The sequence below is a fragment of the Pseudoalteromonas rubra genome, assembly GCF_000967655.1.
In the GTDB taxonomy this organism is placed as follows: domain Bacteria; phylum Pseudomonadota; class Gammaproteobacteria; order Enterobacterales; family Alteromonadaceae; genus Pseudoalteromonas; species Pseudoalteromonas rubra_A.
On record NZ_JXYA01000013.1, the window covers coordinates 1 to 44,328 of the forward strand.

44 protein-coding genes and 1 other RNA gene are annotated in these 44,328 nt (G+C 47.6%); 18 read left to right on the top strand and 27 right to left on the bottom strand.

What is annotated here, in order from left to right; genetic code table 11:
- Positions 1–153: 153 nt before the first annotated feature.
- Together ftsH and rlmE are read right to left on the bottom strand one after the other, a co-directional pair.
- Positions 154–2,088 (bottom strand): ATP-dependent zinc metalloprotease FtsH, encoded by a 1,935-nt coding sequence (gene ftsH, locus TW77_RS06735; RefSeq protein ID WP_046004212.1) that lies wholly within the window; start codon positions 2,086–2,088, stop codon positions 154–156.
- 68 nt (positions 2,089–2,156) lie between these two features.
- Complete coding sequence (gene rlmE, locus TW77_RS06740) at positions 2,157–2,786, bottom strand: 23S rRNA (uridine(2552)-2'-O)-methyltransferase RlmE (protein WP_046004213.1); 630 nt, start codon at positions 2,784–2,786, stop codon at positions 2,157–2,159.
- 83 nt (positions 2,787–2,869) lie between these two features.
- Between rlmE and yhbY the strand changes: the two genes are divergently transcribed.
- Positions 2,870–3,166, top strand: a complete 297-nt coding sequence (gene yhbY, locus TW77_RS06745; protein WP_046004214.1) for a ribosome assembly RNA-binding protein YhbY — start codon at positions 2,870–2,872, stop codon at positions 3,164–3,166.
- A 14-nt stretch (positions 3,167–3,180) separates the two neighbouring features.
- Here yhbY and TW77_RS06750 read toward each other — a convergent pair whose 3' ends face one another.
- Positions 3,181–4,341 (bottom strand): serine hydrolase domain-containing protein, encoded by a 1,161-nt coding sequence (locus TW77_RS06750; RefSeq protein WP_046004215.1) that lies wholly within the window; start codon positions 4,339–4,341, stop codon positions 3,181–3,183.
- 180 nt (positions 4,342–4,521) lie between these two features.
- On the opposite strand from TW77_RS06750, the gene TW77_RS06755 reads away from it, so the two are divergent.
- The 4 genes from TW77_RS06755 to TW77_RS06770 all read left to right on the top strand — a co-directional run bounded on the left by TW77_RS06755 (position 4,522) and on the right by TW77_RS06770 (position 9,123).
- Positions 4,522–5,328, top strand: a complete 807-nt coding sequence (locus tag TW77_RS06755; RefSeq protein WP_046004216.1) for a hypothetical protein — start codon at positions 4,522–4,524, stop codon at positions 5,326–5,328.
- A gap of 145 nt (positions 5,329–5,473) precedes the next feature.
- Entirely contained in the window at positions 5,474–6,181 is a 708-nt protein-coding gene (locus TW77_RS06760; RefSeq protein ID WP_046004217.1) for a response regulator transcription factor, read from the top strand.
- Positions 6,182–6,277: 96 nt separating this feature from the next.
- Positions 6,278–7,588, top strand: coding sequence for a sensor histidine kinase (locus tag TW77_RS06765; protein WP_046004218.1), 1,311 nt, complete (start codon positions 6,278–6,280; stop codon positions 7,586–7,588).
- Positions 7,589–7,776: 188 nt separating this feature from the next.
- Positions 7,777–9,123 carry a sodium-dependent transporter gene (locus TW77_RS06770; RefSeq protein WP_046004219.1) on the top strand — a complete coding sequence of 449 codons (1,347 nt, stop codon included), beginning with the start codon at positions 7,777–7,779 and terminating at the stop codon, positions 9,121–9,123.
- A 130-nt stretch (positions 9,124–9,253) separates the two neighbouring features.
- Here TW77_RS06770 and pgl read toward each other — a convergent pair whose 3' ends face one another.
- The 3 genes from pgl to pgi all read right to left on the bottom strand — a co-directional run bounded on the left by pgl (position 9,254) and on the right by pgi (position 13,553).
- Positions 9,254–9,964, bottom strand: coding sequence for a 6-phosphogluconolactonase (pgl, locus tag TW77_RS06775; RefSeq protein ID WP_046004220.1), 711 nt, complete (start codon positions 9,962–9,964; stop codon positions 9,254–9,256).
- The gene (zwf, locus tag TW77_RS06780) at positions 9,964–11,436 is read right to left on the bottom strand and encodes a glucose-6-phosphate dehydrogenase (RefSeq protein ID WP_046004221.1); all 1,473 of its coding nucleotides are present in this window, start codon (positions 11,434–11,436) and stop codon (positions 9,964–9,966) included. Before zwf ends, pgl begins: the two co-directional genes overlap by 1 nt.
- Positions 11,437–11,912: 476 nt before the next feature.
- Positions 11,913–13,553: a glucose-6-phosphate isomerase gene (pgi, locus tag TW77_RS06785; RefSeq protein WP_046004222.1), complete on the bottom strand. Its 1,641-nt coding sequence runs from the start codon at positions 13,551–13,553 to the stop codon at positions 11,913–11,915.
- Between the two features lie 389 nt (positions 13,554–13,942).
- Here pgi and TW77_RS06790 point away from each other — a divergent pair, with 389 nt between their 5' ends.
- Positions 13,943–14,980 carry a LacI family DNA-binding transcriptional regulator gene (locus TW77_RS06790; protein ID WP_046004223.1) on the top strand — a complete coding sequence of 346 codons (1,038 nt, stop codon included), beginning with the start codon at positions 13,943–13,945 and terminating at the stop codon, positions 14,978–14,980.
- A gap of 36 nt (positions 14,981–15,016) precedes the next feature.
- Here the strand turns inward: TW77_RS06790 and TW77_RS06795 are convergent, their stop codons facing one another.
- On the bottom strand, positions 15,017–17,293 hold the full coding sequence (locus TW77_RS06795) for an aminotransferase class V-fold PLP-dependent enzyme (protein ID WP_046004224.1): 2,277 nt from the start codon (positions 17,291–17,293) through the stop codon (positions 15,017–15,019).
- Positions 17,294–17,441: 148 nt separating this feature from the next.
- Positions 17,442–18,518, bottom strand: coding sequence for an AI-2E family transporter (locus TW77_RS06800; RefSeq protein WP_046004225.1), 1,077 nt, complete (start codon positions 18,516–18,518; stop codon positions 17,442–17,444).
- Positions 18,519–18,892: 374 nt separating this feature from the next.
- Here TW77_RS06800 and TW77_RS06810 point away from each other — a divergent pair, with 374 nt between their 5' ends.
- The 5 genes from TW77_RS06810 to TW77_RS06830 all read left to right on the top strand — a co-directional run bounded on the left by TW77_RS06810 (position 18,893) and on the right by TW77_RS06830 (position 22,566).
- Positions 18,893–19,558 carry a hypothetical protein gene (locus tag TW77_RS06810; RefSeq protein ID WP_046004227.1) on the top strand — a complete coding sequence of 222 codons (666 nt, stop codon included), beginning with the start codon at positions 18,893–18,895 and terminating at the stop codon, positions 19,556–19,558.
- A gap of 1 nt (position 19,559) precedes the next feature.
- On the top strand, positions 19,560–21,011 hold the full coding sequence (locus tag TW77_RS06815; RefSeq protein ID WP_046004228.1) for a M48 family metalloprotease: 1,452 nt from the start codon (positions 19,560–19,562) through the stop codon (positions 21,009–21,011).
- Between the two features lie 202 nt (positions 21,012–21,213).
- Positions 21,214–21,561 (top strand): arsenate reductase (glutaredoxin), encoded by a 348-nt coding sequence (gene arsC, locus TW77_RS06820; RefSeq protein WP_046004229.1) that lies wholly within the window; start codon positions 21,214–21,216, stop codon positions 21,559–21,561.
- Positions 21,562–21,565: 4 nt separating this feature from the next.
- The gene (gene wrbA, locus TW77_RS06825; protein WP_046004230.1) at positions 21,566–22,117 is read left to right on the top strand and encodes an NAD(P)H:quinone oxidoreductase; all 552 of its coding nucleotides are present in this window, start codon (positions 21,566–21,568) and stop codon (positions 22,115–22,117) included.
- Positions 22,114–22,566, top strand: a complete 453-nt coding sequence (locus TW77_RS06830) for a DUF2069 domain-containing protein (protein WP_046004231.1) — start codon at positions 22,114–22,116, stop codon at positions 22,564–22,566. The genes wrbA and TW77_RS06830 overlap by 4 nt, the downstream gene beginning before the upstream one ends.
- A 49-nt stretch (positions 22,567–22,615) precedes the next feature.
- On the opposite strand, the gene TW77_RS06835 is transcribed toward TW77_RS06830, so the two are convergent.
- Both TW77_RS06835 and TW77_RS06840 read right to left on the bottom strand, forming a co-directional pair.
- On the bottom strand, positions 22,616–22,939 hold the full coding sequence (locus TW77_RS06835; RefSeq protein WP_046004232.1) for an RnfH family protein: 324 nt from the start codon (positions 22,937–22,939) through the stop codon (positions 22,616–22,618).
- Positions 22,936–23,373 carry an SRPBCC family protein gene (locus TW77_RS06840; RefSeq protein WP_046004233.1) on the bottom strand — a complete coding sequence of 146 codons (438 nt, stop codon included), beginning with the start codon at positions 23,371–23,373 and terminating at the stop codon, positions 22,936–22,938. Before TW77_RS06840 ends, TW77_RS06835 begins: the two co-directional genes overlap by 4 nt.
- 129 nt (positions 23,374–23,502) lie before the next feature.
- On the opposite strand from TW77_RS06840, the gene smpB reads away from it, so the two are divergent.
- On the top strand, positions 23,503–23,982 hold the full coding sequence (gene smpB / locus TW77_RS06845; RefSeq protein ID WP_046004234.1) for an SsrA-binding protein SmpB: 480 nt from the start codon (positions 23,503–23,505) through the stop codon (positions 23,980–23,982).
- Positions 23,983–24,049: 67 nt separating this feature from the next.
- Here smpB and fabB read toward each other — a convergent pair whose 3' ends face one another.
- Positions 24,050–25,264 (bottom strand): beta-ketoacyl-ACP synthase I, encoded by a 1,215-nt coding sequence (gene fabB, locus TW77_RS06850; RefSeq protein ID WP_046004235.1) that lies wholly within the window; start codon positions 25,262–25,264, stop codon positions 24,050–24,052.
- Positions 25,265–25,444: 180 nt separating this feature from the next.
- Between fabB and mnmC the strand changes: the two genes are divergently transcribed.
- On the top strand, positions 25,445–27,430 hold the full coding sequence (gene mnmC, locus TW77_RS06855; RefSeq protein ID WP_046004236.1) for a bifunctional tRNA (5-methylaminomethyl-2-thiouridine)(34)-methyltransferase MnmD/FAD-dependent 5-carboxymethylaminomethyl-2-thiouridine(34) oxidoreductase MnmC: 1,986 nt from the start codon (positions 25,445–25,447) through the stop codon (positions 27,428–27,430).
- 44 nt (positions 27,431–27,474) lie between these two features.
- Here the strand turns inward: mnmC and TW77_RS06860 are convergent, their stop codons facing one another.
- On the bottom strand, positions 27,475–28,308 hold the full coding sequence (locus TW77_RS06860; RefSeq protein ID WP_268836129.1) for a flagellar protein MotY: 834 nt from the start codon (positions 28,306–28,308) through the stop codon (positions 27,475–27,477).
- A gap of 310 nt (positions 28,309–28,618) precedes the next feature.
- On the opposite strand from TW77_RS06860, the gene rnt reads away from it, so the two are divergent.
- Positions 28,619–29,281, top strand: a complete 663-nt coding sequence (gene rnt, locus TW77_RS06865; RefSeq protein WP_046004238.1) for a ribonuclease T — start codon at positions 28,619–28,621, stop codon at positions 29,279–29,281.
- 43 nt (positions 29,282–29,324) lie between these two features.
- Here rnt and TW77_RS06870 read toward each other — a convergent pair whose 3' ends face one another.
- Positions 29,325–30,959 (bottom strand): DUF342 domain-containing protein, encoded by a 1,635-nt coding sequence (locus TW77_RS06870; RefSeq protein ID WP_046004239.1) that lies wholly within the window; start codon positions 30,957–30,959, stop codon positions 29,325–29,327.
- 588 nt (positions 30,960–31,547) lie between these two features.
- Between TW77_RS06870 and ssrA the strand changes: the two genes are divergently transcribed.
- Positions 31,548–31,904, top strand: a transfer-messenger RNA (tmRNA) gene (ssrA, locus tag TW77_RS24585).
- Between the two features lie 415 nt (positions 31,905–32,319).
- On the opposite strand, the gene TW77_RS06875 is transcribed toward ssrA, so the two are convergent.
- The 8 genes from TW77_RS06875 to TW77_RS06910 all read right to left on the bottom strand — a co-directional run bounded on the left by TW77_RS06875 (position 32,320) and on the right by TW77_RS06910 (position 39,048).
- Positions 32,320–32,514, bottom strand: a complete 195-nt coding sequence (locus tag TW77_RS06875; RefSeq protein ID WP_046004240.1) for a hypothetical protein — start codon at positions 32,512–32,514, stop codon at positions 32,320–32,322.
- A gap of 9 nt (positions 32,515–32,523) precedes the next feature.
- Complete coding sequence (locus tag TW77_RS24175) at positions 32,524–33,678, bottom strand: zonular occludens toxin family protein (protein WP_052713083.1); 1,155 nt, start codon at positions 33,676–33,678, stop codon at positions 32,524–32,526.
- A gap of 9 nt (positions 33,679–33,687) precedes the next feature.
- On the bottom strand, positions 33,688–34,011 hold the full coding sequence (locus tag TW77_RS24180; protein ID WP_052713084.1) for a hypothetical protein: 324 nt from the start codon (positions 34,009–34,011) through the stop codon (positions 33,688–33,690).
- Positions 34,004–35,794 (bottom strand): hypothetical protein, encoded by a 1,791-nt coding sequence (locus TW77_RS25100; RefSeq protein WP_156158620.1) that lies wholly within the window; start codon positions 35,792–35,794, stop codon positions 34,004–34,006. Before TW77_RS25100 ends, TW77_RS24180 begins: the two co-directional genes overlap by 8 nt.
- A gap of 81 nt (positions 35,795–35,875) precedes the next feature.
- On the bottom strand, positions 35,876–36,010 hold the full coding sequence (locus TW77_RS25935) for a hypothetical protein (protein WP_275041929.1): 135 nt from the start codon (positions 36,008–36,010) through the stop codon (positions 35,876–35,878).
- A 288-nt stretch (positions 36,011–36,298) separates the two neighbouring features.
- A complete protein-coding gene (locus TW77_RS06900) occupies positions 36,299–36,622 on the bottom strand; it encodes a hypothetical protein (RefSeq protein WP_046004242.1) in 324 nt (107 codons plus the stop codon).
- Between the two features lie 99 nt (positions 36,623–36,721).
- Entirely contained in the window at positions 36,722–38,797 is a 2,076-nt protein-coding gene (locus tag TW77_RS06905; protein ID WP_046004243.1) for a replication endonuclease, read from the bottom strand.
- 11 nt (positions 38,798–38,808) lie between these two features.
- The gene (locus tag TW77_RS06910; protein ID WP_046004244.1) at positions 38,809–39,048 is read right to left on the bottom strand and encodes a hypothetical protein; all 240 of its coding nucleotides are present in this window, start codon (positions 39,046–39,048) and stop codon (positions 38,809–38,811) included.
- Between the two features lie 107 nt (positions 39,049–39,155).
- On the opposite strand from TW77_RS06910, the gene TW77_RS06915 reads away from it, so the two are divergent.
- Positions 39,156–39,557: a helix-turn-helix domain-containing protein gene (locus TW77_RS06915; RefSeq protein WP_046004245.1), complete on the top strand. Its 402-nt coding sequence runs from the start codon at positions 39,156–39,158 to the stop codon at positions 39,555–39,557.
- Positions 39,558–39,563: 6 nt separating this feature from the next.
- On the opposite strand, the gene TW77_RS06920 is transcribed toward TW77_RS06915, so the two are convergent.
- Together TW77_RS06920 and TW77_RS06925 are read right to left on the bottom strand one after the other, a co-directional pair.
- On the bottom strand, positions 39,564–40,082 hold the full coding sequence (locus TW77_RS06920; protein ID WP_052713086.1) for a DUF2726 domain-containing protein: 519 nt from the start codon (positions 40,080–40,082) through the stop codon (positions 39,564–39,566).
- Positions 40,079–40,351, bottom strand: a complete 273-nt coding sequence (locus TW77_RS06925; protein WP_046004246.1) for a hypothetical protein — start codon at positions 40,349–40,351, stop codon at positions 40,079–40,081. Before TW77_RS06925 ends, TW77_RS06920 begins: the two co-directional genes overlap by 4 nt.
- 740 nt (positions 40,352–41,091) lie before the next feature.
- Between TW77_RS06925 and TW77_RS06930 the strand changes: the two genes are divergently transcribed.
- Entirely contained in the window at positions 41,092–42,087 is a 996-nt protein-coding gene (locus TW77_RS06930) for a phage integrase (RefSeq protein WP_046004247.1), read from the top strand.
- Between the two features lie 381 nt (positions 42,088–42,468).
- Here the strand turns inward: TW77_RS06930 and TW77_RS06935 are convergent, their stop codons facing one another.
- On the bottom strand, positions 42,469–42,870 hold the full coding sequence (locus tag TW77_RS06935; protein ID WP_046004248.1) for a hypothetical protein: 402 nt from the start codon (positions 42,868–42,870) through the stop codon (positions 42,469–42,471).
- Positions 42,871–42,977: 107 nt separating this feature from the next.
- On the opposite strand from TW77_RS06935, the gene TW77_RS06940 reads away from it, so the two are divergent.
- Entirely contained in the window at positions 42,978–43,277 is a 300-nt protein-coding gene (locus TW77_RS06940) for a hypothetical protein (protein ID WP_046004256.1), read from the top strand.
- A 158-nt stretch (positions 43,278–43,435) separates the two neighbouring features.
- Here the strand turns inward: TW77_RS06940 and TW77_RS06945 are convergent, their stop codons facing one another.
- The 3 genes from TW77_RS06945 to TW77_RS06955 all read right to left on the bottom strand — a co-directional run.
- Positions 43,436–43,864: a GNAT family N-acetyltransferase gene (locus tag TW77_RS06945; RefSeq protein ID WP_046004249.1), complete on the bottom strand. Its 429-nt coding sequence runs from the start codon at positions 43,862–43,864 to the stop codon at positions 43,436–43,438.
- 28 nt (positions 43,865–43,892) lie between these two features.
- The gene (locus tag TW77_RS06950; protein ID WP_046004250.1) at positions 43,893–44,099 is read right to left on the bottom strand and encodes a hypothetical protein; all 207 of its coding nucleotides are present in this window, start codon (positions 44,097–44,099) and stop codon (positions 43,893–43,895) included.
- 16 nt (positions 44,100–44,115) lie between these two features.
- On the bottom strand, positions 44,116–44,328 hold a 213-nt coding region (locus TW77_RS06955), incomplete at its 5' end, for a hypothetical protein (RefSeq protein WP_205623850.1).

The following is a 44,328-nucleotide window of genomic DNA, read 5'->3' on the forward strand; positions in this document are numbered from 1 at the left end:
ATAGAACACTTAATTAAGCAAATTCGCTATCGTGCAACTGAGCACGAAGCGGCGTGAGATACTCATGCCCAATATGTGAGCAGGTATGGGGCTTAGCCTATAAAAAAACCCCGGCTAAAGCCGGGGTTTTCATTGATTCAATTTTAGCTTAAATCACAGCTTGTCATCAAGCTCAGATCCTGACACCGATGTATTGTCGCTTTTTTCAGCGTCGCTACTAGTGCCAGCAGAAGCGCCCGTATTACCACTGTCTGTTGGCTTACGGTCATGGGCATCTCTGGGTGGACGAACTTCTTTTCTTTCCATCAAGTCGTCAATCTGGCCCGCATCGATTGTTTCGTACTTCATCAATGCGTCCTTCATTGCATGCAGAATGTCCATGTTGTCTTTCAGAATTTGCTCCGCTCTGTTGTAGTTGCGAGATACAAAGTCTTTAATTTCAGCGTCAATTAGTTTAGCTGTTTCATCAGACACACCTGCCATGCGTGATGAACCACCACCCATGAACATTTCACCTTGCTCTTCCATGTACATCTGAGGACCCAATTTAGGGCTTAAGCCCCATTGCGTGACCATCTTACGCGCAATGTCGGTAGCCCGTTCAATGTCATTACTGGCTCCCGTCGTTACTTTGTCATCACCATAGATAATGGCTTCCGCGATACGACCACCATACAAGCTCGATAGCATTGACTCCAGGTGCTCTTTAGAGTGGCTTACCCTGTCTTGCTCCGGCAGGTACATAGTGACACCCAAGGCTCGACCACGTGGAATAATAGACACTTTGTACACCGGATCATGTTCTGGGACCAAACGACCTACGATGGCGTGACCCGCTTCATGGTAGGCAGTCATTTCTTTTTCTTTCTCAGACATAACCATAGACTTGCGCTCGGCGCCCATCATGATTTTGTCTTTCGCAGCATCAAACTCAGCCATGCTGACTTTACGCTTATTACCGCGAGCCGCAAATAGCGCAGCCTCGTTAACCAGGTTTGCCAGATCGGCACCCGAGAAGCCAGGCGTACCACGTGCAATCACAGATGCCTCAACATTTTCGTCAAGCGGTACTTTACGCATGTGAACGTTCAGGATTTGCTCACGACCACGGACATCAGGTAAGCCAACCACAACCTGACGGTCAAAACGACCGGGGCGAAGCAATGCCGGGTCAAGTACGTCCGGACGGTTTGTCGCAGCAATAACTATGATACCTTCGTTACCTTCAAAGCCATCCATTTCAACCAGCATTTGGTTCAGCGTTTGCTCACGCTCATCGTGACCGCCACCCATGCCAGCACCACGTTTACGACCTACCGCATCGATTTCGTCAATAAAGATGATACATGGTGCGGCTTTCTTAGCCTGGTCGAACATGTCTCGCACACGCGAAGCACCCACACCAACAAACATTTCTACGAAGTCAGAACCGGAAATGGTAAAGAATGGCACTTTCGCCTCGCCAGCCACTGCTTTAGCCAGTAAGGTTTTACCCGTACCCGGAGGACCTACCATTAACACGCCTTTAGGAATGTTACCGCCCAGCTTCTGGAACTTAGATGGGTCACGCAGGAAGTCGACCAATTCGGTAACGTCTTCTTTTGCTTCATCACAGCCTGCGACGTCGGCGAACGTCGTTTTAACCTGATCTTCGCCCATCAGACGCGCCTTACTCTTACCAAATGACATCGCGCCTTTGCCACCACCGCCTTGCATCTGACGCATGAAGAAAATCCATACACCGATTAGCAACAGCATCGGGAACCAGGAAATAAAAATGTTAGCCAGGAAAGATTGCTCTTCTGGCGCAACCCCTTTTACGTTTACATCGTTTTTAAGTAAATCGTTGATCAGGTCATCATCGTACAATGGCATAATGGTTTGGAAGCGCTCACCATTGTTTTTGATCCCTGTAATTGTGCCAGCTGTCCGGTCGATGTTGACATCGCGGACAACACCGCTACGCACTTCGTTCACAAACTGAGTGTAACTAGTCTGGCGATCTGCTTGTTCGCCACCATTGAAGCTCTGAAACACGGTCATTAGCACGACTGCTATCACCAACCAGAGTATTAAGTTCTTCGCCATATCGCTCAAGGGGTTAACCTCTTGTATCTAAAATAATTCAAATTCGTCTTAAAAGCGTTTCAACTGTACTACAGTTTGTAGCCCGTCGCCACTATATATACTTCACGGGATCGAGGACGAGACGCTTTTGGCTTGCGGATCTTAACCACTTTAAAAGCATTACGCACGTCCTGCACAAACTGATCAAAGCCTTCACCCTGAAATACCTTCACAGCAAAAGCACCGTTAGGTTTGAGTACCTGGTGACACATATCAAATGCCAGCTCAACCAGATACATGCTTCCCGCCTGGTCAATCACAGTGTTGCCACTCATATTGGGTGCCATGTCCGAACATACCACATCGATATTTTTACCGCCAATTCTGTCTAACAAGGCATTAAGCACGGCTTCTTCACGGAAGTCACCTTGCAAAAATGCCACGCCTGGCAGTGAGTCCATAGGTAAGATGTCGCAGGCAATCACCTCACCCTTATCACCAACTTGCTCAGCCAAATACTGAGACCAGCTCCCCGGTGCTGCACCTAAATCAACAACATGCATGCCCGGTTTGAACAACTTATCTTTCTGTTGTATCTCTTCCAGTTTGAAAACGGCACGAGAGCGATAGCCCCGTTTTTGTGCCTCATGAACATACGGATCTTCAACATGTTCTTTTAACCAGCGCTTAGAGCTCGCTGAGTGCTTTTTATTTGCCATATTAACTGCAACTCATTAGTAATATTCTTTAGATGGCGTTAGAATAGCGGTAATTCAAGCCTTAATTAGTAAATTGTATCAATATGACATTATCAAATAAACAGAAGCAGTACCTAAAAGGGTTAGCACATGACCTAAAACCCGTTGTTTTGCTCGGTGGCAACGGGCTAACAGAAGGAGTTCTGTTAGAGATTGAGCAATGTTTAGACATCCACGAGCTCATCAAAGTAAAAGTACCGACCAATGATCGCGAAACCAAGCAACTGATCTTCGACGCCATCGCGCGTGAAACAGGTGCTCACAAAGTTCAGGCGATTGGCCACATCGTCGTTTTGTATCGCCAAAGCGAAGATAAAAAAATCCAGCTGCCTCGCCAATAGCACAGGCTGGCTGTCTAAGTATCAGATTGTGCTTTGGCAGCCCTGCTAAATTCAATGGCCTGACGAATAAACTCGGTACTCAGGCCGTTGATAACGCCACTTTCAGCGTTCAGCAGCAAACTAAAGCCAATTCCTAACTCCGGCAATACCGCAATATCCGTTCTGTATCCCTGAACCCAGCCACTGTGGTAATACATGAGTTCACCAGAAAAGCTATAAATACGCCAGCCCAAGCCGTAATGCGCCTGCTCTACATAATTACGCCATACCCTTCTGCGGAGTTCTCGCTTAGTGCGGGTATAAGGACGAGACTGAATGGTTAACGCGTCCAGCGATAATACCGATGGATAAATCCCCAGTTGTGCCTTAAGCCATTGGCTCATATCTGCGGCGCTGGCGTTCACACCCGCAGCAGGGGCAACTTTATAATAATGCGGTTTGAGCTTTGCGGTGTGCCAGCGTTTAGTACCACGCACATGGGGCGCGGCAAAATTATCATCGCGGGTCATGTGTGTATGCCCTAAGCCTGCATCTTTCATCCCTAACGGAGCAAAGAAAAAGTGTTCAAGCCAGGCTTCATAACTCAGCTGTGTGGTTTGCGCTATCACATCGCCAATCAGGCTAAACATGACGTTTTGATAACCATAACAAATCCCGGGCCGGCAAATATGCTCTACGTCGACCAGTCGTGGATAAATTTTGTCATACGTCATCCGAGACTCAATCAGATTGTCATAGGCATTAGGCACCAGACCACTGGAGTGGCTGAGTAAGTGATATAATTTTGCCTTGCCGTAGGCACTTTCACTGAAAATAGGCAAATGCTGAGCAACGGTATCTTCCAGGTTGAGTATCCCTTGCGCTGCCAACTTAGCGGTGAGTGAACCGGCAAAGGTTTTAGACACCGAGGCCAGGCGAAAACGGGTATTGGCTGTGACCTGGCGCCCTTTTCTTACTTTGGTTTTCCCCAACCCGGCAATATGATCGCCATGCTGGCGGTGCACAATGCTCAAAGCAGCGCCCGGTATCGATTTTTCTTTTAGTTTTTGTTTGAGTTGCTTAGAATATGCGTTCACAAATTGCTCCCAGCGCTGCTGCTCGCTGCCTGGGTCAGCCTGAACGACGCAAGTCGTCAGTGCGAAAGCAAGAATAATAAGGTGATGCAGTGACTTCATAATGATCCGATTCATTAACACGCTGCACATAATATCATGAAGTTTGGTACTGCTCACGCAGACAATCCAGGCTGAACACAGAAACTTTTCTGTCTCACCCTTTGGAGCGTACCAAAGAATTTGTCGTGTTTTAATGCAGCTAAGTGCTGATCTATAAAACTAAATTTAGAGGTATAAGTCATGCGCTGTTTGCTTTCAATTATTGCCTTGGCCGGACTGACAGGGTGTATTGCAACACCGCCAATGGCGCCCAAACTGGACGTGCCGAAAAAGCCGCTATTAACCAAGTCGGTTTATCAAATATCATACAGTACCGAACTCGAGTCTGCCCGGATCAAATCCGTGCAGCTGCCCGCTCACCCAGTCAAAAGTGGCAATACGGTGTACATAGATACCAGTAAAGTGAGCATGACGGATACTTTGCGTAAGCAGATTATCCAATTGTTAAAAGACAAAGGTTTGACCGTGGTCGCACAAAAAAGCAGCGACTACCACCTGGTGGTTCAACAACTGGACCTGTCATTTGGTAAAGACAAGGTCTATGTGTTAAATAAGCCCGAAGATCCGCACCCCTATATAGCGCAGCTCGCTCAGACCATTCCAAGCAAACAATGCAGTAATATCATTGCATCGTTAAGTATGCGACTGACGCATAAATCATCATCCGATGTGATATGGTTTGCCAAATCGTCCATCAACAGTGCCGGGTATCAGGGTATTCCACTACAATACACATTTACAGAAACTGAAAAAGTGGCCAATGAGCACGCCGTCATTTCCTATATCGTTGAGCAAAATCAGGAAGAAGCGCGTCGTGCCCGATATAACCAAAGCGTGAAAATCCCGCCTTATCAGGTAGAGTCGCAAATATCTCCTCTGGTCAAAACAGCGGGAGCTTGTAACAAAACAGAGGTGAGCGCACTAACCAGCGATATGATGCATTATCTCAGCAAGGGTCTGATAGAAAAACTTAATGTCTTGCTTTAACTGAGGTTATTAAACAAGAACACACACTTAATTACACTTTTTACGTGATTCGTACTTATAATTGCAGTCAAGAACATAATTCAAGCAAAATAATGAACGTCTTGGCCGGCAGCATGCAAGGCAAGCGCAATAAAGGAGAAGTCAAATGGAGCAATACGGCACAATTTTGTTGGTTGAAGATGACGAGTCACTCGCTCAGTGGGTTGCCGATTACCTGAACAATCAGGGCTACACCACAGAGTGTTGTTATCGCGGTGACCAGGTTGTCGGTATGGTCAAGCAACATGAGCCAGATCTGGTGTTGCTGGATATCATGTTGCCCGGGCAAGATGGCATCAGTGTGTGTCGCGAGTTGCGCCAGTTTTATAGCAAGCCCATCATAATGCTGACAGCAAAAGACGAAGAGATGGACGAAGTCATTGGACTCGAAGTCGGTGCCAGTGATTATGTCATTAAACCTGTCCGGCCACGTGCTTTGCTGGCGCGGATCAAGGCTAATATGCGTGTTTCTCAAGATAATGAATCAAATTCAGATGCCAATGCGCTGATGCTCAATGTCGGGAATCTACGCATTGATACGCAGGCACGCAAAGTCATCGTGGCAGAGCAGGAAGTCAATGTCTCCAGCGCCGAGTACCTGTTGCTGCACTTCCTGGCCAGTAACGCTGGCGAGGTTGTGTCTCGGGATGCGGTATTTAAAGCGACGAAAGGCCGTGAATACGATGGCCTGGATCGCAGCGTCGATGTGCTTATCTCGGCATTGCGTAAAAAGTTTGGCGATGACCCTCAGAACCCGGAAAAGATCAAAACAATCTGGGGAAAAGGCTATCTACTTGTGCCTTCGGCCTGGTAAGCCACATTGCTACCTGATGGCCCGCTCACAATGGTGCGGGCCTAAGCCTCTCTTCTCCCCTGCCTGATGCAACGGTACTTATCTTTGGAGTAATGGATGAGAAAGCTCTATCTTTACCTGCTCGCAAGTGCGCTGATCTCAATTGTGGTGCTAGGCTGGTTACTTGACACCCTAAGCCAGCAAGCTGAGCCCGCAGAAGACGCCTTTGCCTGGCAGGCCAAGCTACTGTATGGCGTTACCAACCAAAGTGCCTCCATACCTGAGACACTGCGGGCGGCCTATATGGAGCAAGTGAGTAAAGATTTTGACCTGCCCATTACCTACAGCTCCGGGGACTCTCTGGCATTACCTGTGGAGCTCAAAAACCAAATGATGCAGCCAGAGGGCTTACTGCTTGAGGATGATATAGGCTATTACCTGCTTAAATCAGCCCCGTCACTGGCACCAGACTACCTTGAACTGAGGCTTGAAAAGCCCCCCGAGCAATATGATTCCGATGTGTTTTTGACACTGGCATTTTATGCCGGCATTTGCACCTTCATGTGGGTTATCCTGGCACCGCTTGCTAAACGGCTTACCGTGCTGGTGAGTGTCGCTAAACAGTTTGCCAGTGGTAATTTAAGTGCCCGTATCGAAGTAAATCACTTCACCTATATTAAAGATCTGGAACTGACCTTTAACCGCATGGCCAACCAGATAGAAAAGCTGCTAGCTGAGAACAAACTCATGGCGTCGAGCCTGTCTCACGACATTCGCACCCCGGTTGCCTGTTTACGGTTTGGTTTTGATGCCGCGTTTGAGGAAGATGACATCGAGCAGGTCCACGCTCTGATGCATCGTATGGAGAAAGATCTTGATCAGATGGAAAATATGCTGGCCAGTTATTTAGCCTTTGCCACCCTTGAACAAAAATCACACCTGCTCAAGTTCGCCCCGACAGAGCTGGACGGCTATATTCGCAATGTCGTTGAGCAGATGGCCCCTAAATTGACCAACAAACAAATCAATGCCAGCGTCTCTGTCCCTGCACACTTGCAAATGGATGCCGATCCGCACTGGCTGGCCAGAGCCATCTCTAATTTACTGAGCAATGCCTGCGATTTTGCTGATAAACAAATCATCGTCAGCGCCCAGCAATTGGATCATCAGATTGAAATACGTGTAGAAGATGATGGGCCTGGTATTGAGGAAGAAAACTGGGCTAAGGTATTCGATCCTTTTTTCCAGGAGCAGGGACATCGAAACCGGGCCGGTAAGAGCTATGGCCTCGGCCTGGCCATTGTTGCAAAAGTGGTCGACTGGCACCATGGCCGGGCCAGAGTTAGCAGATCCGACCTGCTTGGCGGCGCCAAATTCACCTTGACGTTTCCCTGTAAAGCACCAAGAAATACTGTCAAGGCTGACTGACAAGCGTTAGATTTGTGCTATAAATCAGCTAGATACTAACGAATGGCGAGCACAGCACTGGATTTTTCGGATTACGCTTAGAATTTGCGCAAAAACTTGTGTTAGATCAAAGCAATTTAGGCCTTTTTATTTCCTTTTAATTACAGTAGATTGTTGCCGCCGTCTTTAAAAATGAGAAGTATAAGAATATGAGCAGTGTGCGCGGAGAGTTCAGCTCTCGCTTCGGATTCATAATGGCAGCAGCGGGCTCAGCTGTTGGCCTGGGAAACATTTGGGGTTTCCCAACTCAAACCGCCAGTAACGGCGGTGCCGCTTTTGTATTGATGTATTTGATCCTGGCGTTTTGTCTGGCTTATCCCGCATTGATGGCTGAGCTGGTGATTGGTCGCCATGGTCAGGCAAACGCGGTGTCTTCACTACAAAAACTGGGCAACAACCCGGTGCAAAAGAAATTTGCATTTTTCGTCGGGTTTGGTGGCATTATCTGTGCCGGACTGATCTTAAGCTTTTATGCCATCGTGGCAGGCTGGATGCTCAGCGCCACTCTGGAGCCGGTCGCAACAACAGTAGGCGCAGCTGGTGCTGCACAGTGGCTGTCAGAGCAGTCTCTGGTAAGAGATCTCAGCTTTACGCTCATCTTCGTGGCTCTGACTATCTCTATCATCAGTAAAGGCGTCGAAAATGGCATAGAAAAATGGTCCAAACGCCTGATGCCTGCGCTGCTGGTCATTTTATTTTCGTTGATTGCTTATGTGCTGACTCAGGAAGGGGCAACGACGGGTTTAAAAGCCTATCTGGTGCCTGATTTTTCTTCGCTGCTAGACCCGGGTTTGCTGGTCAGTGCGCTCGGTCAGGCATTTTTCTCGTTGTCGCTGGGTACCAGTGTCATGATCATTTATGGTTCTTACATCAGTAAGCAGGAAAACCTTGTTTCTCTGGGGGCATACGTCACGCTGATTGATGTGTTTATTGCCTTTGTTGCGGGCCTGCTGATCATTCCTGCTATGTATGTGGCACAGGCTCAGGGCGTCGAAATTTTCTCATCAAGCGGCCAGCTGCTGTCTGAAGACACGTTAGTATTCCAGGTATTACCAGCCTTGTTTGAAGGCATGGGCGGTGTGGGTGTCTTTGTTGGCTTTGCTTTCTTTGCCCTGATGAGCATTGCAGCGCTCACCAGCTCTATTTCGATGCTTGAAGCCCCGGTATCTTATGCTGTCGAAAAATTTGCACTGGCCAGAACGCAGGCAACCTGGATCATTGGCGGTATCATCGCAACCGTAAGCGTGACAATCATTCTGAACTTCTCAGCTCTGTTTGGCCTGGTTGTGCAGCTGACCACGCAATTCGGTCAACCCCTGCTTGGCATGCTGTGCTGTATTTTCGTTGGCTGGATCTGGCACCGTAAGAAGTTACTGAGCGAAATTCAGGAAGGCCACCCGGAAGTCGCGTCATCTGTTTTCTGGCGGATCTGGCCCTGGTATATCCGCTTTGTCTGTCCGCTGGCCATTGCGCTGGTATTTATCAATTCCCTGTAATTAATAGAAAAAGAGAGGCAACACAGCCTCTCTTTTCAATTTTAAAACACACGCTCGAGTTTCCGAATTCAATCCATTAAAAAAGCACGCCGAAGCGTGCTTTTTGTCTGTTGTAATTCTGTTTGGCTAATTAAGGGCACCAAAACACGCTAAGCGTTAGCTCAGGGTGATTTAACACCGCGCGCAACGGAATGTCGAGCTCAGAGCCTGGTTGCTTGGCTTCTTCGTATACCGCGCGTTTTGCCTCGCCGCTGATCAAGAGTACGGCATGCTTAGTATTAGCAATACCAGCCAGCGTCAAGCTCATGCGCTCTGTAATACTGCCCGTGACTTCACTTTGCTTTGCATTGATGGCACACACCAGCTCAGACGTTTGCAGTGCCTGCTCCAGCCCTTGTGCATGCGGGAACAATGACGCAGTGTGCCCGTCCGGGCCCATGCCAAGGATAGTGATATCAAACGGAGCTTTTAATGCCGCATAGGCGCTTTCGCATTCATCCTGACCTGCTTGCGCCGTGGCTGCGGCGTTTTTCATGGTCACGAACTCAGCACCACTTGCTTCGTTTTGTAACAGTGTCGAGTTGATGAAAGCTTCATTAGACTTTTCATGCTCGGCGTCAACCCAACGCTCATCAACCATAGCCACAGTGACCTTATCCCAGGCCAAAGGCAGGTTTGACAAGTGTCGGTATGCAGGTGCCGGCGACGAACCACCCGATACCAGCATAGTCGCACGGCCATCGGTGGTAATCGCATCGCTCAACGTGCTGCTCAAAAGCTCAGCCAGCTGTGCGGTCATTGCGTCTTTACTGTCAAAAAACTGTTCGTTCAGCTGTGCCATTATGCTTTCTCTCCCACGTTAAACCAGGCATGATTATTCTCTTCCAGCAGCTCATCAGCGGCCTCAGGGCCCCATGAGCCGGCACGATAAAGCGAAGGGGTGCCTTTTTCTTGCCAGCGCGCGATAATGGGGTCAATCCACTGCCAGGCTTCTCTTACTTCATCACGATGAATGAATAACGCCGGATTATTTGCCGCGGCATCCAGCATCAGGCGCTTGTAGGCATCTGAATGAAAACCTTTACTGTATTGCTGACTCAGCTCGATATTCAGCGTCACAGGTTCCAGTTGCATCTCCAGATTATCCAGGCGCTTAGACATCAGTGTTAGCTGGATACTTTCTTCCGGCTGCAAACGGATCTCAAGGCGGTTAGGCTGAATTGGGCCCACACTTGGACCATATACATTGTGAGAAACCGGCTTATATTCAACCACAATTTCCGCACAGCGCTTTTTCATGCGCTTGCCCGTTCTCAGGTAAAAAGGTACACCAGCCCAACGCCAGTTATCGATATGCGCACGGATAGCCACAAAGGTTTCTGTGGTGCTGGACCCTTCGCCTAGCTCTTCCAGATAACCCGGGACCAGCTTGCCGTTCAGGTCGCCCGGCACGTACTGACCACGCACCACGTTATCGTCAACATCTTCGCCAACCAAAGGACGCAGCGCTTCTAGTACCTTGAGCTTTTCAGCACGAATGCTGTTCGCATTCAGCTTTGACGGAGACTCCATCGCCACCAGGCATAAAAGCTGCAATAAGTGGTTCTGTACCATGTCGCGCAGAGCGCCGGCTTTATCATAAAACCCAGCTCGGCTCTCAAGACCCACCGTCTCAGAGATACTGATCTGGATATTGTCGATTGATTTGGCATCCCAGAGGTTTTCAAACAAGGCGTTAGCAAAACGCAGTGCCATCAAATTCTGTACGGTTTCTTTACCTAAGTAGTGGTCGATACGGAAGATCTGGTTCTCATCGAAGAACTGGGCAATCTTACCGTTAATTTCTTCTGCCGATTTGCCACAATAGCCAATCGGCTTTTCTACCACCACGCGGGAGTTGTCTGTGATCAGTCCCTTTTGTGACAACAGCTCACAACAGGTACCGTAAACCGCAGGCGGCAAAGATAAATAGAATACACGCGATTTGTCTTCGCCGTCAGCATCGAGAATGTCTTTCAGAGCGTCCCAGTTGTCATCGGCCTCGGTCACGTTAACGACCACAGGCACTAAAAACTGGGCAAAAGCCTGCCAATCTTTAGCGTTATACTCTCCCTCACTAAGGTGAGACTGGAGTGCCTGCTCAGCCGTGGCAAGGTATTGTTCTTTTTGTTCTTCTGCACGGACAGTTGGAAGTACGCGTGAGCCTTCAGGTAAATTACCTTCTTGATACGCACGATACATTGCAGGTAACAACTTTCGTAACGCTAAGTCGCCGCCCCCACCAAAAATTACGATATCAAAAGGATTAAGCATAATTATGTCTCACAAGGTTAGGCGCGTAGCACCAAAGTGCCTCACACGCTCGTTAGTTAAAACCGTTTTCCAGTCTGTTCAGACTAGCAAACTCTGCTTTCTTGCTGGATTTGAATTCGTATGCACAGCACATGGAGCCAGTCAGGAAACCATGGGGCTGTGCCGCAGTGAGGTCGGGGGTGGTAACGGGTAACCCGTTTGAACCATGTATGCACTTCGTCGTGACGACTACGTCATACATCCCCAATAAGAGTCTGCTCCGTCACTGCTCGTTGGCTGTTAAAGCCAGTTTACCCGCCTGCCACTTACCGGTTGTGACAAGGCCAATAAATTTGAAAAAATGAGCCTTAGGGGCACTGTAATTCCTCTCACAAAAATACAGGCCCTAAGCACTCCAGCGCTACCCGTTCAAAGGTATTCTTTTCTCTTGTGCCCAAATTAATTCAGGCACACCACACGCAAATCACTTGTGGTTGTTATCTGTTTTGTTTGTAGTACGCAATCAGCCCGGCTGTGGAGCTGTCATGTGGGTGTGTTACCCCATCCTGAGTCAATTCTGCTTCAATGGCGCTTGCCAGGCCTTTACCCAGTTCAACACCCCACTGATCAAATGAGCAAACCTCAAGTATAATGCCCTGACAAAATATTTTATGCTCATACAATGCGATAAGACGCCCAACCGCTTTAGCATCTACTTCATCCAAAATCATGGATGTAGTAGGTCGGTTTCCTTCATGGATCTTATGCGGCAACAGGCGTTCAATTTCTGCTTCTGATTTACCTTTTGCACTCAAGTCAGCGCGTACTTGTTGCTCATTTACACCGGCCATCAGGGCTTCTGTTTGAGCAAAAAAGTTAGACAGCAAAATATCATGGTGTTTGGCCACGTCGCGCTGCGGTTTCAGTGACGCAATAAAGTCAGCTGGGACGATTACATTCCCCTGATGCAGACACTGATAAAAAGCATGCTGACCATTAATACCCGTCATGCCCCAGATCAGCGGCACAGTCGTGTAAGGCACGGTTTGTCCGGCAAAGGTCACGTGTTTGCCGTTACTTTCCATTTCACCCTGCTGTAAATAAGCAGGCAGCATGTGCAGTGCCTGATCATAAGGCAAAATAGCCTGAGACTGGTAGCCAAGGAAACTGGTGTTCCAGACGCTCAGTAACGCCATGATCAGCGGAATATTCTGATCAAAAGACGCATTTTTAAAATGTTCATCAACTTCGTAAGCCCCTTCTAAGATGGCCTCGAACTTGTCATAACCTAAATATAAGGCAATGGGTAAGCCAATCGCGCTCCATAATGAGAAGCGTCCACCTACCCAATCCCACATGGTGAATACGTTTTCGTCGCTAATACCGAAAGCACGTGTTTTCTCAAGGTTGGTGCTCACAGCAACAAAGTGCTTAGCAATTTCAGCTTCATTTTGTGCAGCGTTCAGGAACCAGGTAACCGCAGAGCGCGCATTGGTCATGGTTTCTGACGTCGTAAAGGTTTTTGACGAAATCACAAACAAGGTGGTTTCAGGGCAAACTTTATCTAACACCTGAGCCAGCTGAACACCGTCAACATTAGAAACATAATGTACGTTAAGGGTATCGTCAGCATAAGCGCTCAGCGCTTCAGTCACCATCTGAGGACCCAGGTTTGAACCGCCAACGCCGATTGCAACCACGTCTTTAACTGCTTTGCCCGTGTAGCCCAACCAGTCGCCACTGCGCACTTTGTGGCTGAACACCTTCATTTTTTCAAGTTCGCTATTCACCTGATCCATGACGTTTTCGCCATCGACATAGATTGGTGTGTTACCACGATTGCGCAGTGCAACGTGCAATACGGCACGGTCTTCAGTGATATTGATCTTTTCACCGGCAAACAACTTGTCACGCCACTGGGCCAGATCACATTCTTCAGCTAGCTTAACCAACTGTGTAAAGGTATCTGTATCAATAAGTTGCTTAGAGAAGTCAAACAACAAGCCCGGGATCTGACGAGAGAACTGTTCAAATCTCGTCACATCTTGCTCAAACAATGATTTAAGATGTTGTGTCTTCAGTTGTTCTGATGCTGTTGTTAAAGCCTGCCAACTCGGTAGTTGTGTACGGCAACTCATATAAATTCCCCTAGTGACGATGCGTTTTCAAAACAATAAAAATTGTAATTATCACAAGTGTTAGACGGTGTAATGCGTTAAACATAAGTTAAAATGACAACGCTGTCAAATAGCTAATATTCAATTTTACATTGCGCATAATACCCCAATTTTGACTTTTTGACACCGGTATCATTAATTTATTTGGTAGAATTTTTACTGCTAATTTGAGAGCAAATTGGATAGACTAGAACCTGCAAATGATCATTTTATGAAATCAAGGCACGGACTATACCGAGTGAATACCTGAGCACAAGTCATCAGGAATGCGCAATGATCGCGCTAAAAAGTGCGCAGCTAGGCACTTGTACACATTATAGTACCACCTTCTCTCACAGAAGAAAAACAAGATGAAAGTAACCATCAATGATGTAGCAAAACACGCTGGCGTATCGATGAAAACCGTATCGCGCGTGATTAACAAGGAACCATCGGTACGCAAAAAAACCTATGATCAGGTGATGCTGGCCGTGAAAGAGCTCAATTATCAACCCAATACTGCCGCAAGGAACCTGGCGGGGACGTCATCTTTTGCCATCGGTCTGGTCTATGACAACCCCAATGCCTACTACATCATAGACATGCAAAATGGTGTGTTGTCCCGTTGCAAAGAAGAAGGCTATGAGCTGGTGATCCACCCCTGCAATGCGCAGCAAGAAGACATGCAGGCAGAAATTGCCACTATGATCAAACGCTCTCGCCTGGCTGGCCTGGTGCTGACTCCGCCGCTCTCTGAACAGCAACCTATTATAGACATGCTGGACGAACTGGGGGTCAGTTATGTAAGGCTGCTTTCCGGACATAATGAAGATGACGCAGAAAAAGCAAGAAACTGCATTTATGTCGATGACTTTGCCGCCGCGTATGAAATCACCGAACATCTGATCACACTTGGACACAAGCACATTGCTTTCGTTTGTGGTGATGAAGAGCACAAATCAACCACCGAGCGTCTGGCGGGCTACAAACAAGCTCTAGCCGACCATCAGATAGCCTTTAATGAAGCGTTCGTCCACAACGGCACCTACTCTTTTGAATCGGGTGTGCAAGGCGCAAAAGCCCTGCTTGAAGATGGCAATCGCAAACAGATCACCGCAATTTTGGGCGGTAACGATGAGGTGGCCGCCGGTGCGTTGTTTGCAGCGAGATTGATGAACATTGAGATCCCGGCGCAGCTGTCTATTTCCGGGTTCGAAGACTCTCCGTTCTCTCGCCAGACCTGGCCAAAGCTCACCACCGCCCATCAGGCAAACGATGTGATTTCTGAACACGCCGCACGCCTGTTGTTTTCAAAAACACGTGGCAGCCGCAATCAGGATAAAGACATCATCACCACGTTCACACCCAGCATGGTGGTCAGAGAAAGTACGGGACCTGCACCACAGTAAGTGGCTTTGCCCCGGTTTGACCGGGGCAACCATCCATTAATTTAATGCCAGCCCGCCTTGCAAATTGGCAACCCGATCAAAACCCAGCAACGCCAGCGTATGCCCTGCCTGCATAGAACGATTACCGGTACGACATACCAGCAGGTAATGTTGCGATGGATCCAGCGCCCCGTTGCGTAATACGTCCGTCATTCTGCTCAGTGGAATATTAAGCACCCGCCCTGTTGCCAGATTGCCGAACAGATCCGTGATCCCGCGCCGAGACACATCCGACTCATAAGGTTCACGACAATCAATGATCACCCCTTTATGACATGCCAGCCAGTCTTGCGCTGCCGAGCGGTTTAGCGCTTTCACGGCAGGCACCGCAGCATCAATCAGCGCATCGAGGAAACGCTCCCTAAATGCACTGACGTCGCTGTCGATACCGACTTTTTGGTCAACAAACTCAGCGGTCGAACATGCCCCATTTAATAGCCGACCCAGCAACGGACTTATCTGCACCTGAGCATGCCAGTTAATTGCAAAGCACTGCTGATAATCCAGCGCACTACAGATCAAGCTGTTGTCATCCAGCAGTTCATTCAGACGTAACAGAGTCTCGGCCATTGCCGCGGCGCGCATCATATCCCCCTGACTGTCTCCCAAACCTTGCGGCAGTAATAACTTACCGGCAAAGCAGGCTGACACATCTTCACCTTGCATTAATAAATAGCAGCGGTTTTCAATCTCGCTCTCAATGTCCGGCAACTTTGCCAATGTGCCCTGCAATAACCCCTCTGCGCAATCCACAGGCCAGCCAAATGCGTCTAACGCTTCGTCATCCTCCAGGTTGTGGGCAAGTAAGTGCACCGCATCCTCTGCCGACTGACTCAGGTGGGTTTTAAGCACGGCCCTGCAAGCCAGTCCCTGCTTATCAAGCAAGCGCTGTAAACGAGGAACCAATTCAGGAACGGGGTCTACAATCACTGCCTGCTTATCAGGTGTAACATACAGCCAGCAACAGGCTCCCTGATGACGCAGCTGAGTCAGACCCACAGCACAGGCCTCCTGCTCCGGTGCAGTGCTATCTGACACCACCAGACAGTTGTTCTCCAGGATAGGTTTCAGGCTTTTAAGTGCGTCACATGCTCGGCGGATCTGCGCCTCGCTGTCTGCAGGACCAAATGACAGCCTGATGGCATTTTCGCTTTGCCAGTCGGATGCATTCATCGCATCCAGTACAAAACTGCGACTTGAGCCAGAGCTACAGGCAGAGCCCCCGCTGACCCGAATACCCGCAGCATCTAGCAAATCAATCACTTCTTTACTGGTGAGGTGATCAACCGAAAAGTTCAGTGTGGTGGGCACTGAAAGCGCAAAATCGTGGTGAAAAGTGACTTGCTTAAACGTCGATTCAACGGCGTCAGCCAGCATGCTGCGATGTTTCTCAAGCTGTGCAACCGGATTGAACGGGGAGTTTTCCTTATCCAGTAACATATCAAACAGTGTACTCAGTGCAGCAATACCGGGAATATTCTCTGTGCCTGAGCGCATTCCCGACTCCTGACCACCACCGGCGATAAAGGGTGTGTAAGGGCTGCCACTGCGAATGTACAAAAACCCGATCCCTTTTGGTGCATAAAGCTTGTGACCAGAAAACGGCGCGTAATCTATCGTGGTTTGTGATAGCTTCAGAGGCAATTTTCCCAAAGCCTGAACACAGTCAACCATCCAGGCTGTTTGACTGTTCCCTTCGCGGATCACTTGCTCAAGTCTGCCAAGGTCTTGCTTAATGCCGGTTTCATTGTTGGCCGCCATAGTGCATATCATTACCGCCTGCTCAATGTGCTCAGCAATAAAGTCCAGATCCAGCAAGCCTGTCGAGTCGACCGGTATCTCCAGGATCTCGGCATTCAATCCAAGTAGCCGGTTCCAGTGTTTCAGGGTATTCGGTACCGCTTTATGCTCTGTTGCGCCATACATCAGAACCGGATTTATATATCGCTCGCTATGGTGCTGAACATAATCACTCAAAGCCGAAACGATGGCCGTTTGGATCCCTTCTGTTGCACCAGAGGTGAAGAGCAGCTCGCCGCTGGTCGCCCCTATCACCTCTCTGCCTTTATTGCGCGCCTCTTCCATTAGGTGCTTGGCTTGCACACCAGTAACGTGGGCACTCGAGGGGTTGCCGAAACACACCTGCATGGTATGTACCACGACTTTGGCAATCTCGGGTAATACCGGCGTAGTGGCATTGGCATCGAGGTAGATAAGTTGGTCTTGCTCAGACTGGATCACACGGCGCTCCTTTATAACAATATAGAATATCATATTCCATTCTACACAAAAGACCGAGCAAGCATAATAATCATTTGCTGTATAAATGAAGCTCGTTATTCCAAAATGGTACAAGATAACATTCGCGAAGCGACGGGAAGAGCACAGGCGGTGCGGCCGTACCGCCTGTTAAAAGAGGTGTTTATTCCGCCTCAGAGGCTAGATATTCCTGATGTTGTGTAGACCAGGCATTCAGCAGTGCTTTTACCAGCGAGGCCAGAGGAATGGCGAAAAAGACCCCCCAAAACCCCCACAAACCGCCAAAAAATAGCACGGCGACTATGATATATACCGGATTCAGATCAACCGCTTCAGAGAACAGTAACGGCACCAGCACATTGCCATCCAGTGCCTGGATCACGCCATATACGGCAAGGACAGTCCAAAACTCCGGCGCTAAACCAAACTGAAATAGCGCCACAGCGGCAACCGGCAAGGTCACCACAGCCGCACCAATAAAGGGAATTAAAACCGAGAAGCCAACCAGCGTGCCAAGCAGCGCCGCATAGCGCAAATCCAGCACAGTGAAAGCAACAAAGCTGGATATGCCCACAATGGTAATTTCAAACACTTTGCCGCGAATGTAATTCATGATCTGATGGTCCATTTCTTCCCAGACCTGATTAATGAGGCGTCTTTCTTTTGGTACCAGCTGCAATAAACCGGCCGTGAGCTGGCTTTTGTCTTTGAGCATAAAAAACACCAGCAGCGGCACCAGCACCAGATAAATCAGCCAGGCCACCACGTCTTTAATCGATGTTAGTGACGCAGAGACGACCTGCTGGCCAAATTCAAACAACTTTGTTTCAACCGCACCCACCAGGTTTTGCACCTGTTCTGCGGTGATCAGGTTCGGATAGTTATCGGGTAAGTGCAGTAAGTAATATTTGCCCTCTTCAATCATAGTGGGGGCTTCTTGCACCAGGTTACTGGTCTGCGCCCACAGCACGGGTACAATACCAAACATCAGTGCCAGCATCACACCGACAAAGATCAGCATCACCAAATTAGTCGCCATCTGTCTGCTTGGCACCACCCGCTGTAACCGTGTCACCGGCCAGTCCAGTAAATAAGCGATCACAATGGCCACTAATACAGGAATGATGAAAGTCCCAAAAAAGTACAGCAGCGCAGCCAACGCGAGCAGCATCAGCAACAAGGTCACTGAGTTAGGGTCTGAAAACTTGGCCCGATACCAGGATTTAATGAGTTCAATCATCTAAGCACTCCACTTGGATAAAAAAGGGTTCTGACTGTTGATTATGCTCAAACACGCTGTCTTGATCGTTCAAATAGCGCAATACATCTCGTAAGTCTTGTTCTTCTGTGTAAAAAAACCGTACGGCCTCTGCCTGGGTTTTCGCCAGTTTAAGCTGCCACTTAAACTGGACAAAAAGCTGCGGACACTGAAAAGGTCGCAAATCACATTCAATCACTCTGTTTTGGGCCTTCTTAAATTTTACTTTCAACCTGTTACAACTGTGCGCCTGTGCCTCAATACTGTTCGGTTTTGCTCTGTGCGAAAACCGTATAGCCTGAACCCGGGCAATGCGTTATCCTTATAATAGAGATAGTGATTTTTCGGATATTCACATGCCTGGTGCAAACAACAAGGCGCGTTTGCCTGACAACCCAACCTTAAAAGAAATAAACTGGTTTAAAAAACAAATTAACTGGGGTGAGTTGCCACCATTTTATCACCTTGTTGCCTCTTCAGTTAGTGAAGGCGAAGGTATTTTTCAGCATGGCTTTGACCATGCCGTTAAACGTCTGTTAGACAAACGGAACTGGAATCTATCCCTGCTCGGCGGATATGAAGACAGCAACGGCATGATCCACTGTGATAAAGCCCCTGCTTTGTCGCTTCATCAGGTGTTCACAGACCGTGGCTTTGAATTATGGGCCTACCCTATCGCAAAAGGCGTTAAGGTAGACCGTTATCTCAAAGACAATAAATATCTTGAGTTTAACGTCTGGGACCCGCATAGCATGAAGGTACTGCTGCGCTTTAATCAGCTGCACAAGTTTATCGCCTTCTATTTTGACCGTGGCGATACCGCAGACAAAGCGCTGATCTTGCATGCACATAAAGTGGTACATAAAACCTTGAGTATACTGCAAAGAGAATTGAACGTTATTAAGGTCGATGGGGTCTCAATTAAAGATTTTTATATGTTGTGCGAAAAAGACGCCCGAGCATGCAGCGATGAAGTAGACATTGCCAAGATCATGCTCGGCGACGAATTGAATAAGGATTAGAATGCAGTTAAGAAAGCTGTTTCAGTCATCTGTGTGCGCCCTGGCTCTGAGTATTGCCATGCCCAGCCAGGCTCAGTCGACATTCAAACTGCCAGATTTGGGCACATCTGCGGTGCAAGTGCTACCGATAGATAAAGAAAAAGCCATCGGCGAGATCATGATGATGCAGATCCGCTCTGGCTCTAAACTGGTTCAGGACCCGGTACTGGACGAATATTTATCAACCCTGGGCAACAAACTGGTTGCCAACGCCAACGATGTGCGTTTTCCCTTCTCGTTCTTCTGGATTGACAATAAAGACATCAACGCATTTGCCTTTTACGGCGGGCATGTCGGTGTACATACTGGCCTGATGGCCCAGGCCGACAACGAAAGTCAGTTCGCTTCTGTACTGGGCCACGAGATAGCCCACGTGACACAACGTCACCTGGCACGCAGAATTCAACAAGCCAAAGACAACAGCGCGCTCACAATTGCCGGTATGATCACCGGTATTCTGGCCACCGTTATCGCACCCGATGCTGGCATGGCAATTCTGTCGGCAAGCTCCACGCAGTCCGCGCTGAGCCAGCTAACCCATAGCCGCAAGGCCGAGCAAGAAGCCGACCGCTTTGGCATGCAAACACTGTACAATGCCGGGTTCGACCCGCACGCATCAAGCGAGTTTTTGAGTAAACTGGCCGCTCAGGTGCGCTTTAAGAATAAAGCCCCGGTGTTTTTAATGTCTCACCCGTTACCCGATTCTCGGGTCTCGGACGTCCGCTTACGCGCGCAGCAATACGAACAACGCTATGTGCCCAAAAGCCATCAGTTTCAGCTCGCAAAAAGCCGTGTAATCGCCAGATACCAGCTCGAAGGCGAGTCTGCACAGGCCTACTTTGAGCAAGCGCTGAAACACTCGTCAGATTTGGACAAAAGTGCACTGGAATATGGCCTGGCCATTACCTATCTGGATCAGAAAAAGCTGGACCAGGCTCAGACCGTTATGGATAAGCTGCTCAGTGCTGAGCCAAACAACCTGTTCTACCTGGACGTGTACACAGACTTACTGCTGGCGAAAAAAGACTATAACGGGATCACCAAGTTGCTGGGCGAAAAACACCAGTTGCGGCCAAACAACCAAGTGATCACCCTTAACTATGCCAATGTCGCGTTAAAGAGCGAGCAATATGAATTGGCAGAACAACTGCTTAAAGTCTTTTTACTCGAGAAACCCGACCATGTGTTGGCCCGACAACTGCTTACCGACACCTATAAAAAAATGGATGCCAAAGCCAGTTATCATGAAAGTCAGGCCAGCTTGCTTAGCCATTACGGTGCCTTTATGCGCGCTGCTGACGAAATTCAAAAGGCCCTCAACCATGTGGAAAAGGATGAAACCGTACGTCGCCTGCGCTTAAAAGCATTACTCTCACAATATCGTGACATGCAAAAAGAGCTTGCGAAACTTTAAATCGAGCGCGGTGCTGCCCGGGGTGCTATCAACTTAGTAAGCCCGGCGCAGTGCTTTTCGCGGTCTAAAACACGCCTGATTAACAGCTTATCTTGATACCGCGTTGACCGACTCACCTAATCGAAAAACATAGGCACGACAGGCAGGATACGGTACAATTTACGCTGAATCACATAAGTATTATTACCGTAAAGGATCTTGTATGTCAGTTACGATTTACCACAACCCGCGCTGTTCAAAATCTCGTGAAACCCTGGCTTTGCTGGAATCACGCGACGTTCAACCTGAAATCGTCGAGTACCTCAAAACCCCTATCGACGAAGCAACTCTGAGCACCCTGTTACAAAAGCTTGGCTTTACCTCTGCACACCAGTTGGTACGCAGCAAAGAAACGATTTACAAAGAGCTGGGCCTGAGCAAAGACAGTGACGAAGCACGTATTCGTCAGGCTATGCTGGAAAACCCTAAGCTGATTGAAAGACCCATAGTGGTGAAAGGCGAACAAGCCGCCATTGGCCGTCCACCTGAATCGGTATTGGATATTCTGTAACGCCATGCCTGAGATCTTAGTTTTATATCATTCGAGCCATGGCTCTGTTGCAGCAATGGCACATGAAATTGCAGAAACCCTGGCGTTTCATGGCGCACAGGTCAGGCTGCGCACTTTTGTTGCCAAAGAGGCCCATGACATAGTGGTGTCAAAGCAAGATCTCATTGACTGCGACGCGCTGGCATTTGGTACGCCCACACGCTTTGGCATGATGGCGTCGCAGGCAAAAACCTTCTGGGAAACCACCAGTGATATCTGGCTCAAAGGCCAGCTTATCGACAAACCGGCGTGTGTGTTTTCTTCTTCCAGCAGTATGCATGGCGGTAATGAAGCCACTTTACTTAACCTGTCGTTACCTTTGCTGCACCATGGCATGCTGTTGATGGGTGTACCCTATGATGTGCCTGAGCTGCTATCGACCACCAGTGGTGGCACGCCGTATGGCGCAACCCATGTGGCCGGCATGGACAACAGCAACGAACTGACGGACACAGAACTGAAAATCTGCCGGGCACTGGCAAAACGACTGTTTACCATTAGCAATAAGTTATCATGAGCAAGATCCCCAAAAAACCCGTGACAAAACGCTTTCAGGCCTCAGCCCTTATTGGCTATGTGGGCCTGTTAATTCTCATGCCCTTGTGGTTGTTTGTGTTGGCACCGCGTGAAGGCTACAGTACCGGCTTTGTGTTTGCCGTCTACATTTTACCTTTGCTGTTGCCCCTTAAAGGCATTATTCAGGATAAGCCTTATACCTATGCCTGGGCCAACTTCATTGTGTTGATCTACTTTACACACAGTCTCACCCTGCTGTGGGTGTCTCCCGAAGAAATGCCGTTAATTTTACTCGAGTTGTTTTTTGCCACCTGTATGTTTATTGGCTGTACGTATTACGCCAGACACAGAGGCCAGGAGCTGGGGCTGAAGATCCGTAAGCTGAAACAAGACCTGGCGGATGAAAAGGCAGCTTACGAGCAAGGTGAACAGAAGGACGAAGACAAATAAATCACTCAGGCCACAGCGCATTAATCAGTGGCCTGATGTTTTATAAGCATTAGTTCGACAGCGGGCGGCCACCGGTTATTTTATTGGCACGCCCTTCCTCTTTGGCTTTTTCAGCCCGGCGACGACGCGCTTCTTTAGGATCGGCTATCAACGGGCGGTACACTTCAACCCTGTCCCCGGCACGTACCACGTGATTCAATTTAACGGTTCTGTTCCAAACACCCAGGCTCAGATTGGTCGGGTCTATTTCAGGGCAACGCTCCAAAATACCACTTTGCAGCACAACCTGCTCTACCGAGGTGCCTTCAGCTACATCAACACTGACCGTTGTGGCCTTTTCGGGCAAGGCAAATACCACTTCAACCTGGATCATGAGCGCACTCCGTATACAATTTTAGCTCGCTGTGTAAAGGCCGATACCATGTTCTTCGCCACTTCATTGAAAATACGACCGAACGCCAGCTCAATCAACTTGTTGGCAAATTCAAACTCAAGCTTCAGGCACACTTTACAGGCCTGCTCATCCAGCTCAATAAACTCCCAATAGCCGTGCAAAGACTTAAACGGGCCATCTACCAGCTGCATTCTGACTCGGTTCCCTTCATACTGATTCTTAGTCGTAAACCATTTGGTCAGACCGGCCTTAGAGATTTCAAGGCTGGCAGTCATGCCCTGATCCGAAGTATCAATCACCCGCGCCCCGGAACAATGAGGCAAAAAAGCGGGATAAGCGTCAACATCATTGACCAAGTTAAACATCTCTTGTGTGCTGTACATCACTAACGCACTTTTTTCTACTTGTGGCATACGCTCTCCAAACTCTAACAAAGCGATTTTACCAAGGTTTTCAAGATTTATCTTGTTTGTGACAGTCGACTGGGAGAAAATAACCACAATTTTTGATCCGCGCCGATATACAAGGTAGACTACGCCATTATGGCAAAGAAAAAACCAAACAAATCAAATAGCAATACCATAGCGCTGAATAAAAAGGCGCGTCATGAGTATTTTTTACACGACAAGTTCGAAGCCGGTATTGAACTCCAGGGCTGGGAAGTAAAAAGCATCCGAGCCGGTAAGGTCAATATCACCGATACTTATATTCACCTCAAAGACGGCGAAGCCTTTTTGCTTGCCAGTCAAATTCAACCGTTAAACAGCGCCTCAACGCACGTTATTTGCGATCCTATGCGTTATCGTAAGTTGCTGCTTAAAAAACGTGAAATTGACCGCCTGATCGGTGCCACCGAGCGTGATGGCTTTTCACTGGTCGCCACCGCCATGTACTGGAAAAAGTGTTGGGTAAAACTTGAGTTCCATCTGGCTAAAGGTAAGAAAATGCACGATAAGCGCGCCGACATCAAAGACAGAGACTGGTCGCGTGACAAAGAGCGCCTGATGAAGCACAAAGCTTAACGGCTGTCAGACACCCATAAAAAAACCGCCTTCAGGCGGTTTTTTTATGGGTTAATGGCAATCGCCATTAACCTTTATACTTTTGCATCACCAAAGTCGCATTGGTGCCGCCAAAGCCAAAGCTGTTCGACATCACAGTATTCAGCTCGCGCTCGCGCATTTCAGTCACAATATCCAGACCTTGTGCCTGCTCATCCAGCTCATCGATATTGATAGACGGTGCAATGAAGTTATTTTCCAGCATCAGCACTGAGTAAATTGCTTCGTGAACACCTGCAGCGCCCAGCGCGTGACCTGTCATTGCTTTAGTGGCACTGATCGCCGGAGAGTTATCACCAAACAACTCCTGGATAGCACCCAGCTCCTTCACATCACCAACTGGCGTCGATGTACCGTGCGTGTTCAGATAGTCGATTGGACCTTCAATATCCTGCATAGCCTGCTTCATACATCTCACAGCGCCTTCACCAGACGGTGCAACCATGTCATAGCCGTCAGACGTTGCGCCGTAGCCAACGATTTCAGCATAGATGTGTGCGCCACGTGCCAGTGCGTGCTCAAGCTCTTCAACGACCACGATACCGCCACCACCAGAGATAACAAAGCCATCACGGCTTGCATCGTAAGTACGTGATGCCTTTTCTGGTGCTTCATTGTATTTAGTAGACAATGCACCCATCGCATCGAATTCCATAGCCAGGGTCCAATGCAGCTCTTCACCACCACCGGCAAAGATCACGTCTTGTTTGCCCAGCTGAATTTGCTCTACCGCATTACCAATACAGTGTGCTGACGTTGCACAGGCAGAGCTGATTGAATAGTTTACACCTTTTATTTTAAACGGTGTTGCAAGACAAGCTGAGGCAGTACTTGCCATGGTACGTGGTACCATATAAGGACCTACACGCTTAACGCCTTTCTCGCGCAGAATGTCGGCAGCTTCAACCTGATGCTTAGACGAACCACCGCCAGAGCCAACGATAAGACCCGTGCGTTCATTAGACACCTGCTCAGGTGTCAGACCTGAGTCTTCAACCGCTTGCGCCATTGAAATATAAGAAAATGCAGCTGCATCTCCCATAAAGCGATGTGCTTTACGGTCAACCAGAGACTTCACGTCAATATCCAGCTTGCCCGATACCTGGCTGCGCAGATTCATATCTGCGAACTCTTGGTTAAAAGCGATACCACTTTTACCCGCTTTCAAAGATTCTAGTACTTCTTGCTTGTTGTTACCGATGCTTGACACTACACCGATACCCGTAATAACGGCTCTTCTCATGGGTAATTCCCTTAGGACTTTTTAAATTTACGCGTATTCTACGCTGAAACCAGGCACCAAGTGGTCAGCTTTCCAGCGTACACACGTACTCTGAACTGATATTTGTTAAAATGCAACGGACGAACGCAAATAAAATCCGTAAAATAGGCATCAATTTAGTAGCGAACTTTTAGACACATTATGATACGCAACGCCCAGATACACTTTAACGACGCAGGCACGCCGGTTGCCGACAGCTTTGACGATGTCTACTTTTCCAACGATGACGGCCAGGCAGAGTCAGACTATGTTTTTTATTCACAAAATAGGCTCAATACCCGACTACTCAACCATGACCGGGACCACTTTGTGGTTGCCGAGACCGGATTTGGCACCGGCCTGAATTTTCTTAATACCTGGGCTCAGTTTCAGCGTTTGAAATCACAACGCAACGTTCAACGTCTTTACTTTATTTCATTTGAAAAATACCCGATCAAGATTGAAGATTTACGACAGGCCCTAAAAGCATGGCCAGATTTATCGATTCAGGCACAACAATTGTGCGCACAATACCCGGATGCCGTTGAAGGCTGTCATCGCCTGGAATTTGATGAGGGTGATGTGATCCTGGATCTGTGGTTTGGTGATGTTCATGCGTCTTTGCCCAAACTTTCTTATACGCCAGATGGCCTGGTAGATGCCTGGTATCTGGATGGCTTTGCTCCCAGCAAAAATCCGGATATGTGGCAACAATCTCTGTTTGATGCCATGGCAGCGCTGAGCCGGGCCAATGCGACCTTCGCGACTTTTACCGCTGCGGGCTTTGTCCGTCGGGGCTTGCAACAGGCCGGCTTTGATTGTCAAAAAGTCAAAGGCTACGGCCGTAAGCGGGAAATGGTGATCGGTCAGTTCAATGAAGCGGATCCGCAAGCAACCAACCCGGAATACTATCGTCACCCTACTCGCAAGCTTGAGCGCGTCGCCATCATAGGTGGTGGGATTGGCTCGGCCTGTTTAAGCTATCAGCTTGCCAAACGCAACATCAGCACCACCTTGTTTTGTAAGGATGAAACCCTCGCCGGCGGTGCATCGCACAATCGCCAGGGCGCCGTTTATCCCAACTTGCAGGCCGAGTACAGCACCACCAGTGAGCTGTATGCTTTGAGCTTTTTATACGCACGGCGCTTTTATCAGCAAATTGAAGCGGCTGGCTTTAACTTTGAGCATGACTGGTGTGGCGTGCTGCTGCAAAGCGTGACCGATGGCAAAAAGACACAACACCAGAAAATAGCCAACAGTGATTTATTTCCAGAGTCATTAATACGCTATGTCTCGGTAGCAGAGGCACAAAAGCTGGCCAACATAGACACCCCATTCGATGGTTTGTTTATCGAACAGGCCGGCTGGGTGAGCCCGCCGCAACTGACTGAGGCCGTGTATAACGCGGCACAAGCAAAATGCCCTGGCCAGCAATATTTTAACGCGGATGTCAGCGAACTCGACAAGCGCGAGGATGGCTGGTATTTGCACGTAAATAAGCAATGGCAGGGTCCATTTTCCGACGTCTTTGTTTGCGCAGGCGAACACAGCGATGGGTATACTCAGACTCAGCACTTAGGGCTACACGGCGTGCGCGGTCAGGTTTCTCATATCCAGGCCGGCGAAGCCTCTTCCGGGCTCACGACGGTGTTATGCCACAAAGGATACTTTACACCCAGTGCACAGGGCGAGCACTGTATGGGCGCGACTTTTGAGAAATACAGTAAGGGCCGTGAAGTTACCGAGCAGGATAACGCCACCAACCGTGCTCAGCTACAGGGCTTTTACGGCGATACCCAGTTTGATCAGAGCCTGGGGGAGATAACAGGAGCCAAAGCGGCGGTACGTTGCTGTTTTAACGATCACTTCCCTATGGCAGGCCAGGTGCCAGATCCAAACAGTCTGTGTGACGCCTTTGCCAATCTGCGCCGTGGCAAGCACGACGACTTTGCGCCACTTGCTCAGCCCCACGAAGGCCTGCATGTTGTGACCGGGTTTGGCGCACGCGGATTGTGTAGCGCACCTTTGGTGACAGAGCACCTGGTGGCAGCGCTGTGCGACGAACCCCGTCCGTTCAGTGAGCGGCTGAATCAGGCACTGCACCCTGCCCGCTTTGTGGTCCGGGATTTGATCAGAAATAAAATTTAACGCGGTTCTGAATTAGCTGCAGGCTCCCAAAACGGGAGCCTTTTTTATGGTTTGGAAATTTGAATCACAACGCGGCGGTTTTTATCACGCCCGATCGGCGTGTCGTTTGGTGCAACATGGCGCTTTTCACCAAATCCGTCAGTGACTATTTTATCTTCCGGTATGCCCTTTGACGCCATGTAAGTTTTAATGGCTTCAGCCCGTTTTTTCGACATCGCCATATTCACCGAGCGGCCGCCGTAGCTGTCTGTGTAAGCCGAAATGTAAATCGACTCAATTTCAGGGTCATTGTTGAGATATTCCCCAATCATATCCAGCCGTTTTCGCGACGACTTAGTAAGCTCACTGCTGTTAAACTTATAGTTCATCACGGTAAAGGCAATGTCTTCGAAGCTGTAAGGCAGCAGATTATCGCGGCACTGCAAGAACTCCCAGTAGGCATTTTTAAAATTCACTGAAGACAGCGCCACTGAGATTTGGTCGTGCTGATTTTGCCAGTCCTGATAATAAAAAGTGGGATAATAGCCCTTCTCGAGCTCTGTCAGCATTTCCCAGCTGATGTCGTTGGTCAGTTCACCATCAAATTTCTTCAATAGCTTCATCTGGCCCATCACCCGTGCCGGTAACCCGGCTCGCCACGCAGGCGGCACCGACTCCAGCCCGGCAAAATCGTAGCTATCAGGCCTGACTACCATATCCAGATTGAAGGTAAGATCTTTGTTTTTACTCGCCGTTGCCGAGAAAATGGCTTCGCCGTAATACGGCACTTCATGTGATAAAGCGCACGACAACCGAGTGGTTCTGTCGACAAACCACTGAGAGCTGTCTGCTGTGGCAGAGTATTGCCGCATTGCGCCATGCGCCTGAAGCGTTAGCATACTCAGGGTGGTCGCAATAATCAGATTGGCTTGAAACTTCACACTCTTACTCCGCTTTAAACAAAAATACCGAACCGGGCACGCTGACAAAGTGGCCAATGCCTTGGTCAGTAAACACCTCACCGGTTTATATCGCAATAATCTCAAGCAATAATCATGCCTTTAAAACCGGGCTTTTGTGGCAAAGTTCTGACGCGCACAGCCTTTACGGTGTTTACCTTGCTTTACGTGCAGGAAACACGCCACTAAATTCGCATCTTTAGCTCTGATCAGTATAATAGGCCGCTCATTTTAGTAAACCAAGCAGATTATGGCAGAACAAGAGCAAACCCTATTCGCTAAGCGCTTTCGCGGCTTCTTTCCGGTCGTCATTGACGTTGAAACCGCAGGCTTTAATAAAGACACCGACGCATTGCTGGAAATTGCCGTCAGCATGCTCAAGATGGACGAACAGGGCCTGCTCAGCCTCGACCACACGGTACACTTTCATGTTGCCCCGTTTGAAGGCGCCAATATCGAGCAGTCGGCGATTGACTTTAACGGCATTGACCCTTTCAGTGCGCTGCGTGGCGCGGTCGCGGAAGAAGAAGCCATTAAAGAGATCTGTAAAGCCGTGCGCAAAGCGCAAAAGGCCGCCGGGTGTCAGCGCTCGGTGGTGGTGGCCCACAATGCCGCATTTGACCACGGGTTTTTAAACGCAGCCATTGAGCGCTGCAAAATCAAACGTACTCCGTTTCATCCGTTTGTGAGTTTTGATACAACCTCGCTGGCCGGACTGGCACTGGGGCAGACCGTTTTGGCCAAAGCGTGTCGCACGGCGGGCATTGAGTTTGATAACAGTCAGGCGCACTCAGCGCTGTACGATACAGAGCGCACCGCGGAGCTGTTTTGTCATATAGTTAATAAATGGCAGGCTTTGGGTGGCTGGCCTTTACCGGAAGGTGACGAGCCAAGCGACGACGAAACCGCATAGGCACTGTAAATGCGCGATACCCACCAGAGGTATCGCGACACCACTATCCGGTCGCGAACTCCTGCGTGATCTTCCCTTCATCCAGCAACACAGAATGCGGCGGATAGATCCGCGAGAAAGACTTACTGTCGCGGGCAATGGTCAGCTCAATCCCCGGATGCATGAGTTCATTAATCTTGATCCGACTCATTTTCAACAACCTTGCCAGCTTATGCTGCACCAGCTTCATGTTGCGCTGATTGCGCGCGTAATGCTTACTGAGTTGCTTTTCATTCTGAGCCAGTTTAGTGAGGTAGGCATCGCGCTTGATAGAAGCCGGCGCTTTTTGTGCCTTGATCTGTGCCCGTTTCAGAGCGAGGGTTTTATCGGCAAGGCGTTTTTCAAGATCTTTAAATTCTTGCTGTTTTTGTTTTAGCATGTGCCAGTCCTGGGCCAGCGCAATGCGCGTTCGGGTACCCGAAGGTGCGCCCACTTCACCGGCTTCAATGCGCATTGCATCGAATACAGTACCGCCAATCAGTTTGCCTCTTGGCGTATCGCCTTTTCCGACCCGGATCATGCGTTTAGCCCTGAGGTCGCAATGCAATACCTGGCGCTCTATCAATAAGTCCTGCTCAGATTCAATATGGCAATACTGCGCATAGCCAATAGAAACGGTACGCTTTGCTTTTATGCAACAGCTGAAGTCTTCACCTTCTTCGCGCTTACGACCAATCACACCCAGCATTACCGTCACCGCGCCATTGCTTTCAAGGTGCGCTGACTCAACAAAGCCAATCACCGTAATATCGCCAGAGGCTTTGATCTTCATACCGTCTTTTACATCGCCGCTGACAATCACACTGCCATCGAACTCAATATGGCCGGTGGTCACATCCACCTGGTCATAACACAATACATCGTCGACCCGGATCCCGCGCGGGATAGCCACGGGCACCCCCTTGGAATCAGCGATTAACAAATTAGGGTCGTCAGGAGAAATTTTGGTGCCTTCCGGTACTTCCAGCGCAAAGTCTTTACCCTGTTTGGGCTCAAGCACATCACCGAATACTGAATACCCTTCTTCACCGGGCGTTGGTGGCACACGCTTCATCAGCGGACTACCGGGACTGACAGTGATAATGGCGCCAAGGTCTCGCATATCGACCTTGCCACCGTCTTTTTGTTGCGGGCTCAGCACTCTGTCCTGCGCTGTCATACACAAACGGACGAATCTGGCGTCAGTGCCATCTTTAGCTCGCTGACCGTGGGCCACAATGCCGCTGTAAACACTGCCGGGAGACTGCTCAAACTGCTGTCCAAGGAAGGTATCCAGCGCTTGCTTACTGATCCCCCGTTTTACACCGGCTGCTTTAAGCGCTTCGCGGGCCTGGTCCATAGTGACCATTTTACCGCCACGTGCTGTGGTCAGTCGTGCCTCTGCCATCATATTGTTGTCGTCCACCCGGACAGACAACTCGGCATCAACCGCCTTAGCAACTATTAAAGAATCCTTTTCTCTATCATCCGACGGCGAAAACAACTGCCCGATATTGGCATGTATGATATCAAAGTCGGCATAAGGAGAGCTTTCCAGCGCCTCAACAAGCTGCGCGGAACTGGCCGGAAATCCGGTATTTGCAGGGTGCTCGTTAATTGAAACGTACCCCGACTCCTCATCAAAATGAAACAAAGACATCACTTACTTCCCGAAAATTATGCATGATGTTATTAAAATTATTATGCACTACCAGGTCTATACATAGGACAAGCGCCGCTGTGTAGCCTCTTAATACTGTATTGCATCCTTGCTGACAATCTGTATAGAGCCTAAACAGAAAACAGCCTGTTATGTCATCGCCATAAAAACATGTGTGCTTTTAAGTGCGCTGACAGCAAGTCCCATCATTTTACAGTTGTACCTATTTATTTAAGTTACTTTTGGCAAACAACAAAAATAATTTGGAAAAAATACAACCAAAGTGCTATATTTCCCATAATCTAAGATGCAGCCAAAATTCAAACCTAGCTAAAACAGGTACGAACCAGTCAAACTGACCAACAACAGTGCGTTAAAACAACCATTGCCTCGCCTTATTTGAGCACAACCTTGTCTAATTGTTAAGTCCAACCAGCCGCTCAGTTACACAAAATATAAACGATTGTAAATGAGACTTGAGTATAAAACCGCCAAGTAGCTATTATCATTGTACTTATCGGCAAACTTCGCTTGAGCTTTAGGGATTTTATTGGGTATAATCGCAATTACTGACTGAAAGAGATTTCAGGGGCTGATTAGGATTCGACAGGATTCATGAAGCCTGAGGTGCATGTCGAGGGGCGGTTGGCCTCGTAAAAAAGCCGCATTTAAAGTAATCGCAAACGACGATAACTACGCTCTAGCGGCATAATAGCCCGCTAGCACTCCTCCATGAAATGCTTGTGGTTCTGGTTCTGGAGTGTCACCCTACACAAGATCGCTACGGAAACCCTGGCCGGGGTTGAAGGGCTAAAACTAAGCGGCCTCGCCTTTACTTATCGTGTTCGTCCGAGACTTAAAGGTTAACCAAAAGACGATACTAAACATGTAGGACCGAAGGTCGACGCTTTCTGGACGGGGGTTCAAATCCCCCCAGCTCCACCACTTTAAAGTGTTATAAAACAGCCAGTTAGAGAGGTAATCTTTAACTGGCTTTTTTGTGCCTGATGGAAACATCCAATTTTCATCCACTTTTTTTTAGGCTTATCAGGACTGCGATTCAACTTATCACGCGCAGTTCAAATAAATCTCGCAGTCACCCCCGGAGAAAAAACAGCGGCGAACCACAAATAAAAACCCTAGCGTTTGTGATACCCGGGTTTAAATATCAATGGCACTGGAATGCTTATCACAGCCTTCGGCTGTCCTGCTCAGGTGTATCTGATTTTTAATAGTGGTGATTTGTGACTTGTGTGACTTAGGGGTGATTTGATTGATTGAAATTCAACAAGTTGAATTGCAATCAATCAAATCACCCATTAAAGAAGAGGCAGCACCTTAGCGCTTGGATGTGGTAGATTCATTTATTTCTAATCGAAACAAATTTGTTTGTATTCATGTCCCTGGCAACAAGCATAGGCTCACAATGGCGGTTACGCCTGAAAAACTCGATTAACTCCCGCAACTCAGGCTCCATTTCTTCAGGTAGCCACACAGTCGTCTTTTTCAATCCTTCTGACTTGAGCTTGTCTTCATATCGATTTTGTTTAGTCATGTGACCACCTTAGTTACCAATATCACTTTTAAGGTCGGGTGCAACATCATCAGGAATTTGCCTAAACACATCCCGATTAGGCTTGTACCTAAACACCGCAGCGAGCACGTCTTTGTAATACGCCTCGATGCCTAGTTCTGTTTTCCTGAGGCGATACCCGAGCATCAATAGTTCGTTGCGGCTAAACACATCAACGGTTTGGCGGGACGCTGTTTGGACAACGAGTAACAAGTCAACTATCTGCCCCTTGTAAACCTCTTCGTATGTGATGTAGGCGGAGTTATTTTGTATGGTCTCCCTAATTTTTTGATATGGGTGTACAGCTGATTTGGGAGCGTCGTTAAAATTCGGCTGAGTGTTCGGCGTGTGTTTTACACTGCTGGTTGTGCTGGGTTGCGGCTGTACAGCCTGCTGTGATTGGGGTGTTTTGGGGTCGCCATTTACCATGCCCACATCACCGGAAAACAGACTGACCAGATACCAGATAGCAGCAATAACCACACAAACGAATACAGGCAGATAAATTCGAAAGGCAGGGCTTTTAAATATATTTACACGGTCATCACTATATACATCTGTATTATCTGTTTCAGCCTGATGCGATGCATATAACCCGAAATATTTTTCATCGTATTTACCGGAACCTGATTTTATTTTGTGAAATACAATATCTCCCTTTTCACCATTTATAGAGCCCTGATACATTTCCCACTTGTATTTATTATCAAGACCAACCATGGATAATTTGAGGAAGGTTATTTTACGCTCTATACGTCTGCGCCATGTTGTATGCACATCAGCCAGCGCCTGACCCATACCGATTATATCTATCCCTCTATGCCTGTGTTCGGCAATAAACTGGGTCATTTCATCGGTGAGTTTCTGCCTACCAGAACGGAAAAAGTTTTGCATTTCATCAATGATGACGAGACTGTCATTCGTGACAATCTCAGGGATTTTCTGTACATCATCTTCACTGATTTCGATGTACAGGTCGCGTACCTCCTGCTCTGACTTGTCAATGAGCTGAGCGCACATAGCAAAGTTAAAGCCATTGAGTCGGGCGTAAACACGACGGCCCGACTTGAGCGCTGGGAGTATGTGAGCAACTGTTGCCTCGTAGGATTTACCAGAGCCTGGCAAACCCTCATGGAATATAATCATTGCAATCTCCTACCATTGACCAAGCGTAAATAATTTACGGGTTAGTCTGAATGTATAACCAAGGCCAATAATGGCGAGCGCATTATCAAACCCGGTTGCACCCAGTAAATAGGACACGTCAGCAGGTATGCTAGATGTAAATGCGGATATTCCAGCAGATATAAATTCAGGCGGGTCAATCAGCGAAAAAACGTGCCTGATACCCTCCAAAAATAATGAAAATATTTGCAGGGCAACCCACATAAAGGCATTAACAACAAACAGTATAATATCGTAACACCAGTCTATAATTGCCTGCCACGTATCACGCAGCCATGTAATAAAATCACTCAATTGCTATCCTCCATGCAAAGAAACCAGCGCACAATTGCAGTATGGCCGCGATATAAGGCAGGATGCCCTGAACAGCAGGCGAACAAAACTGGTCTATGTTTATGTCAAATGACGCCCCCATGACGTTAACAGACGTGCTCCATGTGGGGCAGCTACCACCAAATGAGGCATCAAAAAAGCCGTCTACTGCTGAAAAGATTGGTTGGGATTTAATCTCATTCACGTGATTTTCTAGGACCGTGCCGAAGTTCTCATTCTCCCAGTCGAAATTGGCAATTTCAGACCATGCATCAGGTCTGTCAGAGGTGTTGAGTGTGGGCAGTTCTCCATCGCCAGTACCGCCTAGACCCTCTAAAATCTCGGTTTGTTTGGAAAGCTCTTCGATAATCCCATCTTCATCGACACCGTTTACCTCGGCAACAGAGCCATCATCGCAGGCAATACGGGCATCATGACCGTTAACACGACTAACGGAACAGCTTTTGCCGTCTTCCCCATCTTCGCCCTTTTCGCCGTCCTCGCCATCATTAACCGCGACGGATGATTCAGCGCATGTGATAGTTGCGCCATTAGGTGTATTTACAACTGAGCACCCTATCCCATCCTCGCCGTCCTCACCATCACGACCATCTAAGCCACGCAAACCTTGCTCCCCCTGCTCACCTTGCAAACCTTGCTCCCCTTGCTCCCCCTGCTCGCCTTTCAACTGGCCTGAAGCGGCCAACTGGTTGAGCTGTTCCTGAGAGATATATGACGCCTCGATTGCAGCAATGCGCTGGTTGTCCAGCGCTGATGCTTGAGCTAATCCCTCTACTGTGTTCCAGTTGATGGCAATATCACTGGTTGGACATTCAACACGTATAATGCCGGATGATGATGTGGTGGTGCAGAACCGGTCCTCGTAGTCTCCCATTGGGGACTCCGCATTGTGACAGCTGGCACCTGTAAACGTACCACCCCCGACTGGGCTCCAGTAGGTGTGAGAGTCGGTAGAGTACTGGTCTATCCAGACCTGAGATGTGACCTCGCAGTATTTTGTTTGGCCAGTTGAATCGGTGCCATTCTCGACGCACCGCAATTTACTACTATCTGGATGGGTGGCATTATCGACCTTTACACCATAAAAGCCATCATTATTACCAACCATGGATGAGCAGCTTTTAGGACGCTCGTTCTTATCCACTTGGCTTAATTTTTTGTAGCACATTTCAGGTTGAGACGAGTCTATAAAACATTCATCGCCGATGCATGACACAGACATTTTGTGTCGATGCAACGGTGAGTCATCAGGGGGGCATGTTTTGCGCTGTTCTTGTCCACCCAATCCCTTAGCAGTTCGGGCCATACTAATACTGTATCTAGATAGTGGGCAATGTTCCTGCGTCCCCCTGCCTACTGTGTATATAGCGTCATAGCCGTCAAACTCAACACTCCACGCGCAAAATTCGCCGTCAGGCTGAGCACCAAAGATGCTATGCCAAGTAGACTGGCACGCGGCGAGCATCGACGTTCCGACGGATACACCTGTCGATGACGTATGACATTGATATTCACCCACCGTTTCGATTTTTGGTGAGAGGCCCATCAGGTCGTATTCATCGCGCAAATTAGCCAACGCGCCGAACGAAAAAACGGTAAACAATATTAAAACAAGCCACGTCTTCAACAGTAAAAACGCCGTTCTGACCGGGTGCCTGAGCACAAAAAGCAGTAAAATAAGCGCCTTACGACTCATTAAAGCCGCGAACGATAGCAGCCGCACACGCGATACCCAATGCTGCATAGTAAATCCCCCAAATCATTTTAATGTCTCCCAGATCTAAAAAGCCCCACTCGGGGGCTTGATTTGTGTAACGTGTATCAACTAGCCGAACCAGCCGATAACCTTGTTGTATCCCCACTTAGCAACGCCGGGAAGGATTTTGACAGCTGCAATTGCGGTGATGGCTGAAACAATGGTTGTTGCGTCTACTGCTGATGTAACATTGGTAAAGTCCATGATGTGTCTCCTTAGACATTAGTTTTGGTCGTGTTCCGGTCGGAACCAGTTAATAACCGTCCCGTATCCCCACGATACGAGATAGCAAATCAATACCAGCGAGAACCCAGCCATAAACAATTGCTGTGCGGTCGCTTGGTCGATAACGCTGGGGTCAAACAACGATGACCCGAGCAAAAATTGTTGGTACTCGGTAGGCTCCAGCAAAACGAATCCGCTACAATCCTCGATGCTCTGAGCAGTGGGTGTTAGCTGGCCGTGTTGTAGTTCTACGCAAGTCGCCATTAATTAGCCCGCCTTTTTCAATTCAGTTGCAATCGAATTTAAGCGGAAGCCATTCCATGCCATTTGGCGTGCAACGTTCGCGCCCTCGTAATACTCAAGGTTGAGTAGCACAGGCTTTAGTCCCCAGCCGTTTGGGTCAGACTGCAACGATTCAAGCTGGCGATACGTACCATCAGCCACCTGCTCGGGTGTGACCTTAACTGTCCAGATACTCGCCGGGTTTTTCGTATGAAATTTAAACTCACCGGACTGAGGCAGCGGCGCGCCCTTGTCGTCGGTTTTGTTTACTAAATTCACATCGGTGATAGCGCCTTCAATGCTAGCCATGTCTATTGCTCCTTTATGTAGCTTTCAATTAGTTGATACTGAGATGTCAAAAAATCTCGTAGTTGTACCTGATAGTTCATATTCGCCTCTGGGTTACAGTTAATGACACAAGTCCAAGGTCGCGACTTCGTCGCTCTGGATAACAGAACCCAAAGCTTCGTAATCCATGAACAAACACATATTCTGATAGTCCTCGATAGCGCAGGATTCGAGGAACGCCATTTCTTCTTCACTGGGTTGCATGTAGCGGCCATCATCTATCCAACTTTCGATAGATTCGCTAACACCAGCCATAATCTTGCGTTGTGCGCTTAATTCTTTCTCAGTCAATATCTGACTGGTGCCTCTGCGCGTAATAACAACAACTGAATCCCATGCAACGCCCAGTATCCTGTTGGCCGGAACGTCACCATATTTAGTCGTGAAGTAAGGTGACTTCGACTCTGAGCGACTTATCTCACCTGTGATACGGTCAACAATGTCAGATATTTGATAATGTATTCTCAGGGTTTGGTCTTTACGTTTAACCTGCACACCGCCCATTGCAATACAGAACGCCGCCCAATCTGATGCATCAGCAGCCGCACGAACCTTTTCCAGCGCGTACCGTGATACCGTGTCTAAATCTGTGTTCATGCTATTTGCCACCTCGCATTTTCCGGTTTCTCCCTGACCTAGTTTTCTGAGTTCGCGCCATGTGGTGACGCTGGGACCGCCGATTTGTTGAAATCGACGAATGTTGAATGTACTGGCCCATGTACTGGCACGCTCTGCGGCATCAGCTGGTAAAACAGACATTTCGCCTGCCTGAGAACAATTTACTGATTCGATGTTTGAGCCTGTAACAGCCTTAGTTATGTATTTAGCGATGTAACCTGCGGCTGACCCTTTTTTGGGGTCTATGGCAATTGCCTTAAAGCGGGTTGATGATGTTCGAACTTCTGACGGTGTATCCTGCATGGATATCTTGCGTAATATTTTTCGTGCTTCCATGGCCTGACCATCAGCAAAGAAAAGCAGCATATGCCAATGCGGGCAGCCGTCATGATGCGGCTCCACGACACGAAAACCGTATGGCCGGATTTTCTGCTTAGCGAACTGCGCTCGGGCGCGCTTCCAAAGTTCGTTGAAATATTCCTGCGCGTCATTCGGCGTCGAGCCATTGTATTTGTGGTTCGGAATACCACTAGCATGAACCGAGTGAAAACGACTCGGAGCGGTCAGCGTGTAGAATTCACCACGATGACCCAATGTTTTAGCACACTCTTCAAAGCCTCGAATACGGACCATTAATTCAGAAGCGAGCTGATAACCACTGGAAGAGCTACGAGCCGCCACATCATGAAGGGTTTCAAAATCGCGATATGGGTTAGAACCTTCGGGAACAACATACAAATCAGACATCAGGCGGTCAGATTTGCTTTTGCGTTCACGCTTATTTCGGATTGTAAATTCACTGATATATGGCGATGATTTTTTGTGTACGGTTCTCAAATCTCGCGCCAGCTGTTCGATAACCAGAGCTTGCTTACTGCGCAACCGTCTCCGCCACCAAAGTGGACACGCCATACGGTTCAAAGCACCCGTTAAAAGGTTCATCACGCTGGCGACATATTCAGGTTTGAGTTTAGAGCGCTGACAAGCATCCATGGTGAAGTATTCATCATCGAATGTTGGCGGCTCAATATTGTAACGCTGCATAGCCTGGCACAATTCGAGATAAAGCTTGTAGGTGTGAATTTGCAATTTAACCTTCAACTCGAAAACGCGCGCTTTTTCCTCTGCAATATCACATAGCTCATCATCGCAAACACTGAGATTGATGCCGCCGAGCGTTAACGCTCTGTCGGCATTCATCAACCTATCGCGAGCCTCGGCGTAACCGAAAAACTTCTCAGTTACTAAGTAACCATTAGCGAGCATGATTGATAGTGAACTGTGACGGGTAAGTATTTTTGTTCTAGCCTCCAGACTGTTTAGCTTATCATCCGCAAAACGCTCTTTTTTACCCATGCGTGCGCGGTTAGCAATAGCCTGAGCGCTAGTATCTCCCTGCAAGTCTGCCAACGCGTTAACTGCGGACTGAGTTGGAAAAATACGCTCATACACTGGCAGCGTATGCTCTGAAAGCTGATTAAGCGGTTTCTGCTTTGGTGTGCGAGTCTGGAAAGCCATGACCGAAACCCCTAACCTAAATTGATTTCGATACCAGCTTGCTTTGCAGCATCAGCAAACAAAGCAACCATGTTTATATATTTTTTGACCTTGGCTGGGTTCTCGTCTGGACTTGTCGGTGGTTGGTATACCGGAAGCCGTCCACGCGCAACGGCATTAACAACATCCCTGACATTCTGACCTTGCAAATCTGCGTATGCGTCATACGTTAGTATTGGTGCAGGAACTGATAAAATTAGTTGCTGTGTCATGGTATAGTCCTTGTTTGTCTGTCTGAAACTAACGAAACGAAGCTTAAGTGCTATTTTTTACTACGTCAAACTAAAATTTACGCACTTCAAATGAAAGGTATAACACTTTGGAAGCAAAAGCATCAGAAGTTTTTGAAAAGCTTAAAGATTTGTACGGCTACAAAACACTCAAAGAAATCTGCGATAAGTTCGGGAAGAACAAAACGTGGGCGGGACAAATGATTAAAAACAACTCAATTCCGTTCCCTCAATGTTTACAAGCATGTAATGAGCACGGCGTATCACTAGATTGGTTAATACAGGGAAAGGAAAGTAAATCCTTCGAGAAGTCAGAGCTGCTTAACGCAATTCAAGAAGGACTCTTTGAGTGCAAAGAGCTAGCAATACTGAAAGACCTGTCATTTGAGCAGCTTACCGCTGCATCTGCTTTGATCTTCAAGCAAGTTGAGAAGAAAGCTATTGTGACTGACAGCCAAAAGAGCGCAAGTGATGAGATAAAGCGTGCATAGATAAATTTAACGGAAGTATTCTTGAGATATATTCTTGGACATTTCCGAGACTAACTCAGCAGGCTTGTACGTGCGTGACGCCTGAATAAATACAATAGGCAATGCAGCACTATCACAAGCTTGCTGTAAAAATTCATCTCTGTCCTGTCGGTTTTTCTTATTGTGTGATTTGTCATTAAGCTCCACAACAGCAATAACCGACATGTCAGTTGATTTGCAAATTACAAAATCAAAGTGTTTCCTAGATATTTTATTAAAGCTTACCTGCCAAAGAGATTTGTCTGAGGTTACAGGTAACATAACATCCGCAACGCGCATCTTTGACAATACGATTGCTTCATCAGTAAGTATTGACTGTAAAACCTTATAAAATGATATTTCTGCTGGTGATAGAACACTACCCACAACTTCGTACACAAGGGAATCAGGCGAGCCTTTTTTCTTCTTTGCAGCGGCAATAAAAACTAATAAAAGAAAAGGTATCAATATCAGAAAATACGATATATATGGTGTATCAGTAGTCATTTCACAGCCCTCAGAACACCTTTATACCTCTCCACTCGCTGAGAATCTGATCGCTCACAAAAGATAATAAATTTTTGTTCCCATTCTTCATAGCGCTCTGTTCTATGCTCATATGGCAATGTTCTAATATCTCTAAATTCCAAAAGCAAAAGCATAGCCAAATCATCTAAAGACATACTTTTCACATCAACACTTTCTTCTGCCACACTGAAAAAAGCCAGAACGGACAAAAATATAAATGCTATCGCTATTAATAACTCAATCGACATTTAATATCTCTAAGTTTAAATTTCAAATCAAAGAAAAGTACAAATGACATCAACACAGAAACAACATTAATCCCAGTTGAGTAAAAAGTGTAGAACCAATGCCATTGATATTTCATAACAAAGGCTAAGTAATGCATATAAACATATGAAACCATACAAACTATGGACATGAAATATACACATCGAACAGCGCTTGAGTGCCCTACTTTCATATAGGAATGAAGGAAATATATTGAAAGAAAAGTCGACGACTCATAAAGTGACCAATTCAGATAATAGGAGCTAGAAGCAAAATGATTTACCGTATCGGAATCAATCACGCTCGAGGCGTTACCTAACAGGTGAGAAAACGCATATGCACCTAAAGCGATAGAGTTTGATTTTGCATTAGCGTAATTTTTCCTAACAGTAAAAGCGAAAAAAAGAAGAAATAAGAAAAATACCACCCACGATATGATAATAGACGTATCCCAGCTATTAATTACATCAACACGAATCATATTATGGCTTCAAACAGTGCTCTGAGACTGATTTGACTTGGTTAAAGGCTTGAGTAACCACTACAAGTCCACCACCTCTGGACCCGCCTATATGCTTGAGGTGTGTTTTACTCAAAACTAAACGAGGACGAGAACTAGCCTGTTTACTTGACGTTTTGTGAGACATCGCTTTAAGCTCCTTATGTTGCGATTAGCGATATATTAATTTTTTGTATCATTTTGTCAATAGGATTGAGTCGTATGCCTATAAAAAAAGTGGAAGGTGGGTATTACTTAGATGAGAGACCTTGGGGCTCATCAGGAAAGCGCATACAAAAAAAGTTCAAGACAAGGGCCGAAGCCCAACGTTACCTGAATTTTATAGTAACTGAAGGTGAACAAAAACCGTGGACCAAACAACGAGAAGACAAGCGCAGATTGAGTGACATCATAGATAAATGGTTTGACGTCCACGGGCGAACCTATACAGACCCGGAGTCGTCAAAGAGGAAGCTTGATGCTATTGCGCTAGCGCTCGGTAATCCCATTGCATCACAACTCACTGCAAACGATTACAGCAAATACAGAGGTAAGCGGCTAGAGTCTGGTTTAAAGCCAAAAACAGCGAACAACGACCTAACGCTGTTAAAAGGCGTCTACAATAAGCTGATAAGTATCAACGATATTCACTACCCTAACCCGATAGCAAACGTTGAAAAAATAAAAGTCCATGAACAAGAACTCGCTTTCCTGACTCATGAAGATATCGAGAAACTATTAAAGGCCATCGAATCGGCAAGACATCCCAACCTGGAAATAGTTACTAAAATTTGTCTAAGCACTGGCGCCAGAATATCAGAAGCATGTAATTTGAGAGGGTCCGATATTATAAAATCTGGCGACTCTTTTAAAGTGACCTTCACCAAGACAAAAGGAAAAAAGAACCGCAGCATCCCGATTAGCAAATCACTCTACGACGAGATACCAAAGAAAACAGGACCACTATTCACTGATTGTCGAAAAGCATTTGAACGCGCAATTGACCGTGCAGGAATAATACTCCCCCAAGGGCAGTGCACACACGTAATGCGACACACCTTCGCAAGCCATTTTATGATGAACGGTGGCAATATCCTCGTGCTACAGAAGATACTAGGTCATGCTAAAATCGAACAGACAATGGTATACGCACACTTTGCCCCAAGCCACTACGAAGATGCAGTACGGCTTAATCCGTTAACCAGCATAAACCTGTAACCCGCACAAAAACATCCAATTTCCATCCAATTTGATGAGTCCCCATGAGTACCAGTGACACTCTATGAGATTCCAACCCTTTGATAACACTGTAAGTTATTGTTTCTATTAGAGGGATTCGAATATCGACGCTTTCTGGACGGGGGTTCAAATCCCCCCAGCTCCACCACATAGCAACACCGAAACCCCATCAAAGCACTTGTTTTTGATGGGGTTTTTGTTTTTATGGTGTTTCAATAGTGGTTACAACGTGCTGAAAATGTGATGCCAAATATCACATTATCATCACGTGATATTGGTGTGCTTTTACGCCCTACAGCCAAAAGACCCAGAAAATAAACCAGCCTGTCAGGCATCCGCATTGCATTTTTGAGAACATTATCAGAGCGACTTTTTTGCTCTGAAGGAGGAAAGATCCACAACTTGACCAAGCTGCTTTTGAGGCTCTTTATAGGCAGTATCGACTACCGGCCGCCCATGCGCATTTAGTGCCAAATACACGCCATCATCACACCAGACGCCAACAAAATCACCCCGAAGATCTACCCAGTCGCTGAACCCGGTCTCATCCCCTGTAATCCCGATCACATCATGCATGGTGACACAATCAAAGTGCCTGGTACGCAGCTCGCTGGTAAAACCTTTAAATGGCAGGCGCCACTCGTTCCCTTTGCCATCGGTGCAGCGCACAGTTCCCTGGTTGACACATTTGGTGGATCTCAGCAGCCCACCTGTAGTCAGCAATATATAGCCATAATTATGGCGATAACGAATAACGGGCATATATAAAACACTGTATAAATAAACAGTGCATATCGTATCACCTGATCAGGTATTTTGTTAAGAGACTTTGTAGGTAAGCCTATTTAACGAACAAAGGAATTTAGACCATGGGTATGAAGCGTGCTTTAGTAGCCATTTCTCTATTGGCTATCGCGCATCAGTGCGCAGCTGGAAGCGGTGGTGGCGACAAACCAACTCCACCTACTCTATCATTCAGCTCAGCGAAAAAGATTCTCAAAGAAATTTATAAAGTGCATCCTCAAACGTTTTACTGTGACTGTGGCATTGAGTGGCAAAGCAAGAAAAAGCTGGTTCCTAACACTGCTAATTGTAACTACTCACCCCGGAACGAGCTAACTCGTTCAGGCAAAGTGAACAAGCGTGCACAACGTATCGAGTGGAAGTAAAGGCTCAGGCCCTCGCATCACAAACAGCGGTGGCATAATCATTAAGCCTAGCCTGGCAGATACAGGCGGCATTATTATCATTGATCCAGCATCACAGGTACTCGCAACAACGGGTAACGGTGATCGAGGCGGAAAACCCACCGTCGCTTAATGACGTATCAAGCGCTCATCACTGGGCGCTTGCTTAACACAGCTGCCAGATCTTCGGTCGAAATCACCCAATACTTGTCCACTACCTCTTTAAACCCTAACCGGCTTGCGAAAGCACTGGAGTTAATGTTTGTTTGCTCCAGGGCGATGCTGCGGATACCGTACTTGCCTGACACGGCGCATAAAAATCTGAGTAGATCTGAGCCATGCCCCTGTCTTTGCTCCTTAAATGCGAGCCGCGCAATAACCAGTTGGTTTTCACTGTAATAACCTGACTTATACCTCAGGTACATTGAAACGCGGCTTCTGTCTATGGATATAGTTTTGTGGTTCAAGGCGTTCACTTTACCCATTGCCTTTTTGTAATGAAATCTCGCTTTAAGGTACGCATGAAGTTCATCAAAGAACAAATCGACTTCCAGTGCCTGCCCCTGCATTATCGCTCACTCCCTTCTATTGCAACACTTATTTCTGATCAAGATATTTTCCCAGCTCATCCACAATCGGGAGAAGCGGGCTTTCTACAGGCTGACAATGCAGCAGTTTAGAAAGCTCTAGCGTTTTCTGCGCGTCTGGGTTTGCTATCATATCCCTCACTTTTTCAAGCACTTCTCTTTCAATTTGCTTGTTCAACTCAGCTTGCTGGCTAATTAATGCTCTTAACTTTTCCATTTATTCCTATTCCAACCTATCTAACTAGCGTTAATCGAGTGTGATTTTTATCATGCTGCTCAAATGAAATAGGCGGTAGCGCTCCAATCTTTTCACCGTGAATTTCTATTTGCTGCATCACTGTAAATTGATAGCGATTGTGTATAACCACTTCCTCACCGTTACGCAGCTTTTCAACTATCTCAATAACTGTAGCCATGATTAATCCATCTATTTCCAACGGTACTAT

What these genes read in the sequence shown, in the direction of transcription:
- TW77_RS06765 (WP_046004218.1), top strand. Translation starts at nt 6,278, where the DNA reads ATGAGAAAGCTCTATCTTTACCTGCTCGCAAGTGCGCTGATCTCAATT.
- TW77_RS06940 (WP_046004256.1), top strand. Translation starts at nt 42,978, where the DNA reads ATGGGTATGAAGCGTGCTTTAGTAGCCATTTCTCTATTGGCTATCGCG.
- yhbY (WP_046004214.1), top strand. Translation starts at nt 2,870, where the DNA reads ATGACATTATCAAATAAACAGAAGCAGTACCTAAAAGGGTTAGCACAT.
- mnmC (WP_046004236.1), top strand. Translation starts at nt 25,445, where the DNA reads ATGATACGCAACGCCCAGATACACTTTAACGACGCAGGCACGCCGGTT.
- TW77_RS06750 (WP_046004215.1), bottom strand. Translation starts at nt 4,341, where the DNA reads ATGAAGTCACTGCATCACCTTATTATTCTTGCTTTCGCACTGACGACT.
- TW77_RS06950 (WP_046004250.1), bottom strand. Translation starts at nt 44,099, where the DNA reads ATGGAAAAGTTAAGAGCATTAATTAGCCAGCAAGCTGAGTTGAACAAG.
- arsC (WP_046004229.1), top strand. Translation starts at nt 21,214, where the DNA reads ATGTCAGTTACGATTTACCACAACCCGCGCTGTTCAAAATCTCGTGAA.
- rlmE (WP_046004213.1), bottom strand. Translation starts at nt 2,786, where the DNA reads ATGGCAAATAAAAAGCACTCAGCGAGCTCTAAGCGCTGGTTAAAAGAA.
- TW77_RS06910 (WP_046004244.1), bottom strand. Translation starts at nt 39,048, where the DNA reads ATGACACAGCAACTAATTTTATCAGTTCCTGCACCAATACTAACGTAT.
- zwf (WP_046004221.1), bottom strand. Translation starts at nt 11,436, where the DNA reads ATGCTTAATCCTTTTGATATCGTAATTTTTGGTGGGGGCGGCGACTTA.
- pgi (WP_046004222.1), bottom strand. Translation starts at nt 13,553, where the DNA reads ATGAGTTGCCGTACACAACTACCGAGTTGGCAGGCTTTAACAACAGCA.
- TW77_RS06925 (WP_046004246.1), bottom strand. Translation starts at nt 40,351, where the DNA reads ATGTCGATTGAGTTATTAATAGCGATAGCATTTATATTTTTGTCCGTT.
- pgl (WP_046004220.1), bottom strand. Translation starts at nt 9,964, where the DNA reads ATGGCACAGCTGAACGAACAGTTTTTTGACAGTAAAGACGCAATGACC.
- TW77_RS06755 (WP_046004216.1), top strand. Translation starts at nt 4,522, where the DNA reads ATGCGCTGTTTGCTTTCAATTATTGCCTTGGCCGGACTGACAGGGTGT.
- TW77_RS06945 (WP_046004249.1), bottom strand. Translation starts at nt 43,864, where the DNA reads ATGCAGGGGCAGGCACTGGAAGTCGATTTGTTCTTTGATGAACTTCAT.
- TW77_RS06830 (WP_046004231.1), top strand. Translation starts at nt 22,114, where the DNA reads ATGAGCAAGATCCCCAAAAAACCCGTGACAAAACGCTTTCAGGCCTCA.
- TW77_RS06770 (WP_046004219.1), top strand. Translation starts at nt 7,777, where the DNA reads ATGAGCAGTGTGCGCGGAGAGTTCAGCTCTCGCTTCGGATTCATAATG.
- TW77_RS06905 (WP_046004243.1), bottom strand. Translation starts at nt 38,797, where the DNA reads ATGGCTTTCCAGACTCGCACACCAAAGCAGAAACCGCTTAATCAGCTT.
- fabB (WP_046004235.1), bottom strand. Translation starts at nt 25,264, where the DNA reads ATGAGAAGAGCCGTTATTACGGGTATCGGTGTAGTGTCAAGCATCGGT.
- TW77_RS06930 (WP_046004247.1), top strand. Translation starts at nt 41,092, where the DNA reads ATGCCTATAAAAAAAGTGGAAGGTGGGTATTACTTAGATGAGAGACCT.
- TW77_RS06835 (WP_046004232.1), bottom strand. Translation starts at nt 22,939, where the DNA reads ATGATCCAGGTTGAAGTGGTATTTGCCTTGCCCGAAAAGGCCACAACG.
- wrbA (WP_046004230.1), top strand. Translation starts at nt 21,566, where the DNA reads ATGCCTGAGATCTTAGTTTTATATCATTCGAGCCATGGCTCTGTTGCA.
- TW77_RS25935 (WP_275041929.1), bottom strand. Translation starts at nt 36,010, where the DNA reads ATGGACTTTACCAATGTTACATCAGCAGTAGACGCAACAACCATTGTT.
- TW77_RS06935 (WP_046004248.1), bottom strand. Translation starts at nt 42,870, where the DNA reads ATGCCCGTTATTCGTTATCGCCATAATTATGGCTATATATTGCTGACT.
- TW77_RS24175 (WP_052713083.1), bottom strand. Translation starts at nt 33,678, where the DNA reads ATGATTATATTCCATGAGGGTTTGCCAGGCTCTGGTAAATCCTACGAG.
- TW77_RS25100 (WP_156158620.1), bottom strand. Translation starts at nt 35,794, where the DNA reads ATGCAGCATTGGGTATCGCGTGTGCGGCTGCTATCGTTCGCGGCTTTA.
- TW77_RS06760 (WP_046004217.1), top strand. Translation starts at nt 5,474, where the DNA reads ATGGAGCAATACGGCACAATTTTGTTGGTTGAAGATGACGAGTCACTC.
- TW77_RS06815 (WP_046004228.1), top strand. Translation starts at nt 19,560, where the DNA reads ATGCAGTTAAGAAAGCTGTTTCAGTCATCTGTGTGCGCCCTGGCTCTG.
- TW77_RS06810 (WP_046004227.1), top strand. Translation starts at nt 18,893, where the DNA reads ATGCCTGGTGCAAACAACAAGGCGCGTTTGCCTGACAACCCAACCTTA.
- TW77_RS06795 (WP_046004224.1), bottom strand. Translation starts at nt 17,293, where the DNA reads ATGATATTCTATATTGTTATAAAGGAGCGCCGTGTGATCCAGTCTGAG.
- TW77_RS06875 (WP_046004240.1), bottom strand. Translation starts at nt 32,514, where the DNA reads ATGACTAAACAAAATCGATATGAAGACAAGCTCAAGTCAGAAGGATTG.
- TW77_RS06900 (WP_046004242.1), bottom strand. Translation starts at nt 36,622, where the DNA reads ATGGCTAGCATTGAAGGCGCTATCACCGATGTGAATTTAGTAAACAAA.
- TW77_RS06920 (WP_052713086.1), bottom strand. Translation starts at nt 40,082, where the DNA reads ATGACTACTGATACACCATATATATCGTATTTTCTGATATTGATACCT.
- ftsH (WP_046004212.1), bottom strand. Translation starts at nt 2,088, where the DNA reads ATGGCGAAGAACTTAATACTCTGGTTGGTGATAGCAGTCGTGCTAATG.
- TW77_RS06860 (WP_268836129.1), bottom strand. Translation starts at nt 28,308, where the DNA reads ATGCTAACGCTTCAGGCGCATGGCGCAATGCGGCAATACTCTGCCACA.
- rnt (WP_046004238.1), top strand. Translation starts at nt 28,619, where the DNA reads ATGGCAGAACAAGAGCAAACCCTATTCGCTAAGCGCTTTCGCGGCTTC.
- TW77_RS06800 (WP_046004225.1), bottom strand. Translation starts at nt 18,518, where the DNA reads ATGATTGAACTCATTAAATCCTGGTATCGGGCCAAGTTTTCAGACCCT.
- TW77_RS06790 (WP_046004223.1), top strand. Translation starts at nt 13,943, where the DNA reads ATGAAAGTAACCATCAATGATGTAGCAAAACACGCTGGCGTATCGATG.
- TW77_RS06840 (WP_046004233.1), bottom strand. Translation starts at nt 23,373, where the DNA reads ATGCCACAAGTAGAAAAAAGTGCGTTAGTGATGTACAGCACACAAGAG.
- TW77_RS06870 (WP_046004239.1), bottom strand. Translation starts at nt 30,959, where the DNA reads ATGTCTTTGTTTCATTTTGATGAGGAGTCGGGGTACGTTTCAATTAAC.
- smpB (WP_046004234.1), top strand. Translation starts at nt 23,503, where the DNA reads ATGGCAAAGAAAAAACCAAACAAATCAAATAGCAATACCATAGCGCTG.